This is a genomic window from Acinetobacter pittii (genome assembly GCF_034067285.1).
Taxonomy (GTDB): domain Bacteria; phylum Pseudomonadota; class Gammaproteobacteria; order Pseudomonadales; family Moraxellaceae; genus Acinetobacter; species Acinetobacter pittii_E.
In genome coordinates this window covers 1-57,671 of the sequence record NZ_CP139286.1, presented here as the reverse complement: position 1 = coordinate 57,671, position 57,671 = coordinate 1, and the positions used below count along the sequence as shown (strand labels likewise).

The following is a 57,671-nucleotide window of genomic DNA, read 5'->3' as shown; positions in this document are numbered from 1 at the left end:
AATCCGTTATCTAAAGGCCACTGTGTAGTAACACCCCTACGTCACGTTCGTTCTTTTTTTGACATCACATCTAAAGAACACCAAGGGCTACTTACACTTCTTGAAATTGCTCGTCACGAAACACAGCTTCGCCATCAGCCAGACGGATTCCATATCGGCTTCAATGATGGTGAAGTGTTCGGACAAAATTCAGATCATTTCCACATTCATGTCATTCCGTACTACAAAAACCAACCGTTGAAACTCGACCAACGTTGGGGCATACAAAAGGATTAATCCTTTTTTATACATGAAACAGAGATTACTCATTATCCGGTAATCTCTGTTTTAACATACTCTCGCTGTTCGCCTGCTTTAAACAAAATTTCATCTAAATTTCAGCTATAATTTAACCCTTACTTCTCTTCTATAGCTGTTCATGCCTGAATTTTCTTTTTCTGATGCCCTCTTAAACTGGTTCGATCAACATGGTCGTCATGATTTGCCTTGGCAAGTTGCAGATGATCCGTACAAAGTTTGGGTTTCTGAAATTATGTTGCAGCAAACTCAAGTGAAAACGGTTCTGCAATATTTTGACCGCTTTATGGAACGCTTCCCAACAGTAGAAGCTTTAGGTCATGCAACTTGGGATGAAGTCGCTCCTTATTGGGCGGGTCTCGGCTATTACGCTCGTGCACGCAATTTGCATAAAGCTGCTGGCCTTGTCACTCAGCAAGGTAAGTTCCCTGAAACACTAGAAGAATGGATTGCACTACCCGGCATTGGTCGCTCTACAGCAGGTGCACTCATGTCTTTGGGTTTACGTCAGTACGGCGTCATTATGGATGGCAACGTAAAACGCGTCTTAGCCCGTTTCTTTGCCATTGAAGATGACTTAAGTAAACCACAGCACGAACGTGAAATGTGGAAACTCGCTGCAGAGCTTTGCCCGACACATCGTAATCATGATTACACTCAGGCGATCATGGATCTCGGCGCAACCATTTGTACGCCTAAAAAGCCGCTATGTTTATACTGTCCAATGCAAGCACATTGTCAGGCTTATCAGCAAGGTTTAGAGCAAGAATTACCTTTTAAGAAACCGAAAAAAACACCACCTGTTAAAACAGCAGATGTTCTTATTATTCAGTGTGAAGATGAATGGTTCTGGCAACAACGCCAAGCCCATGGCCTATGGGGTGGTTTATTCTGTTTACCTATTTTAGAAAATGAACATGATCGACTGAGCTTAAGCCAGCAATTTAAACTACAGCCTCAACCACAAACCTTTCAGATCAGTCATAGCTTCACGCACTTCACATGGTTACTTAATGCTCACACGTTCCACGTGGAACCTGATCAAAAAGAACATCTAGCCTTTGAACTTGAAGGCCAATGGTTAAGTCCAGAACAAGCCATTGCCAGAGGGGTTCCAACCGCTATGAAAAAATTGATCTCGACAAGCCGTTCGTGACATAGTGAGCAAAATAATTTTGATATGGCTGTGACAGGGAGTATTTCGTGCGACGTTTTGTTTCTCACTTCTCACTTGGTTTTCTGATTATTCTATTGGCTGCCTGTGCCAGTGCACCTAAAAAACCTGCCCCACTTCCACCTGCTCAGGTCTTTAAACTTAAAAGTATGCAGCTTCCAAATCGACTACCTGTACCAGTAAAGGGTATCGATCGAGATGAATTAAAAGACACATGGGGTGCGGCTCGTAGTCAGGGGCGCAGTCACGAAGGAATTGATATTTTGGCTCCACGTGGAACCAAAGTATACAGTGCAACCGAAGGGCTCGTTGCCGATCTTCGCAATAATAATCTCGGTGGCAAAGTCATCTGGATTTTAGGCCCGGCAGGGACATGGCATTATTATGCTCATCTTGATGGACACAAACGTGGCTTAAATGTAGGTGACTACGTCAAAAAGGGCGAACTAATTGGCTATGTCGGCAATACCGGCAATGCGCGTTATACTTCACCTCATCTTCATTATGGTCTTTACCTCAACGGTAAAGGACGTGGTGCAGTTAATCCTTATTCATATTTACGCTAGGAACATTTTATGTCGGAAGCGCTGATCAATCGCTTAGTAGAGTTTGCCGAGTCTGGTAACCAGCAAAAGATCATTTTAAATGGCAATAGCTATCAAGGCTGGATCATGGAAATCAGCGATGATGCCCTACTAATCAGTACTGGTTTTTCAGATAAAGTTGGTAAAGACTTTTGGCTAAAGTTTGAAGACTTAACTCAAGCTGAACTATATTATTGGGACACTCGCCCAAATGAATGGGTGTTATTCAAACTTTAAAATTCTAAGATAAATATAAGGAGCATCATCATGAAAACTCAACGCTGCGGATGGTGTTCCAATGATCCACTTTATATTGCCTATCATGATGAAGAATGGGGTAAACCAGAACACGACGAAGCTCGACTATTTGAAATGCTTTGTCTTGAAGGTCAACAAGCCGGCTTATCTTGGATTACCGTACTGAAAAAAAGAGAAAGCTATCGTCAGCACTTTTTTAATCACCCGATTGCAGAAATTGCTTCATTTACGGATGATTTTTTAGAATTAAAATTATCAGATGCAGGCTTAATTCGCCACTTAGGCAAACTCAAAGCCATTCGTGATAATGCAATTGCTTGGCAAGCGCTCAAAGCACAAGTTGGTGATGTTCCTAAATGGCTTTGGCAGTTTGTAGATGCAACGCCTCAACACAATGATGTTATAGATTACCGTCAGGCCCCTGCTCAAACCGAACTGAGCGTAAAGCTTTCTAAAACGCTTAAAAAGAATGGTTTCAAATTTGTCGGTCCAACCACCTGCTATGCTTTTATGCAGGCAGTAGGTATGGTCGATGATCATGAAAATAATTGTCAATTCAAGGCTTCATAACCCACCAGAACGGTTCAAATCCGCTTAAGGAGTTCCGATGAGCAATAATACGATTCAGGCTTATGCTGCAATGCAGGCAGGTGAAAAACTAGTTCCTTACCAATTTGATGCAGGTGAATTACAACCGCATCAGGTTGAGGTAAAAGTTGAATATTGTGGTTTATGTCATTCCGATATTGCTGTTCTTAACAACGAATGGCGCTCAACTATATACCCTGTGGTTGCGGGCCATGAAATTATTGGACGAATTGTTGCTTTGGGCTCAGAAGCCAAAGGTCTACAAATTGGGCAACGTGTTGGTATTGGCTGGACAGCTGAAAGTTGCCAAGCCTGTGATGAATGTATTGGTGGTCAGCAAGTACTTTGTACGGGTGAAAATGTCGCAACAATCGTGGGACATGCCGGTGGATTTGCCGATAAGGTCCGTGCAGGTTGGCAATGGGCTATTCCCCTCCCTGACGATTTAGACGCTGAAAGTGCAGGTCCCCTACTTTGCGGTGGAATTACTGTTTTTGACCCACTCCTTAAACATAAGATTCAAGCAACACATCATGTCGGTGTGATTGGTATTGGTGGCTTAGGTCATATAGCTATTAAGCTACTCAAAGCTTGGGGCTGTGAAATCACTGCTTTTAGTTCTAACCCAGATAAAACAGAAGAACTCAAAGCAATGGGAGCCGACCATGTGGTAAATAGCCGCGATACAGATGCAGTAAAAGCTCAAAAGGGTAAATTTGATTTATTGCTGAGTACTGTGAATGTGACCTTAAACTGGCGTGCTTTCATTTCTACGCTAGCACCAAACGGTTCTTTACACTTCTTGGGACTCACGCTGGAGCCTGTTCCTGTTTCTGTCGGCTCTCTCATTGATGGCGCTAAGTCAGTGACTGGTTCACCTACAGGCTCACCTGCTGCACTACGTCAGCTTTTAAAGTTTGCTGCACGTAAAAAAATCGCGCCTCAAATTGAGCTATTTCCAATGTCACAGCTCAATGAAGCCATTGAACGTCTACACTCAGGTCAGGCACGCTACCGTATTGTGCTTAAAGCAGACTTCGCAGAATAAAATTAACTTACCGTTTTCATCTGTTGTCGTGACCAGTCCGCCAAGTCTTTAATCGCTTGACGGACATCCGCTGTTAGCTCATGGCCTGCATTTAAACGAATAAAATGCCGATATCGTTCATCCTCACCAAAAACATGACCTGGAACTACAGTAATTCCATGTGATTTTGCAGTGTAATAGAGCGCCAAGCTATCTACAGTTTTAGGTAATTGCATCCATAATGCATAACCACCTTCTGGTTGGCTCAGCGCAATTGGAATACCTTCAAAGGCATTTAAAATACAACTACGGTACTCCTCGACTTGGCGCATTAAATTTGGTCGTAGTTGCTCTAAATGTTCTCTATAACCACGACTATAAATAAAATCAGCTAGAGCTAATTGTAGGGGTGTATTCACTCCAATATTACTAGCCAACAGCTCAAGCCTTAAGTGCTGTAGCTTCACACTTAAACAGAACCACCCTACCCGATACGCACTCGACAATGACTTAGAAACTGATCCACACCAAATCACATAGCCTTCACGGTCCCAATAACGTATAGGTAATGGTCGCTCACCACTGTAACCACACTCCCCATAAATATCATCTTCAATAATAAAACACTGATACTTTGCAGCTAATTCGGCAATCTTTTGTTTTTCTGCATTACTTAAGCAATATCCCAAAGGGTTTTGATAGTTGGCTGTCATTAAGCAAACTTTAGCCAAACCTTGCTTCATAAATGATTCTAAGCGCTCAAGATCAATACCTCGATGATGTGCAGGAATTTCAATAATCTGCCGTTTTAAGCCTGCTAAAAGCTGTAATTGCCCATTAAAAGTAGGCGTCGGAATCAAAATACTATCCCTGACGTCTGTTAGATGTTGAATCACTAAAGACAAGGCTGGCATACAACCATTGGTAATAAAAATATCCTCTGCTGCGATAAAGATACCGTCTTCACGCCAGTGATCAGATAGTGCTTTTCTTAATTGCTCATGCCCTTGTTTATTACAGTAAAGAAAGTCTTGTGGCTGGCAATTTTTTAAAGACCTTTGAATAGAACGACGTAAACCTTCCACTGGAATGAAATGAGGCGTTAACTGAATCGAACCCAAAGGTACGAGATGGCTCTGTAATGCAGCTTCTTGAATTTGGTTATGCAGCTCTAGATTTGAGACTTGTCGAGGTAAAGACAAAAAATCTGGGCTATCAGGAATAGGACCAGATTGAGTGCGTGCGACCACAAAATAACCTGACTTCGGTTTTACATAAATGAGTCCCCTCGCCTCAAGCAATTCATAGCAACTTTTTGCTGTACTTAAACTAATGCCGTGCTGACGAGCAAAATCACGTAAAGAAATAAGCTTCTGATGAGGTTTAAGCTCATCTTGATAAATTCGATGTGCTAATTGATTGGCAAGAGCCTGATATTGGAAAGTCATTCTGTGCTGCTTTTTTAAAAATTTCTGTATCTGTACTGGTTTATAGAACACCTTTAGGCTATGGAAATCAACTTACAAATTAGCAAGATCATGAAATTAAAAGCTATATTTTTATTTTCTATTTTTTTAGCAGGCTGCCAACCGCATCCAAAAGATGAGCAGTACCGACATGCGGTTTGTCAAAGTCTCATTGAAGGTTATTTAAAAATGACTAACCAACAAGACTATAAAATGGAGAAAAGCACTGATGACAAGACCAGTACGATTTCTCATTATCAATATAAACGTAATAACTCAAATGAAGTTGTGATGATGAACTCGGTTTATTCAAAATTGTACTTTAGCTGCCGAGAACAGCAAAAAAGTTATTTTCTGTCGCAACAAACATCACAAGGACAAGTTACTCTTCTTTTAGAAGTTCATTTTCCAAGTGATGTCTATGGTTCTTTTAGAGAGCGTTTTTAAAGCCATCTTTTAACCGTTCTGCCAAAAATTCAATGAATAAACGGATTCGTTTTGGTAGATGCTCTTGTTGATAATACACAGCATGGATGCTTTGATATTGATGTTCAATTTGGTCTTCAAATAAAGCAATTAATCGCCCTTCTTCAATATCTTTCCAAATTTCAAATTCCGATAAACGTGCAATACCATGTCCTCTAATCGTAAGTTGGCGTACTGTCTCTCCACTCGATGCTTTAATTTTTGATTGTGCAAAAAAATATTCATCGCCGACTTTAATTGGCCAACTATTGATATATGAAGGTCTAGTAAAACCGATCAGATCATGTTGTTCGAGTTGTTCAGGTTGTGTCGGTGTTCCCTTAATCGCTAAATAGTCAGGACTTGCCACAATATATAAACGACTTTTACACACTAATTTGGCATGAAGACTTGAATCATTAAGTTCCCCAAATCGAAATGCAACATCGGTTTTATGCTGCAAGAGATCAATCACCTGATCATTACTATTGAGTTCAATTTCAATATCAGGATAACACTCGCGGAACTTATGCATTAATGGCGCAATGACATGCAGAACGAATGGTGTGGCAGAATCAACACGAATAAGCCCGGCAGTACCTTGATCAGACTTTTGTAATTCTTCTTCGGCCGCATTTAACTCATTTAAAATTTTACGAGCCTTGACCAGAAACTGTTGCCCTTCTTGGGTGAGTTTCAGTTTACGCGTAGTCCGCTCTAGCAAAGTCACATCAAGTTTTGCTTCCAAACGTGTTAAAGATCGGCTAACCCCTGAAGGTGTTTGTTTTAGATGTTCTGCTGCCGCCACAAATGAACCTGTATCAACAATTGTGATAAAGGCAACCAGTTCTTCAATTGTTGATTTCATGTCTTATTCCATTATTGACTAATGATCAAAGATATTTTGCTTATTCATCTATTTTTTCGCAACAATAAAAAAAGCAAAATGCACCTCAAGTTAAACAATTATTTAAATTCAGGTGAACACATGAATATCCCTCGTTTTGGACTAGGAACTTTCCGTCTTAAAGAACAAGCGGTGATTGATTCTGTTAAAAATGCACTAGATGTAGGTTACCGTGCAATTGATACGGCTCAAATTTATGACAATGAAGCGGCGATTGGTCAAGCTATTGCTGAAAGTGGCGTGTCACGTCAGGATTTATATTTAACCACAAAAATCTGGGTAGATAATTTTGCTCAAGATAAGTTTATTCCGAGCTTAAAAGAAAGCTTACAAAAGCTTCGTACTGACCATGTCGACCTCACTTTGATTCACTGGCCAGCCCCAGATTTAGGCGTTTCAATTCCTGAAATCATGCAACTGTTACTTGAAGCGAAACAACAAGGTCTTACTCAACAAATTGGTATTTCAAATTTCAATATTGAGCTTACCCAACAAGCAATTGACACAATTGGCGCAGAGCATATTGCAACCAACCAGATTGAGTTAAGTCCTTATCTTCAAAACCATAAACTTGTGAATTTCTTACAAGAGAAGAATATTGATGTCACTTCATATATGACGCTTGCGTACGGTAAAGTGCTTCAAGACCCTGTTTTAGCGGAGATTGCAGCAGCTCATCAAGCAATGACAGCGCAAATTGCACTGGCATGGGCATTGCAACGTGGTTTTGCAGTTATTCCATCTTCGACTAAACGTGAAAACCTGATCAGTAATTTAAAAGCACAGGATATCGAGTTAACTTCAGCTGAAATGCAAATGATTGCCGGACTTGATCGTAACAGTCGTGAAGTTAGCCCAGAACCATGGGCACCAGTTTGGGACTAAACTCATGAACACTCAATCAAATACGGCGTTCTCGTTATTGGCATTGGCAATTGGTGCCTTTGCCATTGGCACTACTGAATTCTCACCAATGGGATTGTTGCCAAATATCGCTCATGATTTAGGGATTTCAATTCCAACGGCCGGAATGTTAATTACAGGTTATGCACTTGGCGTCATGCTCGGTGCACCTTTCATGACCCTCTGGTTTGGTGGTTTTGCACGACGTAATGCGCTTATTTTCCTCATGGCGATCTTTACGATAGGTAACCTGATCGCAGCATTTTCACCAAGCTATATGAGCTTATTAGGTGCGCGTCTCATCACAAGCCTGAATCATGGTGCTTTCTTCGGGATTGGCTCTGTTGTGGCAGCAAGCATTGTGCCCGCACATAAACAAGCTAGCGCTGTAGCCACCATGTTTATGGGCTTAACCATTGCGAATATTGGTGGTGTGCCTTTGGCAACATGGGTTGGGCAAAACATTGGCTGGCGTATGTCTTTCCTTGCGATTTCCTTGCTTGGTGTGATTACGATGCTCGCTTTATGGAAAGCTCTGCCATCAGGCATGGTTGCCCAAAAGCCAAATGTGAAAGCCGAGTTGAAGGTGTTAACGCGTACTCCTGTGGTCCTTGCGCTACTCACCACCGTACTCGGTGCAGGTGCAATGTTTACGCTTTATACCTATATTGCGCCAAGCTTGACTGAATTTACCCATGCTTCACCGACCTTTATTACTTTTATGTTGGTGTTGATTGGTGTAGGTTTCTCGATTGGTAACCATTTAGGCGGTCGCTTTGCAGACTTATCTATCAACAAAACTCTGATTGGTTTCTTGGTTCTGTTGATTATCATGATGGTGACTTTCCCCATCCTTGCACAAAGCCAGATTGGAGCAGCCGTTGCATTAGTCATCTGGGGTGCAGCAACCTTTGCTTTAGTACCACCTTTGCAAATGCGTGTCATGTCAGTCGCACATGAAGCTCCTGGACTTGCATCTTCAGTAAATATCGGTGCATTTAACTTAGGTAATGCAGTCGGTGCCGCAGCAGGAGCGTTAGTACTCGATTTAGGTTGGGGTTATAGCGCAGTATCATTTGCTGGTGCATTGTTGGCTGGGTTAGGTTTGTTATTGGTTTTATTCCAAATCAAACGCGAAAGTAGTCCCGTCCAAACATTACAACAGTGTTCAGATTAATAAAAAAAAGCGCCTGAAATCAGGCGCTTTTTTTTAAGTTATTTATTTTAAGATTTCTGGTAATTTGGGTTGTTCATAAATCGGACTCATCACTTCCCGCTTCATTTTAAGCAGCATCTGGTAAGGCTGTTGTTGAACAAACATATTCACAAAGCTCAATGGAATTGAACCAGCAGGATCTGCATAACCACTGGTGGTTACTTTCACCTTATTATTTGCAACTTTCTGGAATGTCCAGTCCCCTTCATAATGTGTCAAACGCACTACATCGGGTTGTATCGGATAATTTCCGCTAATTGCAGTATTTTTAATTGTCACAACGCCATTTGCGGCTTTGCTCATTTTTCCTTTTACAACCACATCACGATCTTTTAAAGGAAACGGAAAATCCAACACCATATATAGCGTAAATTCACCCTTTTTCTCATCTTGAGACAACATCTGAACTTTGCCCATATAAGGCACCCATTGGTCAGCACGATTTACATCTAAAATCACAGCGACAGCGCGTTCAAGTGGCACATCAAAAGTCGTTTCTGCTTTATATTGAAAGACTGGATTATCGGGCTTTTGATAAGTCCAGACTTTAATATTATTGCGATTTAAGCTTAATTTAGCTTTTTCTGTAGAAGCAGCCCCCGTCCAGAGGCTGCTCAAGCAAAGAAGAGTGGTCAAGGCAATTTGTTTTTTATTCATGTTCTGCTCTATCTTGTTTTTCTCGCTACACATGGAATGCGTACAGGGTTTTAAACCTGTACGTCGTTCAATCCTAAAACATCTTTCATGTCATATTTACGTGCTTCACGGCCCACAACCCATGCAGCAGCTCGCACTGCACCAGCAGCAAAGTTCATACGGTTCGTTGCTTTGTGAGTCACTTCAACGCGCTCACCTTCACCAATGAACATAACCGTGTGTTCGCCAACAATATCACCACCGCGAATAGTTTCAAAACCAATCGTTTGACGATCACGTGGGCCTGTATGTCCTTCACGGCCATAAACAGCAACTTCTTTTAGGTTACGGCCTAAAGTATCTGCAATCGCTTCACCCATCATTAACGCTGTACCTGACGGCGCATCTACTTTATGACGGTGATGAGCTTCAATGACTTCAATATCTACTGTATCTCCAAATACTTTTGCTGCAAGCTCAAGTAACTTGATTGATACATTTACACCCACAGAATAGTTCGCAGCGTAAACCACAGGTGTATGAGTAGCAACTTCGTCTAACTCAGCTTTTTGCTCATCTGACATACCTGTTGTACCAATAACCATGGCAACCCCAGCTTCACGGCAAAGCTTTAAGTGCTGAGCAGTTGCAACTGGTGCGGTAAAATCAATGATTACATCGCAGTCTTTCAAAACATCTGCCAAGTTTCCTGAAACCTTTACACCCACTGAACCAATACCAGCAAGCTCACCTGCATCAGTGCCCACCAAACTACTTTCTGGACGCTCTACTGCAGCAGCTAATTGATAACCTGCCTGTTGAACTGCTTGAATAAGCGTACGGCCCATACGACCGCCTGCACCTAAAATACCAATGCGTGGAGCTGCTGACATAATCCTTCTCAATCTTCTGTTTTACGTAATTTGTCTACTATATCAAAACTCTTTGCTCCCGATAAAAAGTAAAAATTATTTTTTGAGATGAACTGAAATTTAATCTGTTTTCACAAAAGTTAAAGAATTGATCTGCACACTACGGGCCACGAATGAAAAAAAGATGACTATAAGGAGTTAAACATGCATTCGAGAATTATTGGCTTTACAGCGATGATGGGGATGATGAGTTCAATGGCATTTGCAGAGCCAGCAATCCAGCCAGGAGACACATTAGAAAGCTTATCTAAAGCGCGTATTACAACAAACGTAAGTACTCAAACAGCAACACCTACAGCTCAAACTGTAGCAACTGATGCCAATGCTGACGTTAAAGTTGAAGATATTGACCCGATTATTGGCGAAACAACAGCAGAAGCACCGAAAGTAGCTGTACAGGCAGAAGCAGTAGCCGTACCAGTAAACGAAAATGCTCCTACTTTTGCTTCTAGCGAACCGACTGTAAGTATTGACGACATTGATGTTGCTCACCCTACAGAGTAAGCAGTAGTCATTTTCTTTTAAGCAGAATAAAAATAATAAGATAGATCAGCGCAATAAAAAGGCGGATATTTTATCAATATCCGCCTTCTTTTTAATTTCTTGTCTAATCAAGCATTAATCGAACAAACGATCAAAGAATGATTTTTTCTTCGGTGAAGAAGCACTGTCTTCGCCATCAAAAGAAGCTTGTAACTCTTTAAGTAATTCACGTTGACGAGAATTTAGGTTGACTGGAGTCTCGACCACAATACGGCAGAGTAAATCACCCACCATGCTGCTACGTACTGGACGAACGCCTTTGCCACGTAAGCGGAATAATTTACCTGTTTGAGTTCCCTCAGGAATCTTCAAGCTAACGCGACCTTCCAAAGTTGGAATTTCAATTTCTTTACCAAGTGCAGCATCAGCAATGCTTACTGGTACATCCATATAAAGATCGGCACCGTCACGTTGGAAAATTTCGTGTTCACGAACTACAACTTCAACGTACAAGTCACCTGATTGGCCATCACGAATTGCTTCGCCTTTACCACTCAAACGAACGCGGTCACCATTATCTACACCCGCTGGAATGGTAACTTCCAACGTTTGTTGACGGTCAGCTACACCTGAACCATGACATGCCTGACAAGGATTTTTAATAATTTTACCTTGGCCACGACACGTACCACATGTTTGTTGTACAGAGAAGAAACCTTGCTGCATACGTACTTGTCCTGAACCATGACAAGTTTTACAGGTTTCAACATCTTTTGGATTTTTAGAACCTTTACCATCACACACATCACATGGTGCAGGAGCAGTAAAGGTAATGGTTTTTTTCACCCCTTTTACAGCTTCTTCAAGGGTAAGTTCCATTACATAGCGTAAATCTGATCCGCGACGTTGACGTTGTTGACGTCCACCACCACCGAATGCACCACCGAAGATATCACCGAACTGACTGAAAATGTCTTCGGCACTAAATCCGCCGAAGCCGCCACCGCCGCCGCCAAAGCCGCCTTCGAACGCATTATGACCCATGCGATCGTACATGCTACGCTTTTCACTGTCCGATAAAACTTCATAAGCTTCAGCAGCTTCTTTAAATTTCTCTTCAGCTTCGGCATTGTCAGGGTTTCTATCAGGATGATATTTCATCGCCAATTTACGGTAGGCTTTTTTGATCTCATCATCACTTGCGGTTTTTGAAACGCCTAAAACCTCATAATAATCACGTTTAGCCATTTTTGGCGGTGCTCCTCACGGAATTTTATCAATACTCTATTGCCGACTAAATGGGGGACTTTAGCCGAATTTACAAGGGGAAAATGTTCAAAAAATAGATATATTAAAAAACTGCCTTATTTTTTAAATATTTAGACAAGCCTTTTAACCATGCATTTAATAGAAATAACCACGCGATAGCGCTAAAAACTACACCAGCAACTGTAGAGGCGGTGACCCAAAGATTGCTGTCCCATGCAAAGAAGAAGAGCGGAATAAACCAGACCACAGCAAAAATTGCCATACAAAGAAATAGAATCCCGTTGCGCATAATCCATAGTGCATGCGCATGAATCCAAACTTCAGCATTATCTACCACTGCTACTTTACGAGCGACCAAATAAGCAAAGGCCGCAAAAATAACCGTAAACAATGCAAGAAACATGAACGCATAAGAAATTACTATATAACGGCGATGCTGTTCGATATGGTCTTGCCCCATCTGTATTTCACCTCAATTCACTGCATTTTGCCTATTTTTTATGCAGTGAAATAATCCTGTATTTTTTGTGTAAAGACAGGTGCTACTATATTGGAGTTTTCAATATTTCGCACCTTTATTCACAAAAAATTTATGTATTTTATGCGGTTTTTTTCACCTTAAACCACGCTGCATACAGTGCAGGTAGGAAAAATAATGTCAGTAAGGTGGCAACAATCAATCCACCCATGATCGCAACTGCCATCGGACCAAAGAAAATACTCCGCGAAAGTGGAATCATGGCCAGAACCGCAGCTAAAGCAGTCAAAATAATTGGACGGAATCGACGCACTGTCGCTTCAATAATCGCTTCCCAAGTTGGATGTCCTGCTTGCCTATCTTGTTCAATTTGATCAATCAAAATAAGCGAGTTACGCATGATCATGCCAGAGAGTGCAATTGTGCCCAACATGGCCACAAAGCCAAATGGTTTGTTAAATAACAGTAAAAATAAAACCACACCAATTAAACCAAGCGGAGCTGTTAATAACACAATGGTCGCGCGAGATAAGCTTTTGAGCTGAATCATAAGTAATGTCATGACCACAGCCAAGAAGAGCGGCATACCCGCATTAACGGAATTTTGCCCACGTGCAGACTCTTCTACAGTTCCCCCCACTTCAATGAGATAGCCACTTGGCAATTCAGCGCGTAACTTATCCATTGATTCAGCTAACTCACCAACCACTGTAGCGGGCTGTAGTTGAGTTCGGATATCTGCGCGAACTGTAATCGTCGGTAAACGGTTACGATGCCAAATTAAACCATCTTCAAACTTATACTCAATTTTAGCGATTTGAGCTAAAGGTACTGTCGTTCCATTGTTCGTAGGTACAGCTAAGCTTGCCAATGAAGCCACTTCAACACGTTCTGCCTGGTCTCCGCGTAAACGGATTTCAATGAGTTCACGCTTTTCACGATATTGCTCAATCGCACTACCTGTAATTGATGCATTAATAAAGTTCGCTAAATCCAGACTCGATACACCCATTTGTCGAGCACGGTCTTGGTCAATCTGAATGGAAATGATCTTACTCGGCTCACCCCAATCTAAGTGTACATTAGTGGTATTCGGGTTTTCACTCATCACCTTAGCGACCTGCTGTGCCTCTTTACGCACCAGATTCAAATCTTCCCCTGACACACGATATTGCAATGGATAACCAACAGGCGGGCCATTTTCTAGTAATGACACGCGAGTACGAACTTGCGGAAGTAATTGCTTAATTTGTGTGTCCAACGAACGTCGAATTTCATCACGATCATCCAGAGATGATGCGAGCACAACAAACTGTGCAAAGCTGGCTTGTGGTAGTTGCTGATCTAACGGTAAATAAAAACGTGGTGAACCTGTACCGACATACGCTACATAGTTATCAATCCCTTTTTGTTTAGACAGGAAGTTTTCAACTTTTTTTACAGCTTGTTCTGTTGCTGTTAAAGAAGCACCTTCTTCAAGTTTTAAATCAACTAAAATCTCAGCACGGTTTGAAGGTGGGAAAAACTGCTGAGGTACCAGTTTAAACATCAGCACAGATAGCACAAAAATACCTACCGTAGTCGCAATTACAGTTTTACGGTAGGTCACACAAAACTCGACCATCTTTCTAAAACGTAAATAGAAACTAGATTGATAAGGATCGTAGTGATGGTCCTGAGAAATAGCCACAGTTTGCGGTTGCGGCTTTTTAGTTAATCTTGCCCATAGGCGAACATACCAAGGTGCCTGATGGCCTGTTTTGGTAAAATCGGGTAATAGCTTTTCACCTAAATAAGGCACAAATAAAACCGCTGCCACCCAAGAGACTAGTAAGGCAATCGTTACCACCTGAAAGATAGAGCGAGTGTATTCACCGGTACCAGATTGAGCTGTCGCAATAGGTAAAAAACCCGCCGCAGTAATCAAGGTTCCGGTGAGCATTGGAAATGCTGTGGTTTTCCATGCAAATCCGGCGGCTTTAATTCGGCTATAGCCCTGCTCCATCTTAATTGCCATCATCTCGACCGCAATAATGGCATCATCGACTAATAGACCTAGCGCTAGAATCAAGGCACCGAGTGAAATCTTATGCAGTCCGACATCGAATAGATTCATACCCGCAAAGGTCATTGCTAAAACTAAAGGAATAGAAAAAGCGACAACCAGTCCCGTACGGAAACCTAAAGAGAAAAAACTCACTAATAAGACAATAATGACTGCTTCAGCGAGTACCTTCACAAACTCATGAATACTACGTTGTACTGCTACAGGTTGATCGGAAACTTTTTGCAGTTTCATACCTAGAGGTAGGGTCTTTTGTAGTTGGGCAAACTCTGTTTCCAGATTTTTACCTAAGGCAATAATGTCACCGCCCTTACGCATGGATAGGGCAATACCAATACCATTTTCACCCATAAAACGCATACGTGGTTGAGCAGGTTGGCTAAAACCACGATAGACATCCGCAACGTCACCGAGTTGAATGGTTTTATCGCCAACCAACAAAGGTGTTTTTTTAATTTCCTCAATGTCTTGTAAATGACCGCTTACTCTAATTTGAATACGGTCTGTGCCCGTTTCAAAAAAGCCAGCACTTGCCATACTATTTTGCTTTTGTAAGGCTTCTTGAATTGCTGTAACCGGTATTCCAAGCTGTACCGCTTTAGTGTTAGAAATCACAATCCAGATTTTTTGATCTTGTAGGCCAATCAATTCGACCTTACTCACATCCTTGACTCTTTGAAGCTGTAATTGCAAACGGTCTGCATATTCTTTTAAAAGCGCATAGTCAAAGTCTTTGCCTGTCAGTACATAAATATTACCGAAAGTGTCTCCAAATTCGTCATTGAAAAATGGACCTTGTACACCATTTGGTAGTTCATGGCGAATATCATTCACCTTCTTACGAACGTTGTACCAAACATCAGGAATCTTGTCAGAAGTCAGTGAATCCTTGGCAACGAATGTGACCATTGACTCACCCGGTCGGGAGTAAGCCATAATCTTGTCATACTGCCCTGTTGTCATGAGTTCCTTTTCGATACGGTCAGTCACCAGCGTTGAAACTTCTTTCGCGGTTGCCCCTGGCCAGTAGGTTTGTACAACCATGACTTTAAAGGTAAATGGCGGGTCTTCACTTTGTGAGAGTTTTGAATAAGAGATCGCGCCGATAATGCCAAGCAAGAGCATAAAATAAAGGACCAGACCTTTATTTTTTAATGCCCATTCCGAGAGATTGAATTTCATGGCTGTTTCACTCCCTGAATTTTCACCGCACGGTTTTCACGGTCAATCGGGTGAATCTTCTGCTTATCACGTAGCAGATGTACGCCGCCAATCACAACCCAATCATTTGGAGCTAAACCAGATATGACAGGTACGCTATCTTTGCCATATGCACCAATCGTTACAGGTACTTTACGTAAAGTTTGATTTGCATTAACTACCCACACATAAGGCTGGTTATCTGTTGCTGAAACACTCGAAAGTGGTACGCTCATCACGTTGGTTTGAGTCGAACTAAAAAATACGCGTGCACTTTGTCCAAGCTGAATAGCAGACTGGCCTTCTTTGAGTGCTACCTTCACTGTAAAAGTACGGGACTGGTCCGCTGCTGGAGAAACTTCGCGAACATATCCGGCAAATTTTTCATTCGGTTTAGACCACAAGGTAATCCAAGCAGCTTGGCCAACTTTAATCTCGCTAACCGCTTGTTCTGGTACACCAATGACAACTTCACGTTCACCATCAATGGCAAGTTGATAAGCAGCTTGTCCTGCTGCCACCACTTGTCCAATTTCTATGTTTCGCGCAGTAATAACACCATTTTTGTTAGAAACGAGTTGGTTATAACCTGTTTGGTTGGCAGACACTTCGTAGTTAGAACGAGCTTGCTGTAAGGCTGCTTGTGCTGCATCATATTGATTTTTTACAGTGTCATATTGTGAACGGCTTACAGCATTAATCGGGAGTAATTGCTGAAAACGTTTAAGTTCATCTGCTGCCGTTTTTGCTGAAGCCTGTGCATTGTCTAGCTGAGCTTTAGCGGCATTTAATTGTAGCTGAGCATCTGCCACATCAAGCTTTGCTAATACTTGTCCTACTTTAACTCGGTCGCCTACATCCACATAACGAGCCGTAACTTGTCCACCTACCCGAAATGCTAAAGCCGTTTGTTGTCTCGCTTGAACATCCCCTGCATAGCTTTTTTGTTCATTAAGTGTGGTTAAGGGCTGTGCCACCATCACATAAGGTATTTCTTCTGTTTTTGGAGTCTCTTTACTACACCCCATTAATGTGACCATACAAACAATCACCATACTCATGATGAGAGGTTTTAACACATTCATATCTTATCGCTCTTATTCAAACTGATTTTTTAAGGCACAATATGCTTGCATCATAGTTCGTTTATTTTTTAATTAATATACCCATGGGTACATTAATTAAAGAAAAACATATAAGTGTTTATTTTTTAAAATTATTATTTAGAGGGTTTTGTGCAAACAGTTAATCAAAGTGGTCGCCCGAAAGATCTAGAAAAACGTGCTCGTATCTTACAAGCCGCTAAAGCTATTTTTTTGAAATCTGGCTATCACGGTACCAGCATGAACCAGATTGCACAGGAAGCAGGTGTAACTAAACTGACGGTCTATAACCACTTTCAAGACAAAGCCAACTTGTTTATCTGTGCGATTACAGAAACCTGTGAAGAGACACTGTGTACTAAACAATTTGAATTAGATGCATCGGCAGATTTTTATCAAGCCCTCTTTATTGTTTGTTCACGCGCCTTGCAAATTATTTACTCACCTGAGGCACTTAAACTTGAACATGTTTTATTTGAACTTGCAGCAGAACAAAGTCCACTCGCCCTACAGTTTTTTGATGCATCACATACGCGACTGCAAAATCAGTTAACTGAGTTTTTGCAAAAAGCGGCTCAATTAGGTTTTATTCAAACCGATCACCCAACCTATCAAACCGAGCTTCTTTTGTCTTTATTGCTTGGTGTACGTCACCAGAAGGTTTTACTGGGGATCATTGCTGTACCCAATGCGCACGAGCTTGAACAAATTATTCAAGATGCAATTCATTTATTCTTGCTCAAATACCAGAATTAAACCAAAGTCCGATTGTCAAAAGTTGTGCTGAGTGCATGTCATCTTTTCAGCCTCAACATGCGAATTAAATGTTATTTTTTAAGCAAAAATTCACATTTTCTTACGCTCAAAGCTTGGAATGTTCGCTAATCGCGCTATATTCGATAAGAATAAGAACAGGAGAAAAATAGCATGGTTCAGCAAATCGATGCGCCACTGCGTGAGGATGTCCGCTTACTTGGCAACTTGTTAGGTGAAACCCTAAAACAACATGCAGGACAAGAACTGTTTAATCAGATCGAGCAAATCCGTGCTCTTGCCAAAGGTGCACGTGATGGTCAAGCTGAAGCCGAAAAGCAACTAGAACAATTATTTTTAGAACTGCCCGATGAAGAGTTACTTCCTCTTACCCGCGCGTTTTCTCATTTCCTAAATTTTGCCAATATTGCTGAGCAATATCATGTGGTGCGTAGCCGCAGACAGGCAGAATTTGATCCGGATGCAAACTCTCCGAACCCCCTTGTTCACTTATTTCAAAAATTTAAAGATAAAAGTATTTCGACAGAAAAACTGTTCCAGCAAATTTGTGATCTTAAGATTGAACTGGTACTTACGGCGCATCCAACAGAAGTGAGCCGTCGTACCCTGATCCAAAAATATGATGATATTAATGCTTGCCTATCGCAGCTTGATCAGCAAAAACTCACGCCACGCGAACGTCAAAATGCACTAGCGAACTTAAAGCAACAAATTAGTTCGGCATGGCAAACGGATGAAATCAGACAGCACCGCCCTACTCCAGTCGATGAAGCAAAATGGGGTTTTGCCACAATTGAGCAAACACTTTGGAATGCTGTACCTAAATTCATTCGCGAATTAAATGAGTTGGTTCAAGAAAATTGCCAACTCAATTTACCACTGAACATTGCACCAGTACGTTTTGCATCTTGGATGGGTGGAGACCGTGATGGTAATCCAAATGTTACACATCAAATTACCCAAGAAGTGCTCTGGTTATCACGCTGGCAAGCTGCTGACCTCTACCTAAGAGATATCGAAAATTTACGTTGGGAACTTTCAATCCAGACGTGTTCTGAAGAAATGATTCAGGCCATTGGTAGTCACCATGCCGAACCTTATCGTGAGTATTTACGTGCAACACGAGAACGTTTAAAAGCGACCCGCCACTGGTTAGCTCAGCGCCTACAAGGCTTAGAAGCAGACGACAGCAATGTCATTAAAAGCAAAGATGAGCTTTTACAGCCACTATTGTTGTGCTATCGCTCTTTAATCGACAGTAATCTGCCTGAAATTGCGAATGGTCAACTACTCGACTTTATTTACCGTGTGAACTGTTTTGGTATTGAACTACTTAAACTTGATATTCGCCAAGAATCAGGTCGTCATCGTCAAGCGATTTCAGCAATTACCGAATATTTAGGTTTAGGTAATTTTGAGTCATGGACCGAACAAGCGCGCCAAAACTTCCTTATTCAGGAATTACAAAGCAAACGCCCACTTCTACCGAAATACATTAATGAACCTGAAGGGAGTTTGATTGGTCATCCAGATGTTCAAGAAGTATTTGCAACCATGCGTACTTTGGCAGACCAACCACCTGAGTCTTTAGGGGCTTATATTATTTCTATGGCTGAATATCCAAGCGATGTTTTGGCTGTATTGTTATTGCAAAAAGAAGCTGGCATTCAACATCCTTTACGTGTAGTTCCTCTGTTTGAAACTTTAAAAGATTTAGATGGCGCTGCAACGACCATGAATACGCTGTTCAATATGCATTGGTACAAACAGCACATTCAGGGTAAACACGAAGTCATGATCGGTTACTCCGACTCTGCAAAAGATGCGGGTTTCATGTCTGCCAACTGGGCGCAATATCGTGCTCAAGAAGAGCTAACTGCAATTGCTCAAACACACGGCGTACAGTTAACGCTGTTCCACGGCCGTGGTGGTTCAATTAGTCGTGGTGGTGCTCCAACACAACAGGCACTATTTTCACAGCCGCCAGGTTCAATTTCTGGTGCAATCCGTGTCACAGAGCAAGGGGAAATGATCCGCTTCAAATTTGGTCTAGAAGGCATTGCTATGCAAAACCTTGAGATCTATACCGCAGCAACACTTGAAGCGACCTTATTACCGCCACCAGAACCTAAAACTGAGTGGCGTGAACTCATGAACCGCATGACTGATCATTCTGTTAAGGTCTACCGTCAAACAGTTCGTGAAAACCCACACTTCGTGAAGTATTTACGTACGGTTACCCCTGAACTTGAATTACAAATGTTGCCTTTAGGCTCACGTCCTGCAAAACGAAAAGTGAGTGGCGGCATCGAGTCTTTACGGGCGATTCCATGGGTATTTGCTTGGACACAAATCCGTTTGATGTTACCTGCATGGTTAGGTACTGGCGCAGCAATTAATGAAGTAATTGCTGATCAGCAAAAAGCAACCCTTGATGAAATGCTCCAGCAATGGCCTTATTTCCAAACACTCATTGATATGCTGGAAATGGTATTGTCTAAAGCTGATGCCAACATTGCACTCTATTACGAGTCTCATCTGACTGAAGATGAAGATTTGAAAGTTCTTGGCAACCAATTACGTCAACGTCTAAAAGATGCTGTTGAAACCTTGCTTGCATTAAAAGATGAATCAAAGCTTCTTAGCAATAATGAAGTTCTCGATCAGTCTATGCAGGTTCGTAAACCATACTTATTGCCTTTGCATCTTTTACAAGCTGAACTCATGAAACGTCGTCGTGATTATCTCGCTGAACGTCAGGCAGAGAATACCCCTGTTGACCATGCACTTATGGTGAGTATTGCAGGTATCGCGGCTGGTTTACGTAATACAGGCTAAACTGATTTTACCGATTGTTTTATAAAGCAGTGCATCATGATGTGCTGCTTTTTACTTGCAAAGTTCTCTATTTTTCTTAAATTTTCCTCGATTTTCTATTTTTTATAATATTTTTTTTAAAATCAAAAAATTAATTTTTATGATAAAAAAATAACTAATTCCTTATATTTAGAAAACATAAAATTATACCGATCGTTAAAAAATAATTGCTTTTCACATACATACTTCTCTCTGGAGATTAAATGCATTCTCAAGAAAGAGTATCATTGCACCAATTAAAAAATAATGAGCTTATTTTATGTCCAACTGGTTTCCAAAATGGCAGCCTTACCAAGGTGATGTTGACCATCGGCCGGTCTCTACCAATGAATATCTCCCACCCGTTCAAAGTGCTATTTTAGGTATTCAACATGCGTTTGCCATGTTTGGAGCAACTGTTTTAGCACCTTTACTCATGGGGTTTAATCCTAACCTTGCTATTTTAATGTCTGGAATCTGTACCATCCTGTTCTTTTTAATTACAGGTGGTCGTGTTCCGAGTTATTTAGGATCAAGTTTTGCCTTTATTGGTGTGGTTGCAGCAGCAACCGGGCATATTACAGGTTCGGGTGCCAATCCAAATCTATCGATAGCTTTAGGTGGAATCGTAGCATGTGGTGTTTTTTATGCCATCATCGGTTTTATTGTGATGCTTACGGGTACGCGCTGGATTGAAAAACTCATGCCGCCTGTAGTGACTGGCGCCATTGTGATGATTATTGGTCTCAACCTTGCACCTGTTACCATTAAAGGCGTTGCAGGCCAACCATTTGAAATGTGGATGGCTTTAATTACCGTACTTTGTATGGGCAGTATTGCAGTCTTTACGCGTGGCTTATTGCAGCGTCTACTTCTGTTGGTTGGTTTGATTTTGGCTTATGTCATTTATGCCATCACCACCAATGGACTAGGTTTTGGTAAGCCAATCGATTTTAGCCAGATCTCACAAGCTGCATGGTTTGGGATTCCAAGCTTTTCACATCCTACTTTTGACACCAACGCTATGCTAATTATTGCGCCAGTTGCGCTTATTTTAGTAGCAGAAAACCTAGGTCATATTAAAGCTGTTGGCGCAATGACTGGTGAAAATCTGACTCCACAATTAGGCAAAGCATTTGTCGCAGATGGTTTAGCAACAACGCTATCCGGTAGTGTCGGTGCTCCGGGCATGACCACTTACGGCGAAAACATTGGGGTGATGGCAGTCACTCGTGTGTACTCAACCATTGTTTTTGTAATTGCGGGTATCTTCGCAATTTTCTTAGGTTTATCTCCAAAATTTGGCGCGGTAATTAGTACCATTCCAAGTGCGGTCTTAACAGGCGCATCTATTGTTGTGTTTGGTTTAATTACCATTGCTGGTGCAAAAATCTGGATCGAAAACAAAGTTGATTTTTCTAACAATAAAAATCTAATTGTTGCTTCAGTCACGATTATTTTAGGTGCTGGTAACTTTGAATTATTGTTCGGTAATTTCAATTTAGGTGGTATTGGTACCGCAACTTTTGCAGCCATTATTTTAAATTGGCTGTTTAGTTTAAAAGATAAAACTTAAATTCAAAAAGGCAGCGCAAGCTGCCTTTTTTCATTACGATTTAGTATGATGACTTTTTACTCTTCAATACGTTTCCTGTCATGCGTTTTGATTTTTTTGATTTACAACTGGTTCTTCATATTGTCTCTACAGGTAGTCTAACCAAAGGTGCAGACCGCTCTGCAATTTCACTTCAAGCCGCCAGTGAACGTATAAAAAAACTCGAACAATATTTTGAAACGCCCTTATTTATTCGCCAAACTACTGGCGTAGAACTCACCACAGCAGGACACGCGTTTGTAGAACATGCTCGTCAGCTTTTAGCACAAAAAGATCAACTCGAACAAGAAATGCAGCGCTTTAGGCCACCTACATCAGAGTCATTAACACTTTGGTGTAACTCTTCCGCACAAAGCGAATATTTGCCTCCGTTATTACCTCAATATTTAGTGCTTCATCCTGAAATGAATATCGATTTACATGAAGCAGAAAGCTCGGAAATTGTAGATGCACTCACGCAAGGTATAGCAAGTCTTGGACTGGTCTCCAGTTTTTTTGATACCAGACATTTGCAAACGAAAGAATTTGCGAGTGATCCATTAGTTCTGATTTGTCCTGCTACGCATGAGTTAGCTCAATATCAAGAACTGAACTTGGTAGAGGCTTTAAGCTATGGTTTTATTGGTCTTAAGTCCCATCACTCTTTGCAACAGTCCATTGAAACTCAAGCTAAGTTATTAGGCTTTAACATACAGTACCGTTTGCGCTTACCTAACTTTGGGGCGATTGCTGAGGTCGTTGCCAAAGGCGTTGGAATTGCGATTATGCCAGCTCGTGCTGCACAGCGTTTGCAATCAAACTATGATTTTCATTCCATTCAACTGCAAGGTGCTTGGGCAAATCGTAAACTGCTTTTGGCGACCCAAAATTTCAACCAGCTGCCTAGCAGTTACCAACAGTTTGCAGATTTTTTATTGCAGCATCGTCCTGAAAAATTGGCTTAATGCAAAATCATATAAAGACCTAATGACATCAAGCCTATAAAAAATATACGACGAAATTTTTGCTCATTTAAGCGGTAACGAATTTTTTTACCCACCCACATTCCAACGAGCGCTGCCAACAATGCAGCAAACGATAAACGATAGTCCAGTGTTATTCCCGACATAGGGTTATGGTGTAAAAACACTGCAAGACAAATGGTAGAGATAGTAAACGTTAAACCTAATGCCTGTACCAACTCATCACGTTTTAAATGCAAAGACTGCAAATAAGGAACGATTGGAATAATAATGACACCTGTTGCTACAGTTACTGCCCCACCGATATATCCAATAATTGGTGATAGCCAACGTTCATGCTTTCCTAAGTGTGGAAGTCTCTTTACGCACAGCCCATAGAGTCCATATAAGGCCAACATACACCCTAATAAAATTTCACTACTATGCCCATGACTTTGACTTAAAGTAGGTAAAAAGCTCCATATTGAACCTACTATAATGCCTACAAGCAACGTCCAGAAACGGCGAATAAACGCCCAGACATGTCCTTCAGCAAAAAGTTGCCAGACATTGGTGACCATTGAGGGAACAATGAGCAGAGATGCTGCCTGAAAAGGGCTCATTGCGATGGTGAGTAAACCCATCGATACTGCGGGTAATCCTAAACCGATCATGCCTTTAATCATGCCCGCAAAGGCAAACACCACCATAATAATTGCTAGAAATGTCACTGTTTATCTCCGTTTCCTACAGGGTTATGCTACGGAAAAAACAGGTTCTGCCCTATTCTTGTTTTTAGAAGTGGGCCTCAATTAAAAGTTGAGGCTGTTTTATATTTCTCTTCTAATACATTGCTAAAAATACTTTCAATCATCCACACACGATACAAGCTATTGAATACATAAGTCTGACCATCAATACGCAATTCTAAAACCGGTAAATCAGGCTGATGTTTATCTTTACACAAGGCATCATTTTGCGCCAAAACAGATTGCACATCTTGGTCGGTTAGCTGCTCAATTCCCAACTGTTGCTGTAATTGTTGAAAATGCTTTAAGAAAGATAGATCTTTTCCTTTCGTCCAAACAGCCTGCAAAATAGTGAAAATCGTATCGATTTGCTGATTTTCTTGCACACTATAGAAAAGCTTTGCCATTTCCAGTGTACTTTCCTCGGTAGGGCGACAAAACGGTGTAAAGGCCACACCTGTTCTTTTAGAAACACGTGTCGCCAAACTCCAGTCAAACCAATCTCGACCTTGATAACTTAACGGGTAAACTTTTAGTTGAATATCATAATAATCGGCCAGTTCTTCCTTGATATAAGCAAGTAACAACCAACTCATTGGGTCTTCTAAAGCAATATAGACATCCAGCTCAGGATGAAGCGTCTGAATCTCGGTAAGCGCCTCAGCATCGTTAATCAAATGTTCACGCCATTCGATATGATTAATTAAAAAAATCGGATTACCAGTCAGTAGCTTTTGCTGCTTCAAACGACGAGTCAAACGTAGTAAATCATCTACTGCATGATATTTACGTCCACCAAATTCAAAGTATGCCGCAGGTACAGGCTCATCCGTAAAAATACGTTCCGAGAAATGTTGAGGAAGCTGATGTTTAACTGCCATGGCATGTAAAGTACGTAACTTTCCATATTGTTGTTGCCAAAGCATGTGGAAAATATCTTCTAGTAAATGGAAGAAATTCTGACCTTGTAATGGGGTTCTTTTTAATATGACTGCCGCTTGTTTTAAAGATTCTGGGCTTGGGATTTCTGGAAATTCATCGAAACCGAAACGATGTTGTTTGGCTAATATCTTGGCATCATTTAAACAATAATTTTGCCACTCTTCATGCGACATGCTGTTTGGAGGTTCAGAAGCCGTATGCGAAATAATTATTTTTAAAGGCTTAAGTTCATCACTTAAAATTTCATCTAGCTGAGACAATTGCTGAACAGCCAAATAGCTATACACATCATCAAGTCGTAAATAAATACTTAAACCATTTTCCGTGGGTAACACCGCTTGACGAGAAGGCTTTTGGTAAAACCAGCTCGATCGAATAGGGTCAAACCAACGGCGTAGCAGTGACATGAGTTGTGCCTCTAAAAATTAAATCCTAAGCGTGATCAAAGATTATTTTGATCATAGTGCAAGGTAAAACAGTAGTCGAGATGAAATATAACTACCGTAGTTTACGCAGAAAATAAGACATGTTTTTAGCAAGTTTCTACGTAGGTGAAGATTTTATCACCATTTTATGGCAAACCCATAGAATGATCTAAAAACACCTTTTTCTACAAGCTGATTTTTTTTACCAGACATGAAAAATGCACCCTTAACATGATAGCAATTCATCGTGTTAAAGGGTGCATGATTCCTAATCAATTATTAAAATTGAATATTTTATAGAACGCGTACAGCTCCTTTCGCTGCACTTGTTGTATGCATTGCATAAACTTTTAACGCTTTTGATACTTTACGTTTACGTTCTTCTTTCGGATGCCAGCCTTTCGCTTCTTGAACTGTACGGCGATGCGCTAAAGTCGCATCGTCAATATTCAAGTGAATGGTACGGTTTGGAATATCGATTTCAATAGTATCACCATCTTCAACCAAACCAATTGCACCGCCTTCAGCCGCTTCTGGTGAAACGTGTCCAATCGAAAGACCTGATGAACCACCAGAGAAACGACCATCCGTTACTAATGCACAGTCTTTACCTAAACCTTTCGATTTAAGATAGCTGGTTGGGTAAAGCATTTCTTGCATACCCGGACCACCACGTGGGCCTTCGTAACGAATGACAACCACATCGCCAGCTTTAATGTCATGACCTAAAATTGCATCTACAGCTGCATCTTGGCTCTCAAATACACGCGCTGTACCCGTAAATTTCAAGATTGATTCATCAACACCCGCAGTTTTCACGATACAACCATCAAGCGCAATGTTGCCGTATAGAACGGCTAAACCGCCATCTTTAGAGAAAGCATGTTCTGCATTACGGATCACGCCTTTTTCACGGTCGCCATCTAACGTTGAATAGTAACGATTTTGAGAGAATGCAACTTGAGTTGGAACACCGCCCGGAGATGAACGATAGAATTCGTAAACGTCTGCATCTTCAGTACGAATAATGTCCCACTTATCTAATGCATCTTTTAAAGTTTTCTCGTGTACTGTTGGTACAGATACATCAAGCAAATTCGCGCGATCAAGTTCACCTAAGATGGCCATAATACCGCCAGCACGATGAACATCTTCCATATGAACGTCTTGTTTTGCAGGTGCTACTTTAGACAATACAGGAACTCGACGTGATAACTCGTCAATATCGTCCATTGTAAAATCAACTTCTGCTTCACTTGCCGCAGCCAATAAATGTAGAACAGTATTGGTTGAACCACCCATTGCAATATCAAGGGTCATCGCATTTTTAAATGCAGCCTTTGTTGCAATCGAACGAGGTAAAATACTTGCGTCGTTTTGTTCGTAATAGCGCTTAGCTAATTCAACAATAAGCTGACCTGCTTTTAAGAATAATTTTTTACGGTTTGCATGCGTCGCAACAATCGAACCATTACCTGGTAAAGATAAACCTAAAGCTTCTGTTAAACAGTTCATCGAGTTTGCAGTGAACATACCTGAACATGAACCACAGGTTGGACATGCCGAACGTTCAAATTCTTCAACTTCTTCGTCTGTATAACTTTCATCAGCTGCAACAACCATTGCATCTACAAGGTCAATCGCTTTTTCATTACCACGGAACTTGACCTTACCCGCTTCCATTGGTCCGCCAGACACAAAAACAACAGGAATATTCAAGCGCATCGCAGCCATGAGCATTCCCGGAGTAATCTTGTCACAGTTTGAAATACAAACCATGGCATCTGCACAATGTGCATTCACCATATATTCAACTGAATCAGCAATCAAATCACGTGATGGAAGTGAATAAAGCATGCCGTCATGCCCCATTGCGATCCCGTCATCAACTGCAATCGTATTGAACTCTTTAGCAACACCACCTGCTGCATGAATTTCTGCCGCGACAAGCTGCCCTAGATCTTTAAGATGTACATGGCCCGGCACAAATTGAGTAAATGAGTTGACCACCGCAATAATTGGTTTGCCGAAATCCTCATCTTTCATTCCTGTTGCACGCCATAAGCCACGTGCGCCAGCCATATTTCTTCCGTGTGTCGATGTTTTTGAACGATAGTCAGGCATTAGTGTTTCCAACAAGTTGTGCTTGAGCAGAATTTTTCCCGCTCTGGCGAATGATACTGATATAGCGTTAGATCAGTCGGAATATTGACTCATCATCATAATTTGATCATTCTCCATTCTATAGAAGCAAATAATATTCGGAAAGCCAAGAACAGTAATAGTCAGTCAATATTTAGCAAAACTTACATGAATAATTTTTTATTTTTTCATAACCTTTTTTTATCAATAAAAGTTTTTCAATAATTTTTTGTTCACTATTTAAAAACTAAAACGCTCAATCTCCATGAGTTTAGGGCTTCAATCGTTTTTCACGTATACTACGCGTAAACTCTTTTTGGATTGCATTTGTGAAAATTATTTTTGCTGGCACCCCCGAATTTGCTGCAACAGCATTAGCGGCTTTATTAAAAACTTCCCATGAAATTATCGCGGTTTATACTCAGCCAGATCGTAAATCGGGTCGTGGACAAAAACTAACGCCATCTTCTGTAAAACAGCTTGCACTTGAACATAATATTCCAGTCTATCAACCGCTTCATTTCAAAGCTTCAACTGAAGAAGGTTTAGCAGCTCAACAAGAACTGGCTGCTTTAGGTGCTGATGTCATGGTGGTTGCAGCCTATGGTTTGATCCTTCCACAAACTGTGCTCGATACACCGAAATATGGCTGTTTAAATATTCACGGCTCACTATTACCACGCTGGCGCGGTGCAGCACCAATTCAGCGTGCAATTGCAACGGGTGATGAAGAAACCGGAATCACTATCATGCAAATGGCAGCTGGTTTAGATACAGGCGATATGATGTATAAAACCTATTGCCCAATCACTAACGAAGATACATCAGCGACTTTACACGACAAACTAGCCGCTCAAGGTGCAACGGCAATTTGTGCGGTACTCGAGTCGGAAGAAACACTACAAAAATATTTAGCAGAACGCGAAGTTCAAGACGAAAGCTTAACGGTCTATGCACATAAATTAGTGAAATCAGAAGCTCGTATTGACTGGTCAAATGATGCTGTGCAAATTGACCGAAATATCCGTGCCTTTAATCCTTGGCCCGTCGCTTTTGTTCAACTTGATGAAAATAATGCTCTGCGTGTCTGGAACTCAACAATTTCTAGTCAAAGCAAAGCAAATGCTCAAGCTGGTGAAATTATTGCAATCGATAAACAAGGCGTACACGTTGCTTGTGGTCAAGATTCATTTATTTGTTTGACTAGCGTGCAATGGCCGGGTGGCAAAGCATTAAATGCTCAACAAATTGCACAAACTCAAAAACTTCACGTAGGACAAATTTTGCCATGAGTCAGGTTACCTCAAATTCCTCACGTTTTAACCTGCGTGCTCAAGTCGTCCAGACATTATTAAAAGTCCAGCAAGGTCAATCGCTCGCGAGTATTTTAAATACACAGCTCAATCAAGTTGCAGAGCGTGATCGTGCTTTATTTCATGAGCTCGTTTTAGGTACATTGCGCCAATGGTTTGCACTTAAATCAATTAGCTTACCTTTGCTGAGTAAACCTTTAAACAATGAGACAGTAGAAACCTGCCTATACGTTGGTCTTTATCAAGTTTTATGCACGCGTATTGCAGCGCACGCTGCCATCTCGGAAACAGTAGATGCGACTAAACAACTTGGGTTCCCTGCACTCAGTGGTATTGTAAATGCTATTTTGCGCCGAGCTACTCGTGAAACTGATGAGTTCGAGCAAGGTTTACAACAAGCACATGGCTTACCAAGTTGGCTTTTTAAACGCTTAAAAAAGGATTGGGGCGAACAAACCGAAGTGCTCTGCCAATCATTAAAACAAGTTGCGCCTTTAACCTTACGAGTGAACCAACGACATATTGGCCGTGATGCTTATTTAGCAAAATTACAGAGTTTAGAAATTCAGGCACGTGCATGTACTTTGTCCGAAGCAGGTATTGTTCTTGAGCAATCTGTACAAATCACTCAGTTACCTGGTTTTGAACAAGGCTGGTTCTCTGTACAAGATGAACATGCACAGCTATGTGCAAACTTATTGCCTGATTTAAACAATAAAACAGTTATTGATGCATGTGCTGCCCCCGGGGGTAAAACAGCTCATTTACTCGAAAAGTTTAAACCTGCTCAGCTTATTGCTATTGATCAGGACCCGAGTCGTTTAGTCCGTGTGACTGAGAACTTAAACCGACTACAGCTAGACCAAAGCCATACAGAAATCTTGGCAGCCGATGCAACCCAATGGGTGTCTGCACAGCCAGTAGATTGTATTGTGCTTGACGCGCCTTGCTCTGCAACAGGTGTAATTCGTCGTCATCCTGACATACGCCTATTGCGCCAATCTAGCGATATAGCTCAAACCATTGAGCTACAAAAGCAAATTTTGGAACATATGTGGCAACAACTCAAAGTTGGCGGTACATTGCTCTACATTACCTGTTCAATTTTAAAAGCTGAAAATGAACAACAGATGATTGACTTCTTTGCAGAACATACTGATGCAAAAGAAGTGAAAATTGAAGCGGATTGGGGAATTGAACAAACCCATGGCAGACAATTATTGCCACAAGCGCAGTCTGGTGATGGATTTTATTATTGTAAAATTCAGAAAATTGCATAAAAAAAGCAGGCTTAAAGCCTGCTTTTTTACTCGATCAGTATCAAAGTGTGTGCTGATCTTTTACTTCTTCTAAAACGTCATCTAACTCTTCAGGATGCTTCGATAAATGGATAATGGATAAAACCAAACCACCCCATAAAAACACCATCGAAATTACCATCATCACGATTGCTGAAGTATTCATTATTCTATCCTCCTAGCGATCTTTCATTTTGCTTAAAACGATTGCAACGACTGCACAGAAAATCACACTGCCCCAGCCGAATACACCTTGTAAGCTCATACTATAAGTATCATAGCCATTTTTGATCAAATTAAATACAGTCATACTGAGTGTAGTTAACAAGATTAATGATGTAATGACTGTTAAAGTGAAATCCCATCCCTTACCTAATTGAATAGTTGAGATGCGATTCACGTGATCACGAAGTTCCTTCAATGCAGAACGCTTAAACCAAGCCACGGTAATAATAGAAAGTAAAGCACCACCAATAATACCGATGTTATTGATAAAGTGGTCAACGATATCAACTAACTTAATTGCGTTTACACTTGAGAATAAAATAATTGATACAAGCGCACTACCACCACCAATAATGGTTACAGCTTTTTTACGACCCCATTTCAATTTATCCTGCATTGCTGCAATAGGTACTTCCAAAATACTTACCATCGAAGAAATACCTGCGACGAAAAGCGAAGAGAAGAATAAGAAACCAAATAAATCGGCACCTGTACCTAAACTTGAAATAATTTTAGGGAAGGCAATAAATGCTAATCCAATCCCACCACTCACCACATCTTTAACTTCAGTACCTGCCGCATGTGCCATAAAGCCAAGCGCTGCGAAGATACCAATACCAGCCAAAATCTCTGTTGATGCATTAGCAAAACCAACGATTAAACCAGAACCTGTTAAATTCGTTTTTGGTTTCAAATAAGATGCATAAGTCACCATGATCCCGAAGCCAACAGATAGTGAGAAGAAAGTATGGCCGTAAGCTGCTAACCAAACTTTATAATCCATCATTGCTGACCAGTTCGGCGTAAAGAAAGCGTTTAAGCCTTGAACTGCACCTGGTAAACGTAATGATTGAATCACTAAAATAGTGAAGAGAATGAATAATAATGGCATGAAAATCTTATTTGATAATTCCACACCTTTTTTCACGCCACCATAAAGAATGATTAGAGTAAGTGCCCAAATCCCAACAATCGGCCAGAATAAATGACCTACAAACTGTAAATCAAAACCGGTTGCTTTTGTGGTTTGCAAATAGGTATTAAAGAAGAAACCTTCCGGATCGCTTCCCCACATTTGACCAATGGAGAAGTAAACATAACTACCAGCCCAAGTGAGTACACTTGCATAATACAAACCGATGATGATACAGACACAAACCTGCCACCAACCTAATGTTTCTCCGCCTTTAAATAGGGCGCGATAAGCTTTAGGAGGGGAGTTAGTACTACGATGACCTACCGCATAATCTAAAAATAATAACGGTAAACCAGCAGTAATGAGTGCCAATAGATAGGGAATAAGAAACGCTCCTCCACCATTTTCATAAGCAACGTATGGAAAGCGCCAGATATTACCTAAGCCTACAGCCGAACCAACGGCTGCAATAATAAAACCAGATCGTGACGTCCAGTTTTCACGAGAATCTGTCATAGAACACCTAATGTTAAAAGATTACTTATTTTTACTGCTATTGTTGATTGTTATTCCGCATGCAAAAAAAGAACCAAAAAATACTTTTGTGTTTGTAGAAAATAAAACGAACCTTTTGAGTATTTTTATTCCCTTAACAAACAAGCAAAAATAGAAAATTCTTCCTTAAAGATTTTTGTCCATTTTTTGCCCCTATATAGCTGAACAATACCTGTTTTTATTTCTTTTTACTGTAATTTCCGTCAGAAATTTTACGAATTTTATTAGTTTTTTTCACAATTGGTTATTTTTCAGCTTATATTTACGTTCTACTACTTGTAGCTCAACTTTATTGTTCAATGACATTTTCTTCCAACTCTTAAAAAAGCTTCCTTAATTACTCTACTTATCCACTAATTTATTCATAATTCTCTGATTTTCAAATTAGACTTATTACCCTCATATAACTAAATGACAAAATTTATACTAAAATTTTTAGCTAATCAGAATCTTCTAAATTAAAGATCTAATAATAATTATTTGAAATAAATAAACTTTTTCTATGTATAAAAATTTATTCCTATTATACGTACCAGCTCTTTATTTTTTATCAATGCATCTGTAGCAAGATGTCTATATCATGCGCACAAAGATTTCTTTTATGCGGATGTAAAAATGAAAATATTAAAAATATCTTTATTAACGCTCGGGATCGGCTTAAGTGGCTTTGCTCAAGCAGACTTTGTAGGAGTAAAAGGAGACGTAGGCTACTGGTTTTATGACGGTAAAGCGAATATGTCTTCTCAATCAGCTGAAGATCAAGATTTAGATCGGAAAGGCAGTGCTCAAATTTCATTAGCAGTAGAACACCCAATTCCATTTATTCCCAACGCAAAAATTCGCTACGTAAATTTAGATACGGAAACTAAATCGGAAACTTTAGGTCAAGCCAACTATAAAGTTGATTTAGATCATAGCGATTTTATCCTTTACTATGAATTACTAGATAATATCGTAAGTGTGGATGCTGGTCTTGGTGCAACAGTATTAAATGGTGATATTACTGCATACACAGGCAAACGCGTGGATATTGATAAAACTTATCCTATCGCTTATTTGTCGGGAGAAGTAAAACTTCCATTTACAGGCTTAAGTGCTAAAGGTGAAGCAACCTATACAAACTTTGATGATGCACGAATTACTGATGCATTAGCAGAAGTGAAGTATAAATTTGCAGATAACCTTCTCATTGATCTTGGTTTAACAGCAGGTTATCGCGTACTTAATATCGATTTAGATGACTACGATAATAATGATCTTAAATTTGAGTTCAAAGGTCCCTATATAGGCTTGGAAGCACACTTCTAAATCAAACATTCAGATATAAAAAAGAACTCTATATGAGTTCTTTTTTATTTAAATCATATCTAAATAACCTGAATATTCTCGAATCCTTTGACACCATGCTTGAATATTTGGATATAACGTTAAATCAAAGCCACCTTCTTCAGCGACATGCGTATACGCATATAAGGCAATATCAGCAATGGTTAATTCATTTCCAACAAGATAGTCATGCTCTACTAAAGCATTATCCATAATTGATAATGCTTTATGGCCTTTGGGCTGTAAATTATGATATTCCTCGATTCTTTCTGCTGGTAAGCCTAAATATTTATTAATAAAACGAGCAACTGCAATAAATGGTTCATGGCTATACTGCTCAAAGAACATCCACTGATACATTTTTGCTTTAATAAAAGGATCTGTAGGAATAAATTTTGTTCCTTCAGCGACATAACCTAAAATAGCATTTGATTCACTCAAAACACGACCATCATCCAACACTAATACAGGTATTTTTCCATTAGGATTTAAAGATAAAAAATCTGCTGTTTGAGTGTCTTTTTTTAAAATATCAACGTGAATCCATCTATGATTAATATTTAATAAGGAAAGTAATAGTTTAACCTTATAACAGTTACCCGAACCCAAATCACCATAAACTACCATAGGTGCTTTTCCTTATTATTTATATTCAAAAGATTAAATTTCTTAGTATTTATAACACAGCTCGTCCTTAGTATTTTTAAAATCTTATAGGCATAAAAAAACACCCCCAGTATTAGTGGGGGTGTTTAGAATAATGAGCTGGCGATGACTTACTCTCACATGGGTAACCCCACACTACCATCAGCGCTAAGAGGTTTCACTTCTGAGTTCGGGAAGGGATCAGGTGGTTCACTCTTGCTATGGTCGCCAGCACAACTGGTATGGATACTTGCTTCGTTTTATTCACATGGTGATACGTTGCGTTTTCCAAATCTTTACAGACGGGCTGATTGAATCTGACTTTATCTGTTCATTTTAGCTAAGCGTTTAACTAAATCAAGTTGCTTTGCATGTTTATGAATCGATTGATGCTTCATATACAACTGCTTGGGTGTTGTATAGTCAAGCCTCACGAGCAATTAGTATTGGTCAGCTTCACATATCACTATGCTTCCACATCCAACCTATCAACGTCCTAGTCTCGAACGGCTCTTTAGAGGAATAAATTCCTAGGGAAATCTTATCTTGAGGTAGGCTTCCCGCTTAGATGCTTTCAGCGGTTATCCCTTCCGAACATAGCTACCCGGCGATGCGACTGGCGTCACAACCGGTACACCAGAGGTTCGTCCACTCTGGTCCTCTCGTACTAGGAGCAGATCCTCTCAAATTTCCAGCGCCCACGGTAGATAGGGACCGAACTGTCTCACGACGTTCTAAACCCAGCTCGCGTACCTCTTTAAATGGCGAACAGCCATACCCTTGGGACCTGCTTCAGCCCCAGGATGAGATGAGCCGACATCGAGGTGCCAAACACCGCCGTCGATATGAACTCTTGGGCGGTATCAGCCTGTTATCCCCAGAGTACCTTTTATCCGTTGAGCGATGGCCCTTCCATACAGAACCACCGGATCACTAAGACCTACTTTCGTACCTGCTCGACTTGTGGGTCTCGCAGTTAAGCGCGCTTTTGCCTTTATACTCTACGCGTGATTTCCGACCACGCTGAGCGCACCTTCGTACTCCTCCGTTACTCTTTAGGAGGAGACCGCCCCAGTCAAACTACCCACCAGACACGGTCCTCGTCCCGGATAACGGGACAGAGTTAGAACCTCAACATTACCAGGGTGGTATTTCAAGGACGGCTCCATTGGAACTAGCGTTCCAACTTCAAAGCCTCCCACCTATCCTACACAAGTAAGGTCAAAGTTCAGTGTCAAGCTGCAGTAAAGGTTCACGGGGTCTTTCCGTCTAGCCGCGGGTACACTGCATCTTCACAGCGATTTCGATTTCACTGAGCCTCTGCTGGAGACAGCGCCGCCATCATTATGCCATTCGTGCAGGTCGGAACTTACCCGACAAGGAATTTCGCTACCTTAGGACCGTTATAGTTACGGCCGCCGTTTACTGGGGCTTCGATCAAGAGCTTCGCTTACGCTAACCCCATCAATTAACCTTCCAGCACCGGGCAGGCATCACACCCTATACGTCCACTTTCGTGTTTGCAGAGTGCTATGTTTTTAATAAACAGTTGCAGCGGCCTGGTTTCTGCGGCTGTCGTCAGCTCAGGAAGCAAGTTCCATCACCAACAACAGCGTACCTTCTCCCGAAGTTACGGTACCATTTTGCCTAGTTCCTTCAGCAGAGTTCTCTCAAGCGCCTTGGTCTACTCGACCTGACCACCTGTGTCGGTTTCGGGTACGATTCCTGTGTAACTGAAGCTTAGAGACTTTTCCTGGAAGCATGGTATCAGCCACTTCGCTGTACAAGTACAGCTTGCTATCGGATCTCAGTATAGAGTACCCCGGATTTGCCTAAGATACATACCTACATCCTTCCACCTGGACAACCAACGCCAGGCTGACTTAACCTTCTCCGTCCTCTCATCGCATTACACAGAAGTATTGGAATATTAACCAATTTCCCATCGACTACGCCTTTCGGCCTCGCCTTAGGGGTCGACTCACCCAGCCCCGATTAACGTTGGACTGGAACCCTTGGTCTTTCGGCGAACGGGTTTTTCACCCGTTTTGTCGTTACTCACGTCAGCATTCGCACTTCTGATACCTCCAGCATACTTCTCAATACACCTTCATCGGCTTACAGAACGCTCCCCTACCACTTGACTAATGTCAAATCCGCAGCTTCGGCACATAGTTTTAGCCCCGTTACATCTTCCGCGCAGGCCGACTCGACTAGTGAGCTATTACGCTTTCTTTAAAGGGTGGCTGCTTCTAAGCCAACCTCCTAGCTGTCTATGCCTTCCCACATCGTTTCCCACTTAACTATGATTTTGGGGCCTTAGCTGGCGGTCTGGATTGTTTTCCTCTTGACTACGGACGTTAGCACCCGCAGTCTGTCTCCCGGATAGTACTCATAGGTATTCGGAGTTTGCATCGGTTTGGTAAGTCGGGATGACCCCCTAGCCGAAACAGTGCTCTACCCCCTATGGTATTCGTCCGAGGCGCTACCTAAATAGCTTTCGGGGAGAACCAGCTATCACCAGGCTTGATTAGCCTTTCACCCCTATCCACAAGTCATCCCCTGGCTTTTCAACGACAGTGGGTTCGGTCCTCCAGTTAGTGTTACCCAACCTTCAACCTGCTCATGGATAGATCGCCTGGTTTCGGGTCTATACCCAGCAACTAAACGCCCTATTAAGACTCGGTTTCCCTACGGCTCCCCTATACGGTTAACCTTGCTACTGAATATAAGTCGCTGACCCATTATACAAAAGGTACGCAGTCACACCACGAAGGTGCTCCCACTGCTTGTATGCATGCGGTTTCAGGATCTATTTCACTCCCCTCACAGGGGTTCTTTTCGCCTTTCCCTCACGGTACTGGTTCACTATCGGTCAGTCAGGAGTATTTAGCCTTGGAGGATGGTCCCCCCATATTCAGACAAGGTTTCACGTGCCTCGCCCTACTCGTCATCATTATGTGTGCCCTTTCGTGTACGGGAATATCACCCTCTACGTTCGCACTTCCCAGAGCGTTCCACTAAAACACACATAACTTAATGGGCTGATCCCCGTTCGCTCGCCGCTACTGAGGGAATCTCAATTGATTTCTTTTCCTAAGGGTACTGAGATGTTTCACTTCCCCTCGTTCGCCTTGCAACACTATGTATTCATGTTGCAATACCTACCTTAAAGTAGGTGGGTTTCCCCATTCAGAAATCTCCGGATCAAAGGATATTTGCCGCCTCCCCGGAGCTTATCGCAGGCTATTACGTCTTTCATCGCCTCTGACTGCCAAGGCATCCACCACATGCACTTAATTACTTGACTATACAACCCCAAACAGTCGTCAACACCTACAAGTGAGTGTTGTCCGTGCGATTCTTCATCGCTACTATCTGTTGTCTGTGTACTTAAACACTGTACAGCTTCAATCTAAATTCATATACCAAAACGCTTGATTCAGTTAATTTGCTAGTTCTCAATTCATTCAGATTAATTGCTTAATCTAAACTCTTGAGTGAACAATTTATTTCAGACTCAATTTTGCCAATCTGTTAATGAATAAACATGCCTTCGTCAGGTCATGCTTAATACCGTGATATTTAAATCACAGAAGTTAATAAACCAAGATCATATAATCTCTATTTACTAATTTCTGTAATCCGAACTTCTCTTAAGTTCTGGTGGAGACTAGGAGAGTCGAACTCCTGACCTCCTGCGTGCAAAGCAGGCGCTCTACCAACTAAGCTAAGTCCCCAGCTTACATCATCAGTCATGTATCTTTTATCTATAACTTTAACCAGTCAAAGTCATGGTGGGTCTGACAAGACTTGAACTTGTGACCCCACGCTTATCAAGCGTGTGCTCTAACCAACTGAGCTACAGACCCTCAGATACATCTATGAAGAACAACTTGTTGTGGATTCTTACCAATCGTCAATCTTTCGTTAAGGAGGTGATCCAGCCGCAGGTTCCCCTACGGCTACCTTGTTACGACTTCACCCCAGTCATCGGCCACACCGTGGTAACCGCCCTCTTTGCAGTTAGGCTAGCTACTTCTGGTGCAACAAACTCCCATGGTGTGACGGGCGGTGTGTACAAGGCCCGGGAACGTATTCACCGCGGCATTCTGATCCGCGATTACTAGCGATTCCGACTTCATGGAGTCGAGTTGCAGACTCCAATCCGGACTACGATCGGCTTTTTGAGATTAGCATCCTATCGCTAGGTAGCAACCCTTTGTACCGACCATTGTAGCACGTGTGTAGCCCTGGCCGTAAGGGCCATGATGACTTGACGTCGTCCCCGCCTTCCTCCAGTTTGTCACTGGCAGTATCCTTAAAGTTCCCGACATTACTCGCTGGCAAATAAGGAAAAGGGTTGCGCTCGTTGCGGGACTTAACCCAACATCTCACGACACGAGCTGACGACAGCCATGCAGCACCTGTATGTAAGTTCCCGAAGGCACCAATCCATCTCTGGAAAGTTCTTACTATGTCAAGGCCAGGTAAGGTTCTTCGCGTTGCATCGAATTAAACCACATGCTCCACCGCTTGTGCGGGCCCCCGTCAATTCATTTGAGTTTTAGTCTTGCGACCGTACTCCCCAGGCGGTCTACTTATCGCGTTAGCTGCGCCACTAAAGCCTCAAAGGCCCCAACGGCTAGTAGACATCGTTTACGGCATGGACTACCAGGGTATCTAATCCTGTTTGCTCCCCATGCTTTCGCACCTCAGCGTCAGTGTTAGGCCAGATGGCTGCCTTCGCCATCGGTATTCCTCCAGATCTCTACGCATTTCACCGCTACACCTGGAATTCTACCATCCTCTCCCACACTCTAGCTAACCAGTATCGAATGCAATTCCCAAGTTAAGCTCGGGGATTTCACATTTGACTTAATTAGCCGCCTACGCGCGCTTTACGCCCAGTAAATCCGATTAACGCTTGCACCCTCTGTATTACCGCGGCTGCTGGCACAGAGTTAGCCGGTGCTTATTCTGCGAGTAACGTCCACTATCTGAAGGTATTAACTTCAGTAGCCTCCTCCTCGCTTAAAGTGCTTTACAACCATAAGGCCTTCTTCACACACGCGGCATGGCTGGATCAGGCTTGCGCCCATTGTCCAATATTCCCCACTGCTGCCTCCCGTAGGAGTCTGGGCCGTGTCTCAGTCCCAGTGTGGCGGATCATCCTCTCAGACCCGCTACAGATCGTCGCCTTGGTAGGCCTTTACCCCACCAACTAGCTAATCCGACTTAGGCTCATCTATTAGCGCAAGGTCCGAAGATCCCCTGCTTTCTCCCGTAGGACGTATGCGGTATTAGCATTCCTTTCGAAATGTTGTCCCCCACTAATAGGCAGATTCCTAAGCATTACTCACCCGTCCGCCGCTAAGATCAGTAGCAAGCTACCTCTCTCCGCTCGACTTGCATGTGTTAAGCCTGCCGCCAGCGTTCAATCTGAGCCATGATCAAACTCTTCAGTTAAAATCATTTTGTACCTTATTTAAAGACAAGGTACCAATTCTGGCTCATCAATTACTGACTTAAATTTCGCTCAAATAAACTTCGAGTAATTTAAACCAATCAATCAATGAAAATTATTTCGATTAATCAACCAGTAAAAATCCACACAAGTTGTTCTTCAATTCTCTTAATGATCTTCTTCCTGGTTCGTCACCAGCAAGCTAGGTCGGCTATATTACTCTTAATCTCTTAAAAGTCAACAGGTAATTTCGATATTTTTAAAACTTATCTTCAAAACCAACTTCTCATCAAATTCATCACTTAAAGCAATCAACTTAATCACAAGTAACTGTTTTTCAACAAGTTTCTATCTGCATCACCGCCGATGGATGTGCATTATAGACCATTAAAAACCCTTTGCAAGGGGTATTTCAGCCTTTTTCACTTGAGTGCCGTTTTTTTCTACTATTTTGCGAAAAAAGTGATATATATGGCTTTTTTTTAGGCATTTTCAATACCTTTTATTAATTTTTATATTTAAAAACTTGGTCTATCTTAAATTTTCTATGTCTTCAATAGAGCTTATAGACATATATAGTCACTTGATTCCAAAGATTCCAAAGATTCCAAAGATTCCAAAGATTCCAAAGATTCCAAAGATTCCAAAGATTCCAAAGATTCCAAAGATTCCAAAGATTCCAAAGATTCCAAAGATTCCAAAGATTCCAAAGATTCCAAAGATTCCAAAGATTCCAAAGAAATAATAGAGTAAATACTCTACTCCACTTTATATTTCTTCTTATTTTTTAACCTACTTCTTTTATTATTAATTATATCTAGATGGTTCCACGTGGAACGCTTAATTACTTTGGTAACTCTAAAATAAAAAAAGCAGGATTACTCCTGCTTTTACCACTATATAACTTTCTTATTAATCAGTGAAAATTACACGTGCAATTGCTTTTTTACCCGATTGAATAATAAAGCTGCCATTTTCTTTTACAGAGAAGCTTGCATCAACCGCATTCCAGTCAACTTTAACTGCGCCACGAGCTACTGCATCTTTAGCCGAAGCTGCATTCGGATTTAGGCCTGCTACACGTAGAATAGTAGCAATAAAGATTTCTCCACCAAATTCACCACGTGAAATAGTTACTTCCGGTGTATCTTCAGGTACTTCACCTTCTGTAATACGGTTACCCGCACTCTTATGGGCATTAGCAGCAGCTTCTGCATCATGGAAGCGTTCAACGAGCTCAAGTGCAAGAATACGTTTTACTTCTTGTGGATTACGACCAGCAGCAATTTCATCTAATAAAGCTTTGATCTCATCAAGAGATTTGAAACTTAATAAATCGAAATAGCGTTCGATTAAAGAGTCTGGCATTGATAAAACTTTTTGGTACATTGCCCCTGGTGTATCAAATACACCAATATAGTTACCTAAAGATTTAGACATTTTATTTACGCCATCTAGACCTTCTAGAATCGGCACAGTGATACACACTTGAGATTCTTGGCCATAACGACTTTGTAAAGTACGGCCCATAAGTAAGTTAAAGGTCTGGTCTGTACCGCCTAACTCAACGTCAGCTTCAAGCGCAATTGAGTCATAGCCTTGAACTAAGGGATATAAAAACTCATGAATTGCAATCGGCTGATGGTTGCTATAACGCTTTGTAAAGTCATCACGCTCTAACATGCGAGATACGGTTTGCTGGCTTGCTAACTGAATAAGGTCAGCAGCAGACTTTTGATTAAACCATTCTGAGTTAAAACGTACTTTTGTTTTATTTGGGTCTAATATTTTGAAAACTTGTTCTTGATAAGTTTTAGCGTTAGCTTCTACCTGTTCACGTGACAACGGCGGACGAGTTGCGCTTTTACCAGTTGGGTCACCGATCATCGCTGTATAGTCACCGATCAAGAAGGTAACTTCATGGCCCAAATCTTGGAAAGTTTTTAGTTTGTTAATAAGAACCGTATGGCCTAAATGTAAATCTGGTGCTGTAGGGTCAAAACCAGCTTTAATTTTAAGAGGGCGATTCTCTTTAAGCTTTTTCAGTAAATCTTCTTCTGAAATAATTTCGTGCGTGCCTCGTTGGATGAGGGCAAGCTGTTCTTCGGCGGGCAAGAAATTTGACATCACAAAACCTAAACACATCAGTTATTCAATTTGTGCGATATACTAACATTTTTTCAGCGTCTTGCAGGGGAAGTTGCATATGAGCGCAATCTATATCGGCGTAATGACTGGCACTAGTATGGATGGTGTGGATATTGTTGCGGCTTCATTTGAGCCACTACAGCTTCATGCCACACTTACAGTTCCATTCGAACCCGAGTTACGTGATGAGCTTATGGCATTAACTTTACCCGATGACAATGAAATTGACCGCATGGGTAAAGCTGATGTTGCTCTAGCCAAAATGATTGGTGATGGGATTAATACTCTCATTGAAAAGCACCAATTAGACCGTAGTCAGATAAAAGCAATTGGTTCGCATGGACAAACTATTCGTCATCGTCCAGAACATGGCTTTACGCTACAAATTGGTGATCCAAATATTATTACTGAAATTACTCAAATTCCGGTCGTTTCAGATTTTCGTCGTAGAGATATGGCAGCGGGGGGCCAAGGCGCACCATTAGTTCCAGCTTTCCATCAAGCATTATTTCAACATCCAAGTATTCATCGTGTGATTCTGAATTTAGGTGGGATTGCCAATGTGAGTATGCTGCCTGCCAATAACAGTGACGGCGTATTTGGTTTTGATACAGGTCCTGCAAATATTTTGATGGATGCATGGTGCCATCGCCATACAGGCCATCCATATGATGAAAATGGCGACTGGGCTGCTTATGGGCACCCTATTCGCTCTTTACTCGACCGCCTTTATGCTCATGAGTATTTTTCTAAAGAACCGCCTAAGAGCACAGGACGTGAAGACTTTAATATTGACTGGTTGGATGACCAGTTAATCGATTGGCGAAATGATTTAACTTATGATGAGTTAGAAGATACACCTGAAAACATCCAAGCAACCTTATTAAAACTTACTGTGCGTGCTATTCAAAAAGCGATTTATCGCTCTGAAATGGAAACAGGCGAAGTATATGTTTGTGGTGGCGGTGCTTATAATTCTTATTTATTAGAACAATTACGCTGGCGTCTTCGTAAGCACAATTGGTCTGTTCAACCTACAGATGTTTTGGGACTTTCCCCTACTTGGGTCGAGGCTACAGCATTTGCATGGTTAGCAATGCGTTTTGTAGATGGTTTAAGTGGTAATTTACCAGCGGTAACAGGTGCTTCGGATTTCAGAATTCTAGGTACGATCACGGCGGTATAAAGCTATTTATCGATTTGATTGGTCAGATTCGACCTCATAGCACATTTACTGACCCGAAATGCTGTTATTTAAATGAGCATAAAAACTCATGATAAATGCCAACAAAAATAATTTAAGGCATGTTTTCATGGATCTGACCAAACGTATTCATCAATATACACGTGGGGCTTGGACATTCGATGTAATTGATTCAGGCCCTATAGATGGTCCAATCGTTGTTTTATTACATGGTTTTCCAGAAACTGCCCATAGTTGGGAGCAAACCTCTGAGTTATTGCATCGGCATCAATTTAGAACGCTTGCGATTCATCAACGCGGTTATAGTTTAAATGCTAGGCCTCAAAGCCGATTTCAATATTCACTAAGTGAACTTGTAGAAGATGTGGCCAGTTTAATTAAGCAGTTGGGTCAGCCAGTTTATTTAATTGGGCATGACTGGGGTTCGGCAATCGCTTCGGGCGTTGCGATGAAGTATCCACAATATATTCAACATCTCACCTTAGTTTCTGTCCCCCATCAAGCCGCTTTTTTAAAAGCTTGTTTAAGCAGTAGACAACTTTTTAAATCTTATTATTTTGCAATTTTTCAGCTACCGATTCTGCCCGAACTTTTATTTAAAAAGTTGCCTATATTGGGCCGTACACTTCTTAAATGATCTGGCATGACCAAGCAGCAAATTGAAATATTCGAGGCTGAGTTTATAAAGGAAAATAGATTAACTACGGCGTTGAATTGGTATCGTGGCTTTTTTTGGGACAAATCTCAAAACCCATTTAAAGCCATAGACGTCCCCACTCTTTTTATTTGGGGTAAACATGATATTGCCGTTACAGAAAAAAGTGCCGAGCTAAACTCACGTTATTTTAAAAATAGTTATGACGCAGTTTTTATGGATGCGTCGCATTGGATTCCCTATCAAAATGCACCTGAACTCGTGCAATGTTTTTTAGAATCTGTCCGTGAAAAATAATAATTTGATCAATAAAAAACCTCTCGTCATGGAGAGGTTTTTTAAATTTTAAAATTCTGTTAAATCGAGAATGAAGAACCACAACCACATGTTGTTGTTGCATTCGGGTTTTGTACGATAAAACGCGAACCTTCAAGACCTTCTACATAGTCAACTACTGAACCAATGAGGTATTGGTAGCTTAATGAGTCAACTAGCATTTTCACATCGCCATTTACGAATTCTGCATCATCTTCATTTACGCTTTCAGCAAAATTGAAGCCATACGAAAACCCTGAACACCCGCCTCCCGTTACATATACACGTAACATGAGATCGTCATTCCCTTCACTATCACGGAGTTGGCGTACCTTATTGGCAGCATTATCTGTCAAAACTAGAGCTTGGGCATTCATGATGATTGTTCCTCGGATTTTGCTGTGCCTTTCAAAATAAAAAAGACCTATATTGAGTATAGCATAATCAATATAGGGTCTGTCTTCGAAGTTTAAAGCGAATCTTGAGTATTTTTATCAAGATTATTTGTAATTCTCGTCTTGTAAGCCACATTCGAAGTTTTTCGCATCTTGCTTACAACGGAATTGCCATAATAGTTTCATCATGCGTTTATCATATACACCGCGTTGTGTAAGGTTAATTCGAGACTCACGCATGAGCTTTTGGTAGCCTGGTTTATCGGCAGCCGGAACCTCCATCCAGTATTTTTGTGGAATATCCGCTTTCATTTTACCCAAGATTGTAAAAGCACGTGGTAGCTGACCTGAAACCCACTCTCTAGATTTCTGGCCAAAACCAGCAGGGAACTTGTCAGGGCGGATAATAATATTACCTGTGACCTGTAAGATCGGATAGTTCACAATTGCACCTTTAGTCCCTAAACCTTTTTGTAGTTCCAAAGGTTTAAATGCTGCTGCTGGCGCACCAATAATATCAACTTGATGGTTATTAAATTTCGCACCGAAATTTGTTACGTCAGCACTCACAGCCTGTGCCCCAACCTGCTGAACCATAATTTTTTGTGCTTCATCATAGTCAAGAACAGCAATTTTCTTACCTGCAGCTTTCGCTACTGTATTGATGCTGCGATCATTTACCAAAAGATAAGCATCACCAACCGGGATAACACCAACAACCTCATAGCGTCCATTAACCATATATTTACTAAAAGTCGGACTTGCTAAACCTTGCATCACTTTTACAGCAAGCTTGAGGTCAGGAATGGCCCCTATTGCGTCTAATGAACCAGTAAATGAGTTAAATTGGCGACCACGCATCCCTGATACACTGATACCATCACACTTACCCGCTTTAAAATCTTCAGCAATTACGGCTTCATTCTGGTTTACTTTAAGTTCGATATCAGCGCCCCAGTTTTTAGCGGCAAGTTGATAATCCTTCATCAGTGCATAGACATCGCCATTTTTACCAACAAAGTCAAAAACACATACTGTTTGTTTAGCCTGAGCTGCAAAAGAAACTATGGTAAGTCCCATCGCAAGTAATAGCGTTTTGGAAAATTGCATATTCTTTTTCCTTTCCTTGTGGAGTTTTTGTTTTTCGATACCAAGAAATTTCACACCAATAAGGTATGAATCGGATAGGCCTCATATAAAAATCATGTTGGAATATTTGTATAGACCCTCTTTGCTTTTATGATTTTATTTCCATGAAAAATAGATAGCGATTGATCTATCTATTAGCAATTATTTTAATCACTCAAGTCCTTGATCCATTTTTATACCTTCATGCTTCCTTATGAAGTTTTTATCTAAATTTAGCTTAACGTCTTTCTAACCAACAACAATGGCAGAATTGACAGGACATAGAAAACAAAAAGCCTAGAACTCAGTCTAGGCTTTCTGAAAAAAATTAGGATTATTCACCAGGCATTGAACATTCAAAGTTAGCCTTGTCTACAGAACAACGTGCTTTTTTCAATACAGACATCATTCCTGCATCGTAAACACCGCGTTTAGTTAAGTCCATACGGCCATCACGCAACATTTTTTGATACTTAAGTTTGTCTTCAGCACTTAAATTCATTTTGTATTTGCCAGGAATTTGCGCTTCTAAACGGTTGATCATTGCAAAGCTCTTCGGTAACTGTTTAACAAACCAGTCACGAGATTTTTGACCAAAACCAGCTGGGAATTTATCAGAACGTAATACTAGATCTGCTGTAACGTGTAATACAGGGAAGTTCCACATTACACCGTTTGCGCCTAAACCTTTATTTAATTCTAATGGTTTGTAAGCATAAGCAGGCGCACCTACCATATCTACCTGACCATTGTTAAATTTCGCAGCAAAGTTTGAGATATCAGAAAGAACTGCTTGAGCACCTACACGCTGCACCATAATTTTTTGTGCATCGTCATAACCCAATACAGCGAATTTTTTACCTGCAGCTTTTTCAACAGAGTTAATGTTTTTGTCACGTACGAAGATGAATGCTGAACCTAGCGGAGAAATACCAGCAACTTCGTATTTTTTACCACCCATATTTGTGGTCATTTTTGCTGCATTACGCGCATCTAATACATAAGTAATTGCACGTTGAGCGATTTGGTTGTTTGGAACACCACCGAGTGAGTCGATAGATCCTGCAAATTTATTATATTGGCGTGCACGCATTGCTGTCATTGCTACAGCATCACATTTACCCGCTTTAAAATCATTATCAGCAACAGCCTCGTCCTGACGAGGAACTAAGTTAATTTCAGTACCCCAGCCTTTTGCAGCAAGAGCCCATTCTTCCATCATTTTATATGAGTCGCCAGCTTTTCCTAAGAGGTCGAATACACATACGGTACTCGCTGCTTGCGCTGAAGCAGAAAAACCAACAACAGAAGCGGCAGCCATAGCAAGTACGATTTTTTTCATTTTCTTCATCCTTCCACGGAACAGATTTTTTGTTTGAAGTTTCCTTTCAAACACAGATATTAATCATGTTTTTTAGAAAAAAATAGAGCTTTTACTCAAATATTTTTATCTCATTGAACCATTGTTTGTTCAACTTAAATTATTTATTAAGGGCAAAAATGAATAAGTTTCCATAAGTTACTTTTTATATTCACAATTTTCATACCCATATTCAGGTTTGAAATATATGTAGCGTTTTTGTGTTTAAAAAATAAACTACTCCCCATTGAGCGTACATTCAAAATTTGTCCGTTCAACTGTACAGCGAGCACGCTTAAGCACACTCATCATAGTTGCATCATATACACCTTGTTTTGTTAAGCTGAGGCGGCCTTCGCGTAAAATTTTTTGATACTTGGTTTTATCTTCTGCTGAAAAATTCATTTTTATTTTTGAGGGGACGCCCATTTCTAGCCGTTTTATCATGGCAAAATTCTGAGGTAATTGTTGTATAAACCAAGCACGTGACTTTATACCGAAATCTGTGGGGAACTTATCACTTCGAGCAACTAAATCTCCCGTAACGTTAACTACGGGAAAAGTAAACATTGCCCCTTTCACTCCAACGCCTTTACCAATCTCTAAAGGTTTATAAGCATAAGCTGGCGCAGCAATTGCATCGACTTGTCCACTATTAAACTTTTTCACAAAATCGGTAATTTCTGAAGGAATAGGCTGGGCACCTACACTTTCCACCATAATTTTCTGCGCTGCGTCATATTGCAAAATAGCAAACTTAGTTCCACGTACTTTTTCAATTGAGTTGAGGTTTTTATCCTTCACAAATAAATAAGCTAATCCAATCTGGACAATGCCAACAACTTCGTAATTGGTTCCATTTTGTGCTGTCACCATGCGATGTTTATTACGTTTATCTAAAACATAACTGATTGCTTTTTGGGCAATTGCATTACTGGTTACCCCACCAATCGCATCAATTGAACCTGCAAATTTATTGTAATTTCGCGCCCGCATGGAGGTCATATATGCGGCATCACATTTACCTTCACGTAATCTACGGTCAACCAAACCTTCATCTTGAAATGGAATTAAAGTGATATCTGCTTGCCACTCTTTCGCCGCAAGCGCCCACTCTTCCATCATTTTATAGGATTCACCTGACTTTCCTAATAAATCAAACACACAGACATTTTGTCCCGCATATGCTGTTCCCATAGCACAGCAAAATACTGCACTAATTATCCCCAATCTTTTTTTCATTTGACTTTCCTTAGTCTAGTTTTATTAGTAGCTCATTAATCAACCAAACTTTAAACTGTTTTTATTTTAGCCACATTTTTTTTAAATATGTTCTATCTTGTTCAATATTTTGGAAATTTCGGATGAATAGCGAAATTTAGGCTATCTTGATACATGCAATTATTAACAGCTGCTCACTAAAATCCGGAATGTTTTGTTTTCATCGGCAGTTCTCTTTAAAATACAGCATCCCTAACTCACCTCGATACAATAAGATGATTCAATTTGACCAAGTTTCTTTACGCCGCGGTGGACGTGTTCTATTTCAAAAAGCGTCTATGCAATTACACCCAGGTTGGAAGATTGGTCTAACTGGGGTAAATGGTGCAGGTAAATCGACCTTATTTGCTGCATTACTTGGCAGTTTAGGGGCCGATGAAGGTTCACTTACTCGTCCGACAGGCTGGACCGTGGCGCATATGGCGCAAGAAGTAAAAGCCCTAGATATGCCTGCAATTGATTTTGTTCTTTCAGGTGATGAAGAGTTTTGGGATATTCAAAATAAGCTTGCTCAACCCGATCAACTGACTGATTTTGAACTGGCTAAATTGCATGGCCGCTTTGATGAAATTCATGGTTATTCAGCTCCATCTAAAGCTGCTCAGCTCATGGCGGGCCTTGGTTTTCTAGAAAATCAGTTACGTTTAAACGTTGAGAGTTTCTCAGGTGGATGGCGTATGCGTTTAAATTTGGCGCGTACATTGATGAGTCGTTCAGATTTACTATTACTAGACGAACCAACCAACCACTTAGACTTGGATGCAATTTTGTGGTTAGAAGATTGGCTTAAAGCCTATGAAGGTACTCTCATCTTAATTTCGCATGACCGTGACTTTTTAGATGCGATTACAGATCATATTCTTCACATCGAAAATCAAGAACTCACGCTTTACACCGGAAACTACTCTACATTTGAAACCACACGTAGTGAACGTCTTGCCCAGCAGCAACAAGCTTTTGAGAAGCAGCAAGAAACACGTGCTCATCTACAAAAGTTTATTGACCGTTTTAAAGCAAAAGCGACTAAAGCTCGTCAGGCACAAAGTCGTATTAAACAACTTGAACGCATGCAGCAACTTGCACCCGCTCACATTGATACGCCGTTTACTTTTAGTTTCCGTGAACCGACCAAAATGAGCTCTCCTTTGCTGACTTTAGACAATGCCAGCATTGGTTATGGTGATAAGCAAATAGCTGCAAAAATCAGATTACAAATTACACCAAACTCACGTATTGGTTTGCTTGGGATGAACGGCGCAGGTAAGTCAACACTAATTAAAAGTTTGGTTGGTGATTTACCACTCTTGGCAGGCGAACGTAAAGCTTCCGAGCTGCTTAACATTGGTTACTTTGCACAGCACCAAATGGATGCTTTAGATGGCAATGCTAGTCCAATGCTACAGCTTGCCCGTATAGCAGATAAACAAATTAGTGAAGCCACCCTACGTTCATTCTTAGGTAGTTTTGGCTTTAGTGGTGAACGCATGGATACGCCATGTGAAAGCTTTTCTGGTGGAGAACGCGCTCGTTTAGCCCTAGCACTCATTGTATGGCAGCGTCCAAATGTTTTAATTCTCGATGAACCGACCAACCATTTAGATCTTGATATGCGTCATGCGCTGAGCATGGCATTACAAGATTTCGAAGGAGCTGTCGTTCTGGTTTCCCATGAACGCCAACTCATTGCAAGCGTTTGTGACGAGCTTCTTTTAGTACACGGCGGTAAATGTACTGAATTCGAAGGTGATTTACAGGATTATGCTAAATGGCTACGTGAAGCACGCCAGCAACAAATTAATGCTCAGACTGCTATAGCACAGACTCACTCATCTTCTGCCGCTCCTGTGCCTGCTAAAGTTGATAAAGAAGCGCAGCGTAAAGAAGCGGCTCGTCGTCGTGAACAGACTCGACCTATTCGTAAAAATATTGAAAAAGTTGAGTCTCAAATTGAAAAGCTACAACCGCAGCTTGCCAAAATTGAAGAATCCTTGGCAGATACTTCTTTATATGACTCGGCACGTAAGGATGATTTGCTCAAACTTATGAATGAACAGACAGAGCTAAAAGCTAAACTTGAACAATATGAAGAGCAGCTATTAGAACTCATGATGGAATTGGAAGAGATGGAAGCTTCTTTTGATTAATCTATTTTCTAAAATAAAAAGCCGATTTCTTAATCGGCTTTTTATTGATTAGTAAGGCGTATAAAAAGCCCCTAATTCATTTAAATTGGTATTGATCGGTAAAGGCCAAACATTGCTTGATAGACTGTCAGCGATATATAAATCATAACCACCTCGACTTCCTGTTTGTCCTGCAAGAGACACTACCATGTAACGCTGATCTAAAGGAGCTGGGTCGGAAGTATCATAATTAGTGCTGTTAAATGGCAAACGTGTGGTTTGTTTATTCGCCATATCATAAATATAGACCTGATCATGAGCATTTGTTGGACTGTACCAGCGTACATATAAGAAGCGACTTCCTTGCCACCATATTGGATAATATGAAGCGATATTGGTCAGCTGTGTATCATAGGCACCCGACTGATCAATACTGAAAATTCGAGAATTATTTCCAGCACCTTTCGCATATAAGATTTGAGTAGTATTCACCATTGGGTAAGGCATCGACTCTTCTATATCCCAACCATTTTGCGTGACAGAAGTCATCGTCCGATCAGTCATTTTGACGATTTTTAAATCGCCATTTTGTTTAAAAATAATACGTTGATTATCTATAAATTTAGGATCTTCATCGCGCTCATTATTACCCTGAGTTAAGTTAATAGGTAACTCAGTGCTTCCGACTTTCCAAACATACACATCCCATGCATCGCCATAATGCTGCCCAGAGTTCACTCCCATGAAAGTTAACCATTTTCCATCTGGAGAGAAATGGCCATTCATCATATGGTCAATTTTCCAATTTGCACCCAGTAATGTAGTCTGCTGTGTTGTGAAGTTATACAAATAAAGCTTACTGTCCCATGCGTCATAATCACTATAACGATGAAATACTAATTTTCCGTAAAAGGTGGGGGTTATCGCAGCATGCAGTTGAAATAAACAATTAAAAAAAATGATCCCAATGCATAAGAGTATGTAAGTTTTTTTCAAAATTATATTCTCTTGATATAAATAAAAATTACCACTTAAATGGCAGTTTAAAAGTTCAGTTCTTATCAAAAAAAAGGCTTTGTCTTAAATAAAACAAAGCCTTTTTTTTAATCATCATAAACAATTATCTAAATTTTTTATGATTTTCATTTCGTATTGTGACTAAATTGATTGCTTCAGTTTTGGCTTGATCTAATTGTCCTTGCTCAACCAAAGCAGTTACTTTATCAATCTCGGCAACAAGCTGATCTAAACCGGCTTGATACTCTTTTACCTGTACATTTTCTGAAGGCAAACCTTCGAGTTTATGCGGTAAATATTGCTTAGAAGAAACAGCTGCTTCACGCATTACAACAAGCTGTTGTTTCGCGTTATCAGTATCTTTTGCTTCAGCAAATGCTTTAGTACTCTTAGCTAAAGTTTTCATATTCGTTTCTAGGTCTGCCGCCGAAACAGCAGAACTTCCTAAAATCGCACATGAAATTAACAGACTAGCTAATAATTTCTGACTCATCATTCTCTCCCTAGACTGATTTAGAATCATGTTATGAATTAAGCATCAATATCCGCATTTAAAGCATTCTCTTCGATGAATGCACGACGTGGTTCAACATCATCACCCATTAAACAAGAGAACATACGATCTGCTTCAATCGCATCATCAATGGTCACCTGCAACATATTACGGTTTTCAGGATCCATTGTTGTTTCCCACAGCTGTTCAGCATTCATCTCTCCAAGACCTTTATAGCGTTGGATCATCATACCGCGGCGAGAATCTTGTAAAATATGTTGCCAAACTTGATGGAAGTTGGCCACTTGAATACGGCGATCACCTTTTTGTAAATAAGCGCCATCTTCAAGTAAAGTGAACCAACTCTTCGAGTTTTTCAACAACCGTGCATATTCAGCCGAATTCAATAAAGCTGCATCAAGCAAGTACGCATGTGGCAGGTTATGTACATACACCGTAATACGTGGCCAGTAATGTGCAGATTTTTCACCCTGAGCATTTTCACGCTCAAATGCCTCTAATGAAATCTCCGGACGTAAGCTTGGTTGTAATCTGGTAATGATATCGCGTACCTGATCAGCCCATTGTTGTACATAAGCTTCATCGTGGTTTTGATCGCTCTTGAATGCTTCTACTTCAAGTAAAGCATCCAGTAAGCTAGCTGGATAACGTAAAGTTAAGCGCTGTAAGCTCTTTTGTGAAACTTGATAGTCCTGAATCACTTTCGCAAGTGCTTCACCTGTAATTGCAGGAGCTTCAGCATTGGTATGCAAAGATAGCTCATCAATCGCATTTGAGATGAGATACGTTTCTAATGCATCATTATCTTTGATGTATTGTTCTTGTTTACCTTTCTTCAATTTATACAAAGGTGGCTGAGCAATATAAATGTGTCCACGCTCAACCAATTCCGGCATTTGACGGAAGAAGAAGGTTAACAACAAGGTACGGATGTGTGAACCATCGACGTCAGCATCGGTCATGATAATGATTTTATGATAACGAAGCTTATCAGGATTATATTCTTCACGACCAATACCACAGCCAAGTGCAGTGATTAAAGTACCCACTTCCTGACTTGAAATCATTTTGTCAAAGCGTGCACGTTCAACGTTCAGGATTTTCCCTTTCAACGGTAAAATAGCCTGCATCTTACGGTTACGGCCTTGCTTAGCACTACCACCCGCAGAGTCACCCTCGACTAGATATAATTCTGAAAGTGCTGGGTCTTTTTCCTGACAATCTGCCAATTTACCTGGTAAACCAGCAATATCAAGTGCACTCTTACGACGCGTCATTTCACGAGCTTTACGCGCAGCATCACGTGCACGTGCAGCATCAATAATTTTACCGGCAATCGATTTTGCAGCTTGTGGATTTTCAAGTAAGTAAGCAGAGAACTCTTTGTTCATTGCTTGCTCAACCGCTGGTTTTACTTCACTCGATACCAGTTTCTCTTTCGTTTGAGATGAGAATTTCGGATCAGGTACTTTGACCGAAATAATCGCCGTTAAACCTTCACGAGCATCATCACCTGTCACATTGACTTTTTCTTTCTTGAGAATATTTTCATTTTCAAGATATTGGTTAAGACCACGTGTTAAAGCCGCACGGAAACCAGCTAAATGCGTACCACCATCTTTTTGAGGAATATTGTTGGTAAAGCAACGCACATTTTCTTGATAACTTTCGTTCCACTGCAATGCAACTTCTACACCAATACCATTTTCGGTATCTGCAGTGAAATGGAAAATCTCGTTTAGATGAGTTTTGCCTTCGTTAATGTATTTTACAAACTCAGATAAACCACCTTCGTAGTCATATACATGCTCAAGGTTAATACGTTCATCACGTAAAACAATGCGCACGCCCGCGTTTAAAAATGAAAGCTCTCGTAAACGACGCGCTAAAATTTCAACGTTAAAAATGGTTTGACTAAAAGTTAGTTCACTTGGCCAAAAACGTACAGTTGTACCACTCTTATCCGTTTCACCAATCACACGTAATGGATATTGCGGATCACCGTGGTGATATTCTTGTTCGTGCACTTGACCAGCGCGATTAATAATTAAATGCAATTTACTTGAAAGCGCATTTACAACCGAAACACCTACGCCGTGCAAACCACCTGAAACTTTATAGCTGTTGTCGTCAAACTTACCGCCTGCGTGCAAGATCGTAAGAATTACTTCTGCTGCAGAAACCCCTTCTTCAGGGTGAATATCGGTTGGAATACCACGACCATTATCGGAAACACTTACCGATTCATCTTCGTGAATCGTGACAATAATTTCATCACAATGTCCCGCTAAAGCTTCATCGATTGCATTATCGACAACCTCGAATACCATATGGTGTAAACCGGTACCGTCGTCTGTATCCCCAATATACATCCCCGGACGTTTACGAACTGCATCTAATCCACGTAATACTTTAATACTAGAGGAATCATAAGCCTTTTCATTGGTTTGTTCTGTTTGAGAGGCTGATTGAGACTCTGAACTCATGGTTTCTCCCTAGCAAATATAGGTTTATTCAAAGATGGGTAACATCAAAAAATTATGGTGAAGCAAGACTAACTTGACCGGATTCAACATTGAATAATTGATATGAAATAGACAGATCATGTAAGTGTTTTTTTACCGATGCATGATCTAAAGTTGTCATAAAAACCTGGCTACCAAGTTGGCTTAATCGTTCAATTAAACGTTGTTGTGCGGTTAAGTCTAATTCTGCTGTCAGATCATCTAATAATACCACAGTTTCCTTATTACTCGCATGCAACATTGCAATTTGTGACAGTTTTAAGGCAATAATCAGCAGTTTTTTCTGACCTCTTGATAAAACAACGTCAGCATGTCCAAATGGGGTTTTCAAGCGCAAATCTGCACGATGTGGACCATATTCGGTATAGCGTCTTTCGATGTCTTTTTGATGTTGATTCAGCAAGTCTTGCATAAGTCCCTGCTCTGTATGAAAACCCGGACTATATTCCAGTTCAATCTCCAGATCAGGTAGTAATTGACTTAAATCATTTTGAAAAAAGACATTCCATTGTTCCACAATACTTAAACGTTGAGAGTGTAAAATTTCCCCATAATCGCTCAACATTTTGTTCCACGGCTCTAAATCCGCTAAAGAAATATTCCGTCTAGTTTTAAGTAAGGTATTACGCTGTTTTAATGCACGAGAATAATATTGCCAAGCAAAATAAAACTCAGGTTCCACGTGGAACATCAGCCAATCTAAAAGCTGACGGCGAGGTTTTGCCCCATGATCAATAATATCTGTACTTTGTGGATCAATATGTTGCAAAGGCAGCAGTTTCGCGAGTTGCCCTTGTGTAGCCACCGTATCGCCATTGACCTTCATCAACTGCTCACCAGAGGCTAACTTTTGCATGCCAATTTTTTCAGTTGCGGACTGGGCGAAGACAATCGCATCTTCGGCAGAATATTGAATATAATTTTTGGGTATATGGGTACGGAATGACCGCCCTGTTGCAAGCAAATGGATTGCTTCCAGAATTGAAGTTTTTCCTGAACCGTTAGCGCCATAAAATACATTAAACGGTTGCAACCCTTGGAGTGCAACCGTTTTTAAATTACGCACACGTTCAATATTTAAACGCGTAAGATGCATATGAATCAGCCGAATTATACACGCATTGGCATTACGACATACGTCTGGTCAGGATGTGCCGGATCTTGAACCAATACAGACTGGTTTGCTTCAGTCATGCTCATATTTACATCATCACCATCAAGCACACCTAAAACATCTAGCAAATATTGCGCATTAAATGACATTTCAAGCGGTATGTTTTGATACTGAATTGCTAAATCTTCAATCGCTTCATCTTGTTCAGGGTTATTTGCACGTAGCTGTAAAGAATCTTGATTAAAATTCAAGAAAACGCCACGTAACTTCTCATTACTCAAAATTGCGACACGTTGTAATGATTGTTTGAAAACATCATGGCTAATTAACACATGTTTATCGCCACCACGTGGAATTACACGACGATAATCAGGGAATTTTCCATCAATCAATTTCGTCGTAAAACGAACAGTGATATCGCCCTGCTCTTTGTCACGGCTCGGAGTATTAATCGTGACATTTAACAATTCACGACCGATGAGCAATGTTAATTGTTCATCTTCAATACTGAGTAAACGCTGCAATTCACCCACAGCTTTACGAGGCACAATTGCTTGAACCAATTGAGATGATGTAGAAGAAGCAGTGATTTCACAAAGTGCTAAACGGTGACCATCTGTTGTTACTGCACGTAATTGATTTTCATCAATTTCTAATAAAGTACCAGTTAAATAGAAACGCACATCCTGTACAGCCATAGCAAAAGCTGTTTTTTCAAATAAACGCTTTAACTCACGTTGAGTAACCTGTACTTGTGTACCTTGACTATTTTCAGTGGTTAATAACGGGTAATCTTCTGCCGGTAAAGTACCTAATACAAAACGGCTATTACCAGACTTTAAGATACATCTCTGATCTTCTGTAATTTGTAAATCTATCAATGCAGCTGTAGGCAATGATTTACAAATTTCCATCAACTTACGAGCAGGAACAGTTGTTTCACCTGCTTCAATGCATGCCCCTTCTGTTAAAACAGTACTGGCAACCAGCTCGACTTCTAAATCAGAACCAGTAATGGTGAGTGCCTGAGCATTAGTCTGAATTTTGACGTTTGAAAGAATATTCAATGTATGACGACGTTCTACCGCACCGACAACATGCGATAAAACATTGAGTAAGCTTTCTTTAGCGATTTTCAAACGCACGATTCATTCCTCTAGCAACTTGGAGCAAATATTTCATTTTTTAGCTGTGTACTATGCTGCACTTACGTAGACTTTGCAACAACGTCTTATTATTTCATTAACTCTGAAGTAGACGCAGTAGATTTTTATAATCTTCGTCAAAAATCGGATCTTCCTCTCGAAGACTCACAACTTTTTCACAAGCATGCATCACCGTACTATGGTCACGCCCACCAAAAGCCATTCCAATTTCAGGAAAACTATCACCCGTCAATTCACGAGCAAGACCCATTGCTAACTGACGCGGTCGAGCATAAATACGTGTCCGTTTTGGTCCTACCAATTCTTTTAAAGGAATTCGGAAATATTCACTGACCACACGTTGGATATTTTCTACGCTAATTGTACGTGCACGGATTGCCAATACATCTTTTAAAGATTCACGGACAACATCAAGATCGATCGGCGCACCTTTAAATCGAGAAATTGCAACGACTTTATTGAGTGCCCCTTCAAGTTCCCGGACGTTGGCAACTACTTGTTGTGCAATGAATAATGCACAGTTTCGAGGTAAATCAACGCCGCTATTTTCAGCTTTCTTCAATAAAATTTCGATACGAGTTTCAATATCTGGAGGCTCAACACCTACAGAAAGACCCCAAGAAAAGCGAGATACCAAACGAGGATCCAACTCGGTCAATTCTTTCGGGTACCGATCTGAGGTTAAAATAATTTGTTTTGATTCATCAAGTAAGGCATTGAATGTATAGAAAAACTCAACCAGGCTTGCTTCTTTACCTGCTAAGAGATGAATATCATCAACCAATAGTAAGTCTAAAGAACGGCAATTTTTCTTGAACTCTTCCACTTTGCCTTTTTGCAAAGAACTTACAAAATCCTGAACAAAACTCTCCGAGGTCATATACATCACCCGTGCATTAGGCTTGGCTTGTAATAAAGCATTACCAACTGCCTGCATCAAGTGAGTCTTACCTAAGCCTGTCGGACCATATAAGAATAAAGGGTTGTGCTGTGAAGCACCTAATTGTGTTAACACTTTTCTACATGTTTCAGCAGCCATCTGGTTCGAACGGCCTTCAACAAATAAAGAAAAAGTAAATTGAGGATTTAATAGCTTCTTTTTCGGCGTTTTTGGGTTTACTACACTATTAGTAGTAGGTGTATTGGAAATAGCATCAGGTTCTTTTTTTACTTTAATGCTTTGTTGAGGCGCAGTTTGTAAAGCAGCCGTTGTAGTTGCTGGCTGTTCACTCGATGACAAAATACTACCAGGACGAGAATCAACTAAAATCTCAACCTGACGCACACGCCCTTCTGATAACTGTTCGGCCAATATAGAAATTAATTCTAAATGGTTCTCTTGAATGTAACGCGTCCAATAAGGATTAGGTGCATAAAGACGCAGTATACCTTCTACTTCTTCAGCAACTAATGGGCGAATCCACATCGCAAAGACGTTATCAGAGAGCTCTTGTCGCAAGCGAGTTAAGCAGTCTGTCCACAGCAT

The 57,671-nt window shown here is 40.8% G+C and carries 44 protein-coding genes, 2 tRNA genes, 3 rRNA genes and 1 pseudogene (1 of these 50 running past the window's edge); 20 read left to right on the top strand and 30 right to left on the bottom strand.

All coding sequences use genetic code 11. The annotated features are described in order from the left end of the window. The 6 genes from SOI81_RS00255 to ahr all read left to right on the top strand — a co-directional run. Positions 1 to 276: the 3' portion of an HIT family protein gene (locus SOI81_RS00255; RefSeq protein ID WP_016142671.1), read on the top strand. It extends 87 nt beyond the left edge of the window; only the last 276 of its 363 coding nucleotides appear in the window; its start codon lies off the left edge, out of view; its stop codon occupies positions 274 to 276. A gap of 142 nt (positions 277 to 418) precedes the next feature. Beyond that, positions 419 to 1,453 carry an A/G-specific adenine glycosylase gene (gene mutY, locus SOI81_RS00250; RefSeq protein ID WP_320541083.1) on the top strand — a complete coding sequence of 345 codons (1,035 nt, stop codon included), beginning with the start codon at positions 419 to 421 and terminating at the stop codon, positions 1,451 to 1,453. Between the two features lie 47 nt (positions 1,454 to 1,500). Next, complete coding sequence (lytH, locus tag SOI81_RS00245) at positions 1,501 to 2,037, top strand: M23 family metallopeptidase (RefSeq protein WP_016142669.1); 537 nt, start codon at positions 1,501 to 1,503, stop codon at positions 2,035 to 2,037. Between the two features lie 9 nt (positions 2,038 to 2,046). After that, complete coding sequence (locus SOI81_RS00240) at positions 2,047 to 2,292, top strand: hypothetical protein (protein ID WP_001287364.1); 246 nt, start codon at positions 2,047 to 2,049, stop codon at positions 2,290 to 2,292. Between the two features lie 30 nt (positions 2,293 to 2,322). Next, positions 2,323 to 2,883, top strand: coding sequence for a DNA-3-methyladenine glycosylase I (gene tag / locus SOI81_RS00235; protein WP_239968714.1), 561 nt, complete (start codon positions 2,323 to 2,325; stop codon positions 2,881 to 2,883). 37 nt (positions 2,884 to 2,920) lie between these two features. Beyond that, entirely contained in the window at positions 2,921 to 3,949 is a 1,029-nt protein-coding gene (gene ahr / locus SOI81_RS00230; protein WP_320139358.1) for an NADPH-dependent aldehyde reductase Ahr, read from the top strand. 2 nt (positions 3,950 to 3,951) lie between these two features. On the opposite strand, the gene SOI81_RS00225 is transcribed toward ahr, so the two are convergent. After that, entirely contained in the window at positions 3,952 to 5,376 is a 1,425-nt protein-coding gene (locus SOI81_RS00225) for a PLP-dependent aminotransferase family protein (RefSeq protein ID WP_320541082.1), read from the bottom strand. Between the two features lie 90 nt (positions 5,377 to 5,466). Here SOI81_RS00225 and SOI81_RS00215 point away from each other — a divergent pair, with 90 nt between their 5' ends. Further along, positions 5,467 to 5,841 carry a hypothetical protein gene (locus SOI81_RS00215; protein WP_320541080.1) on the top strand — a complete coding sequence of 125 codons (375 nt, stop codon included), beginning with the start codon at positions 5,467 to 5,469 and terminating at the stop codon, positions 5,839 to 5,841. Here SOI81_RS00215 and SOI81_RS00210 read toward each other — a convergent pair. Then, positions 5,825 to 6,727, bottom strand: coding sequence for a LysR family transcriptional regulator (locus SOI81_RS00210; RefSeq protein WP_016142664.1), 903 nt, complete (start codon positions 6,725 to 6,727; stop codon positions 5,825 to 5,827). The two genes, SOI81_RS00215 and SOI81_RS00210, sit on opposite strands and share 17 nt — an antisense overlap. Positions 6,728 to 6,847: 120 nt before the next feature. Between SOI81_RS00210 and dkgB the strand changes: the two genes are divergently transcribed. Both dkgB and SOI81_RS00200 read left to right on the top strand, forming a co-directional pair. Further along, positions 6,848 to 7,651: a 2,5-didehydrogluconate reductase DkgB gene (gene dkgB, locus SOI81_RS00205; RefSeq protein WP_320541079.1), complete on the top strand. Its 804-nt coding sequence runs from the start codon at positions 6,848 to 6,850 to the stop codon at positions 7,649 to 7,651. 4 nt (positions 7,652 to 7,655) lie between these two features. After that, positions 7,656 to 8,846, top strand: coding sequence for an MFS transporter (locus SOI81_RS00200; protein ID WP_320541078.1), 1,191 nt, complete (start codon positions 7,656 to 7,658; stop codon positions 8,844 to 8,846). 42 nt (positions 8,847 to 8,888) lie between these two features. Here the strand turns inward: SOI81_RS00200 and SOI81_RS00195 are convergent, their stop codons facing one another. Further along, entirely contained in the window at positions 8,889 to 9,542 is a 654-nt protein-coding gene (locus SOI81_RS00195) for an START domain-containing protein (protein ID WP_320541077.1), read from the bottom strand. Between the two features lie 50 nt (positions 9,543 to 9,592). Beyond that, positions 9,593 to 10,414 carry a 4-hydroxy-tetrahydrodipicolinate reductase gene (gene dapB / locus SOI81_RS00190; RefSeq protein WP_239968722.1) on the bottom strand — a complete coding sequence of 274 codons (822 nt, stop codon included), beginning with the start codon at positions 10,412 to 10,414 and terminating at the stop codon, positions 9,593 to 9,595. 183 nt (positions 10,415 to 10,597) lie between these two features. On the opposite strand from dapB, the gene SOI81_RS00185 reads away from it, so the two are divergent. Next, positions 10,598 to 10,957, top strand: a complete 360-nt coding sequence (locus tag SOI81_RS00185; protein ID WP_320541076.1) for a hypothetical protein — start codon at positions 10,598 to 10,600, stop codon at positions 10,955 to 10,957. A gap of 114 nt (positions 10,958 to 11,071) precedes the next feature. Here the strand turns inward: SOI81_RS00185 and dnaJ are convergent, their stop codons facing one another. The 4 genes from dnaJ to SOI81_RS00165 all read right to left on the bottom strand — a co-directional run bounded on the left by dnaJ (position 11,072) and on the right by SOI81_RS00165 (position 17,033). Continuing rightward, entirely contained in the window at positions 11,072 to 12,184 is a 1,113-nt protein-coding gene (gene dnaJ / locus SOI81_RS00180; RefSeq protein ID WP_002119101.1) for a molecular chaperone DnaJ, read from the bottom strand. 103 nt (positions 12,185 to 12,287) lie between these two features. Beyond that, complete coding sequence (locus SOI81_RS00175; RefSeq protein ID WP_004790237.1) at positions 12,288 to 12,665, bottom strand: hypothetical protein; 378 nt, start codon at positions 12,663 to 12,665, stop codon at positions 12,288 to 12,290. 139 nt (positions 12,666 to 12,804) lie between these two features. Beyond that, entirely contained in the window at positions 12,805 to 15,930 is a 3,126-nt protein-coding gene (locus SOI81_RS00170) for an efflux RND transporter permease subunit (protein ID WP_320541075.1), read from the bottom strand. After that, the gene (locus SOI81_RS00165; RefSeq protein WP_320541074.1) at positions 15,927 to 17,033 is read right to left on the bottom strand and encodes an efflux RND transporter periplasmic adaptor subunit; all 1,107 of its coding nucleotides are present in this window, start codon (positions 17,031 to 17,033) and stop codon (positions 15,927 to 15,929) included. The genes SOI81_RS00170 and SOI81_RS00165 overlap by 4 nt, the downstream gene beginning before the upstream one ends. Before the next feature lie 150 nt (positions 17,034 to 17,183). Here SOI81_RS00165 and SOI81_RS00160 point away from each other — a divergent pair, with 150 nt between their 5' ends. The 4 genes from SOI81_RS00160 (at position 17,184) to SOI81_RS00145 (ending at position 23,240) form a co-directional block, all read left to right on the top strand. Next, on the top strand, positions 17,184 to 17,807 hold the full coding sequence (locus tag SOI81_RS00160) for a TetR/AcrR family transcriptional regulator (RefSeq protein WP_016142656.1): 624 nt from the start codon (positions 17,184 to 17,186) through the stop codon (positions 17,805 to 17,807). Positions 17,808 to 17,978: 171 nt separating this feature from the next. Then, the gene (gene ppc / locus SOI81_RS00155; protein ID WP_239968728.1) at positions 17,979 to 20,663 is read left to right on the top strand and encodes a phosphoenolpyruvate carboxylase; all 2,685 of its coding nucleotides are present in this window, start codon (positions 17,979 to 17,981) and stop codon (positions 20,661 to 20,663) included. Positions 20,664 to 20,961: 298 nt separating this feature from the next. After that, positions 20,962 to 22,257 carry a solute carrier family 23 protein gene (gene ycdG / locus SOI81_RS00150; protein ID WP_320541073.1) on the top strand — a complete coding sequence of 432 codons (1,296 nt, stop codon included), beginning with the start codon at positions 20,962 to 20,964 and terminating at the stop codon, positions 22,255 to 22,257. Positions 22,258 to 22,337: 80 nt separating this feature from the next. Further along, positions 22,338 to 23,240: a LysR family transcriptional regulator gene (locus tag SOI81_RS00145; protein WP_224992243.1), complete on the top strand. Its 903-nt coding sequence runs from the start codon at positions 22,338 to 22,340 to the stop codon at positions 23,238 to 23,240. Here the strand turns inward: SOI81_RS00145 and SOI81_RS00140 are convergent. The 3 genes from SOI81_RS00140 to ilvD all read right to left on the bottom strand — a co-directional run bounded on the left by SOI81_RS00140 (position 23,237) and on the right by ilvD (position 27,477). Further along, the gene (locus tag SOI81_RS00140; protein ID WP_239976277.1) at positions 23,237 to 23,968 is read right to left on the bottom strand and encodes a sulfite exporter TauE/SafE family protein; all 732 of its coding nucleotides are present in this window, start codon (positions 23,966 to 23,968) and stop codon (positions 23,237 to 23,239) included. The two genes, SOI81_RS00145 and SOI81_RS00140, sit on opposite strands and share 4 nt — an antisense overlap. 77 nt (positions 23,969 to 24,045) lie before the next feature. Then, on the bottom strand, positions 24,046 to 25,335 hold the full coding sequence (locus tag SOI81_RS00135) for a hypothetical protein (RefSeq protein ID WP_005066551.1): 1,290 nt from the start codon (positions 25,333 to 25,335) through the stop codon (positions 24,046 to 24,048). Positions 25,336 to 25,647: 312 nt separating this feature from the next. Then, the gene (gene ilvD / locus SOI81_RS00130; RefSeq protein WP_239976278.1) at positions 25,648 to 27,477 is read right to left on the bottom strand and encodes a dihydroxy-acid dehydratase; all 1,830 of its coding nucleotides are present in this window, start codon (positions 27,475 to 27,477) and stop codon (positions 25,648 to 25,650) included. 347 nt (positions 27,478 to 27,824) lie between these two features. Between ilvD and fmt the strand changes: the two genes are divergently transcribed. Together fmt and rsmB are read left to right on the top strand one after the other, a co-directional pair. Beyond that, complete coding sequence (gene fmt, locus SOI81_RS00125; protein ID WP_239976279.1) at positions 27,825 to 28,787, top strand: methionyl-tRNA formyltransferase; 963 nt, start codon at positions 27,825 to 27,827, stop codon at positions 28,785 to 28,787. Continuing rightward, positions 28,784 to 30,088 carry a 16S rRNA (cytosine(967)-C(5))-methyltransferase RsmB gene (rsmB, locus tag SOI81_RS00120; protein WP_320541072.1) on the top strand — a complete coding sequence of 435 codons (1,305 nt, stop codon included), beginning with the start codon at positions 28,784 to 28,786 and terminating at the stop codon, positions 30,086 to 30,088. The genes fmt and rsmB overlap by 4 nt, the downstream gene beginning before the upstream one ends. 40 nt (positions 30,089 to 30,128) lie before the next feature. Here rsmB and SOI81_RS00115 read toward each other — a convergent pair whose 3' ends face one another. Both SOI81_RS00115 and SOI81_RS00110 read right to left on the bottom strand, forming a co-directional pair. Further along, positions 30,129 to 30,272 (bottom strand): methionine/alanine import family NSS transporter small subunit, encoded by a 144-nt coding sequence (locus SOI81_RS00115; protein ID WP_016142648.1) that lies wholly within the window; start codon positions 30,270 to 30,272, stop codon positions 30,129 to 30,131. Positions 30,273 to 30,284: 12 nt separating this feature from the next. Then, positions 30,285 to 31,763, bottom strand: coding sequence for a sodium-dependent transporter (locus tag SOI81_RS00110; protein WP_016142647.1), 1,479 nt, complete (start codon positions 31,761 to 31,763; stop codon positions 30,285 to 30,287). A gap of 654 nt (positions 31,764 to 32,417) precedes the next feature. On the opposite strand from SOI81_RS00110, the gene SOI81_RS00105 reads away from it, so the two are divergent. Next, positions 32,418 to 33,110: a TIGR04219 family outer membrane beta-barrel protein gene (locus SOI81_RS00105; protein WP_239977419.1), complete on the top strand. Its 693-nt coding sequence runs from the start codon at positions 32,418 to 32,420 to the stop codon at positions 33,108 to 33,110. Positions 33,111 to 33,158: 48 nt separating this feature from the next. Here the strand turns inward: SOI81_RS00105 and SOI81_RS00100 are convergent, their stop codons facing one another. The 7 genes from SOI81_RS00100 to tyrS all read right to left on the bottom strand — a co-directional run bounded on the left by SOI81_RS00100 (position 33,159) and on the right by tyrS (position 41,385). Continuing rightward, complete coding sequence (locus tag SOI81_RS00100; RefSeq protein WP_320541071.1) at positions 33,159 to 33,755, bottom strand: glutathione S-transferase family protein; 597 nt, start codon at positions 33,753 to 33,755, stop codon at positions 33,159 to 33,161. Positions 33,756 to 33,891: 136 nt separating this feature from the next. Then, positions 33,892 to 34,006 (bottom strand): 5S ribosomal RNA (gene rrf / locus SOI81_RS00095). Positions 34,007 to 34,192: 186 nt separating this feature from the next. After that, positions 34,193 to 37,083 (bottom strand): 23S ribosomal RNA (locus tag SOI81_RS00090). Positions 37,084 to 37,437: 354 nt separating this feature from the next. After that, a tRNA-Ala gene (locus tag SOI81_RS00085) sits at positions 37,438 to 37,513 on the bottom strand. A 55-nt stretch (positions 37,514 to 37,568) separates the two neighbouring features. Continuing rightward, positions 37,569 to 37,645: transfer RNA gene (locus SOI81_RS00080), tRNA-Ile, on the bottom strand. A 59-nt stretch (positions 37,646 to 37,704) separates the two neighbouring features. Beyond that, positions 37,705 to 39,242, bottom strand: a 16S ribosomal RNA gene (locus SOI81_RS00075). The 16S, 23S and 5S rRNA genes sit together here with 2 tRNA genes alongside, the layout of an rRNA operon. A 910-nt stretch (positions 39,243 to 40,152) precedes the next feature. After that, positions 40,153 to 41,385 carry a tyrosine--tRNA ligase gene (gene tyrS / locus SOI81_RS00070; RefSeq protein ID WP_262446713.1) on the bottom strand — a complete coding sequence of 411 codons (1,233 nt, stop codon included), beginning with the start codon at positions 41,383 to 41,385 and terminating at the stop codon, positions 40,153 to 40,155. Positions 41,386 to 41,446: 61 nt separating this feature from the next. Between tyrS and anmK the strand changes: the two genes are divergently transcribed. Both anmK and SOI81_RS00060 read left to right on the top strand, forming a co-directional pair. Then, positions 41,447 to 42,574 (top strand): anhydro-N-acetylmuramic acid kinase, encoded by a 1,128-nt coding sequence (anmK, locus tag SOI81_RS00065; RefSeq protein WP_016142642.1) that lies wholly within the window; start codon positions 41,447 to 41,449, stop codon positions 42,572 to 42,574. A 127-nt stretch (positions 42,575 to 42,701) separates the two neighbouring features. Continuing rightward, a pseudogene (locus tag SOI81_RS00060) lies at positions 42,702 to 43,544 on the top strand (alpha/beta fold hydrolase). Between the two features lie 59 nt (positions 43,545 to 43,603). Here SOI81_RS00060 and erpA read toward each other — a convergent pair. From erpA to SOI81_RS00040, 4 genes are all read right to left on the bottom strand, one after another. Further along, positions 43,604 to 43,939 (bottom strand): iron-sulfur cluster insertion protein ErpA, encoded by a 336-nt coding sequence (erpA, locus tag SOI81_RS00055; protein WP_002115421.1) that lies wholly within the window; start codon positions 43,937 to 43,939, stop codon positions 43,604 to 43,606. A gap of 123 nt (positions 43,940 to 44,062) precedes the next feature. Next, positions 44,063 to 45,067, bottom strand: coding sequence for a putative solute-binding protein (locus tag SOI81_RS00050; RefSeq protein ID WP_224993784.1), 1,005 nt, complete (start codon positions 45,065 to 45,067; stop codon positions 44,063 to 44,065). A gap of 352 nt (positions 45,068 to 45,419) precedes the next feature. Further along, a complete protein-coding gene (locus tag SOI81_RS00045) occupies positions 45,420 to 46,427 on the bottom strand; it encodes a putative solute-binding protein (RefSeq protein WP_002115480.1) in 1,008 nt (335 codons plus the stop codon). A 255-nt stretch (positions 46,428 to 46,682) separates the two neighbouring features. Further along, positions 46,683 to 47,687, bottom strand: coding sequence for a putative solute-binding protein (locus SOI81_RS00040; RefSeq protein ID WP_239976427.1), 1,005 nt, complete (start codon positions 47,685 to 47,687; stop codon positions 46,683 to 46,685). A gap of 254 nt (positions 47,688 to 47,941) precedes the next feature. On the opposite strand from SOI81_RS00040, the gene yheS reads away from it, so the two are divergent. After that, positions 47,942 to 49,870, top strand: a complete 1,929-nt coding sequence (gene yheS / locus SOI81_RS00035; protein WP_239976426.1) for an ATP-binding cassette domain-containing protein — start codon at positions 47,942 to 47,944, stop codon at positions 49,868 to 49,870. Positions 49,871 to 49,918: 48 nt separating this feature from the next. Here the strand turns inward: yheS and SOI81_RS00030 are convergent, their stop codons facing one another. From SOI81_RS00030 to dnaA, 6 genes are all read right to left on the bottom strand, one after another. Next, a complete protein-coding gene (locus SOI81_RS00030; RefSeq protein WP_239976425.1) occupies positions 49,919 to 50,845 on the bottom strand; it encodes a hypothetical protein in 927 nt (308 codons plus the stop codon). Between the two features lie 124 nt (positions 50,846 to 50,969). After that, positions 50,970 to 51,362, bottom strand: coding sequence for a cytochrome b562 (cybC, locus tag SOI81_RS00025; protein WP_025470409.1), 393 nt, complete (start codon positions 51,360 to 51,362; stop codon positions 50,970 to 50,972). Between the two features lie 35 nt (positions 51,363 to 51,397). After that, the gene (gene gyrB / locus SOI81_RS00020) at positions 51,398 to 53,866 is read right to left on the bottom strand and encodes a DNA topoisomerase (ATP-hydrolyzing) subunit B (RefSeq protein ID WP_016142635.1); all 2,469 of its coding nucleotides are present in this window, start codon (positions 53,864 to 53,866) and stop codon (positions 51,398 to 51,400) included. A gap of 52 nt (positions 53,867 to 53,918) precedes the next feature. After that, positions 53,919 to 55,001 carry a DNA replication/repair protein RecF gene (gene recF / locus SOI81_RS00015; protein WP_002115479.1) on the bottom strand — a complete coding sequence of 361 codons (1,083 nt, stop codon included), beginning with the start codon at positions 54,999 to 55,001 and terminating at the stop codon, positions 53,919 to 53,921. A gap of 14 nt (positions 55,002 to 55,015) precedes the next feature. Continuing rightward, a complete protein-coding gene (dnaN, locus tag SOI81_RS00010) occupies positions 55,016 to 56,164 on the bottom strand; it encodes a DNA polymerase III subunit beta (RefSeq protein WP_002115478.1) in 1,149 nt (382 codons plus the stop codon). Between the two features lie 97 nt (positions 56,165 to 56,261). Beyond that, positions 56,262 to 57,671: a chromosomal replication initiator protein DnaA gene (gene dnaA / locus SOI81_RS00005; protein WP_239976423.1), complete on the bottom strand. Its 1,410-nt coding sequence runs from the start codon at positions 57,669 to 57,671 to the stop codon at positions 56,262 to 56,264.

What these genes read in the sequence shown, in the direction of transcription:
- SOI81_RS00185 (WP_320541076.1), top strand. Translation starts at nt 10,598, where the DNA reads ATGCATTCGAGAATTATTGGCTTTACAGCGATGATGGGGATGATGAGT.
- ilvD (WP_239976278.1), bottom strand. Translation starts at nt 27,477, where the DNA reads ATGCCTGACTATCGTTCAAAAACATCGACACACGGAAGAAATATGGCT.
- tyrS (WP_262446713.1), bottom strand. Translation starts at nt 41,385, where the DNA reads ATGTGTTTAGGTTTTGTGATGTCAAATTTCTTGCCCGCCGAAGAACAG.
- SOI81_RS00110 (WP_016142647.1), bottom strand. Translation starts at nt 31,763, where the DNA reads ATGACAGATTCTCGTGAAAACTGGACGTCACGATCTGGTTTTATTATT.
- SOI81_RS00100 (WP_320541071.1), bottom strand. Translation starts at nt 33,755, where the DNA reads ATGGTAGTTTATGGTGATTTGGGTTCGGGTAACTGTTATAAGGTTAAA.
- SOI81_RS00195 (WP_320541077.1), bottom strand. Translation starts at nt 9,542, where the DNA reads ATGAATAAAAAACAAATTGCCTTGACCACTCTTCTTTGCTTGAGCAGC.
- SOI81_RS00215 (WP_320541080.1), top strand. Translation starts at nt 5,467, where the DNA reads ATGAAATTAAAAGCTATATTTTTATTTTCTATTTTTTTAGCAGGCTGC.
- dkgB (WP_320541079.1), top strand. Translation starts at nt 6,848, where the DNA reads ATGAATATCCCTCGTTTTGGACTAGGAACTTTCCGTCTTAAAGAACAA.
- ycdG (WP_320541073.1), top strand. Translation starts at nt 20,962, where the DNA reads ATGTCCAACTGGTTTCCAAAATGGCAGCCTTACCAAGGTGATGTTGAC.
- SOI81_RS00210 (WP_016142664.1), bottom strand. Translation starts at nt 6,727, where the DNA reads ATGAAATCAACAATTGAAGAACTGGTTGCCTTTATCACAATTGTTGAT.
- recF (WP_002115479.1), bottom strand. Translation starts at nt 55,001, where the DNA reads ATGCATCTTACGCGTTTAAATATTGAACGTGTGCGTAATTTAAAAACG.
- dapB (WP_239968722.1), bottom strand. Translation starts at nt 10,414, where the DNA reads ATGTCAGCAGCTCCACGCATTGGTATTTTAGGTGCAGGCGGTCGTATG.
- ppc (WP_239968728.1), top strand. Translation starts at nt 17,979, where the DNA reads ATGGTTCAGCAAATCGATGCGCCACTGCGTGAGGATGTCCGCTTACTT.
- dnaA (WP_239976423.1), bottom strand. Translation starts at nt 57,671, where the DNA reads ATGCTGTGGACAGACTGCTTAACTCGCTTGCGACAAGAGCTCTCTGAT.
- erpA (WP_002115421.1), bottom strand. Translation starts at nt 43,939, where the DNA reads ATGAATGCCCAAGCTCTAGTTTTGACAGATAATGCTGCCAATAAGGTA.
- SOI81_RS00175 (WP_004790237.1), bottom strand. Translation starts at nt 12,665, where the DNA reads ATGGGGCAAGACCATATCGAACAGCATCGCCGTTATATAGTAATTTCT.
- SOI81_RS00170 (WP_320541075.1), bottom strand. Translation starts at nt 15,930, where the DNA reads ATGAAATTCAATCTCTCGGAATGGGCATTAAAAAATAAAGGTCTGGTC.
- cybC (WP_025470409.1), bottom strand. Translation starts at nt 51,362, where the DNA reads ATGATGAGTCAGAAATTATTAGCTAGTCTGTTAATTTCATGTGCGATT.
- ahr (WP_320139358.1), top strand. Translation starts at nt 2,921, where the DNA reads ATGAGCAATAATACGATTCAGGCTTATGCTGCAATGCAGGCAGGTGAA.
- SOI81_RS00050 (WP_224993784.1), bottom strand. Translation starts at nt 45,067, where the DNA reads ATGCAATTTTCCAAAACGCTATTACTTGCGATGGGACTTACCATAGTT.
- SOI81_RS00135 (WP_005066551.1), bottom strand. Translation starts at nt 25,335, where the DNA reads ATGTCACTGCTACGCCGTTGGTTTGACCCTATTCGATCGAGCTGGTTT.
- rsmB (WP_320541072.1), top strand. Translation starts at nt 28,784, where the DNA reads ATGAGTCAGGTTACCTCAAATTCCTCACGTTTTAACCTGCGTGCTCAA.
- gyrB (WP_016142635.1), bottom strand. Translation starts at nt 53,866, where the DNA reads ATGAGTTCAGAGTCTCAATCAGCCTCTCAAACAGAACAAACCAATGAA.
- SOI81_RS00115 (WP_016142648.1), bottom strand. Translation starts at nt 30,272, where the DNA reads ATGAATACTTCAGCAATCGTGATGATGGTAATTTCGATGGTGTTTTTA.
- SOI81_RS00040 (WP_239976427.1), bottom strand. Translation starts at nt 47,687, where the DNA reads ATGAAAAAAAGATTGGGGATAATTAGTGCAGTATTTTGCTGTGCTATG.
- SOI81_RS00145 (WP_224992243.1), top strand. Translation starts at nt 22,338, where the DNA reads ATGCGTTTTGATTTTTTTGATTTACAACTGGTTCTTCATATTGTCTCT.
- tag (WP_239968714.1), top strand. Translation starts at nt 2,323, where the DNA reads ATGAAAACTCAACGCTGCGGATGGTGTTCCAATGATCCACTTTATATT.
- SOI81_RS00225 (WP_320541082.1), bottom strand. Translation starts at nt 5,376, where the DNA reads ATGACTTTCCAATATCAGGCTCTTGCCAATCAATTAGCACATCGAATT.
- SOI81_RS00200 (WP_320541078.1), top strand. Translation starts at nt 7,656, where the DNA reads ATGAACACTCAATCAAATACGGCGTTCTCGTTATTGGCATTGGCAATT.
- SOI81_RS00045 (WP_002115480.1), bottom strand. Translation starts at nt 46,427, where the DNA reads ATGAAAAAAATCGTACTTGCTATGGCTGCCGCTTCTGTTGTTGGTTTT.
- yheS (WP_239976426.1), top strand. Translation starts at nt 47,942, where the DNA reads ATGATTCAATTTGACCAAGTTTCTTTACGCCGCGGTGGACGTGTTCTA.
- SOI81_RS00165 (WP_320541074.1), bottom strand. Translation starts at nt 17,033, where the DNA reads ATGAATGTGTTAAAACCTCTCATCATGAGTATGGTGATTGTTTGTATG.
- anmK (WP_016142642.1), top strand. Translation starts at nt 41,447, where the DNA reads ATGAGCGCAATCTATATCGGCGTAATGACTGGCACTAGTATGGATGGT.
- SOI81_RS00240 (WP_001287364.1), top strand. Translation starts at nt 2,047, where the DNA reads ATGTCGGAAGCGCTGATCAATCGCTTAGTAGAGTTTGCCGAGTCTGGT.
- dnaJ (WP_002119101.1), bottom strand. Translation starts at nt 12,184, where the DNA reads ATGGCTAAACGTGATTATTATGAGGTTTTAGGCGTTTCAAAAACCGCA.
- SOI81_RS00105 (WP_239977419.1), top strand. Translation starts at nt 32,418, where the DNA reads ATGAAAATATTAAAAATATCTTTATTAACGCTCGGGATCGGCTTAAGT.
- mutY (WP_320541083.1), top strand. Translation starts at nt 419, where the DNA reads ATGCCTGAATTTTCTTTTTCTGATGCCCTCTTAAACTGGTTCGATCAA.